Annotated in this window: 61 protein-coding genes and 3 pseudogenes; 34 read left to right on the forward strand and 30 right to left on the reverse strand. The window is 73.7% G+C overall.

Annotated features, from left to right (window positions below):
• The coding region (locus tag GFD30_RS27400; protein ID WP_194201794.1) for a helix-turn-helix domain-containing protein at positions 1-1411 on the forward strand (1411 nt) is incomplete at its 5' end.
• Positions 1411-1923 (forward strand): helix-turn-helix domain-containing protein, encoded by a 513-nt coding sequence (locus tag GFD30_RS00010; protein WP_153023189.1) that lies wholly within the window; start codon positions 1411-1413, stop codon positions 1921-1923. The genes GFD30_RS27400 and GFD30_RS00010, both read left to right, overlap by 1 nt.
• 375 nt (positions 1924-2298) lie before the next feature.
• Here GFD30_RS00010 and GFD30_RS00015 read toward each other — a convergent pair whose 3' ends face one another.
• Positions 2299-2976: a DUF6319 family protein gene (locus GFD30_RS00015; protein WP_153023190.1), complete on the reverse strand. Its 678-nt coding sequence runs from the start codon at positions 2974-2976 to the stop codon at positions 2299-2301.
• A gap of 161 nt (positions 2977-3137) precedes the next feature.
• Between GFD30_RS00015 and GFD30_RS00020 the strand changes: the two genes are divergently transcribed.
• Positions 3138-3896 carry an AraC family transcriptional regulator gene (locus GFD30_RS00020; protein WP_322632767.1) on the forward strand — a complete coding sequence of 253 codons (759 nt, stop codon included), beginning with the start codon at positions 3138-3140 and terminating at the stop codon, positions 3894-3896.
• A gap of 235 nt (positions 3897-4131) precedes the next feature.
• Here the strand turns inward: GFD30_RS00020 and GFD30_RS00025 are convergent, their stop codons facing one another.
• Positions 4132-5043 (reverse strand): hypothetical protein, encoded by a 912-nt coding sequence (locus GFD30_RS00025; protein ID WP_153023191.1) that lies wholly within the window; start codon positions 5041-5043, stop codon positions 4132-4134.
• Between the two features lie 160 nt (positions 5044-5203).
• Here GFD30_RS00025 and GFD30_RS00030 point away from each other — a divergent pair, with 160 nt between their 5' ends.
• Positions 5204-6346: a glycosyltransferase family 4 protein gene (locus GFD30_RS00030; protein ID WP_153023192.1), complete on the forward strand. Its 1143-nt coding sequence runs from the start codon at positions 5204-5206 to the stop codon at positions 6344-6346.
• Here the strand turns inward: GFD30_RS00030 and GFD30_RS00035 are convergent.
• Positions 6273-6791: a DUF2269 domain-containing protein gene (locus GFD30_RS00035; RefSeq protein WP_153023193.1), complete on the reverse strand. Its 519-nt coding sequence runs from the start codon at positions 6789-6791 to the stop codon at positions 6273-6275. The two genes, GFD30_RS00030 and GFD30_RS00035, sit on opposite strands and share 74 nt — an antisense overlap.
• A 177-nt stretch (positions 6792-6968) precedes the next feature.
• Here GFD30_RS00035 and trhA point away from each other — a divergent pair, with 177 nt between their 5' ends.
• The 3 genes from trhA to GFD30_RS00050 all read left to right on the forward strand — a co-directional run bounded on the left by trhA (position 6969) and on the right by GFD30_RS00050 (position 8593).
• Positions 6969-7625: a PAQR family membrane homeostasis protein TrhA gene (gene trhA / locus GFD30_RS00040; protein WP_153023194.1), complete on the forward strand. Its 657-nt coding sequence runs from the start codon at positions 6969-6971 to the stop codon at positions 7623-7625.
• A 40-nt stretch (positions 7626-7665) separates the two neighbouring features.
• Positions 7666-8052, forward strand: a complete 387-nt coding sequence (locus GFD30_RS00045) for a DnaJ family domain-containing protein (RefSeq protein ID WP_153023195.1) — start codon at positions 7666-7668, stop codon at positions 8050-8052.
• A 100-nt stretch (positions 8053-8152) separates the two neighbouring features.
• On the forward strand, positions 8153-8593 hold the full coding sequence (locus GFD30_RS00050; RefSeq protein ID WP_153023196.1) for a DoxX family protein: 441 nt from the start codon (positions 8153-8155) through the stop codon (positions 8591-8593).
• Between the two features lie 69 nt (positions 8594-8662).
• Here GFD30_RS00050 and GFD30_RS27405 read toward each other — a convergent pair whose 3' ends face one another.
• Together GFD30_RS27405 and GFD30_RS28160 are read right to left on the reverse strand one after the other, a co-directional pair.
• The gene (locus tag GFD30_RS27405) at positions 8663-9004 is read right to left on the reverse strand and encodes a hypothetical protein (protein WP_265575374.1); all 342 of its coding nucleotides are present in this window, start codon (positions 9002-9004) and stop codon (positions 8663-8665) included.
• A 5-nt stretch (positions 9005-9009) separates the two neighbouring features.
• Positions 9010-9447: pseudogene (locus GFD30_RS28160) on the reverse strand (SAM-dependent methyltransferase); the annotation flags it as partial.
• Between the two features lie 8 nt (positions 9448-9455).
• Here GFD30_RS28160 and GFD30_RS00060 point away from each other — a divergent pair.
• The gene (locus GFD30_RS00060; RefSeq protein ID WP_153023197.1) at positions 9456-9755 is read left to right on the forward strand and encodes a putative quinol monooxygenase; all 300 of its coding nucleotides are present in this window, start codon (positions 9456-9458) and stop codon (positions 9753-9755) included.
• A 29-nt stretch (positions 9756-9784) separates the two neighbouring features.
• The gene (locus GFD30_RS00065) at positions 9785-10372 is read left to right on the forward strand and encodes a DinB family protein (RefSeq protein ID WP_153023198.1); all 588 of its coding nucleotides are present in this window, start codon (positions 9785-9787) and stop codon (positions 10370-10372) included.
• 217 nt (positions 10373-10589) lie between these two features.
• Here the strand turns inward: GFD30_RS00065 and GFD30_RS00070 are convergent, their stop codons facing one another.
• A complete protein-coding gene (locus GFD30_RS00070; protein ID WP_153023199.1) occupies positions 10590-11684 on the reverse strand; it encodes a hypothetical protein in 1095 nt (364 codons plus the stop codon).
• 269 nt (positions 11685-11953) lie between these two features.
• Here GFD30_RS00070 and GFD30_RS00075 point away from each other — a divergent pair, with 269 nt between their 5' ends.
• The 3 genes from GFD30_RS00075 to GFD30_RS00085 all read left to right on the forward strand — a co-directional run bounded on the left by GFD30_RS00075 (position 11954) and on the right by GFD30_RS00085 (position 13656).
• The gene (locus GFD30_RS00075) at positions 11954-12139 is read left to right on the forward strand and encodes a hypothetical protein (RefSeq protein WP_153023200.1); all 186 of its coding nucleotides are present in this window, start codon (positions 11954-11956) and stop codon (positions 12137-12139) included.
• Between the two features lie 88 nt (positions 12140-12227).
• A complete protein-coding gene (locus GFD30_RS00080) occupies positions 12228-13160 on the forward strand; it encodes an NADP-dependent oxidoreductase (RefSeq protein ID WP_194201795.1) in 933 nt (310 codons plus the stop codon).
• An 85-nt stretch (positions 13161-13245) separates the two neighbouring features.
• Positions 13246-13656: a VOC family protein gene (locus tag GFD30_RS00085; RefSeq protein WP_153023202.1), complete on the forward strand. Its 411-nt coding sequence runs from the start codon at positions 13246-13248 to the stop codon at positions 13654-13656.
• 320 nt (positions 13657-13976) lie between these two features.
• Here GFD30_RS00085 and GFD30_RS00090 read toward each other — a convergent pair whose 3' ends face one another.
• Both GFD30_RS00090 and GFD30_RS00095 read right to left on the reverse strand, forming a co-directional pair.
• A complete protein-coding gene (locus GFD30_RS00090; RefSeq protein ID WP_227995683.1) occupies positions 13977-14201 on the reverse strand; it encodes a hypothetical protein in 225 nt (74 codons plus the stop codon).
• Positions 14198-14800, reverse strand: a complete 603-nt coding sequence (locus GFD30_RS00095; protein WP_194201796.1) for a rhomboid family intramembrane serine protease — start codon at positions 14798-14800, stop codon at positions 14198-14200. Before GFD30_RS00095 ends, GFD30_RS00090 begins: the two co-directional genes overlap by 4 nt.
• Positions 14801-14965: 165 nt before the next feature.
• On the opposite strand from GFD30_RS00095, the gene GFD30_RS00100 reads away from it, so the two are divergent.
• Positions 14966-15400, forward strand: coding sequence for an FKBP-type peptidyl-prolyl cis-trans isomerase (locus tag GFD30_RS00100; RefSeq protein ID WP_322632768.1), 435 nt, complete (start codon positions 14966-14968; stop codon positions 15398-15400).
• 49 nt (positions 15401-15449) lie between these two features.
• Here the strand turns inward: GFD30_RS00100 and GFD30_RS00105 are convergent, their stop codons facing one another.
• On the reverse strand, positions 15450-15728 hold the full coding sequence (locus GFD30_RS00105) for a MoaD/ThiS family protein (RefSeq protein ID WP_227995684.1): 279 nt from the start codon (positions 15726-15728) through the stop codon (positions 15450-15452).
• Entirely contained in the window at positions 15728-16879 is a 1152-nt protein-coding gene (locus GFD30_RS00110) for a beta propeller repeat protein (protein WP_153023204.1), read from the reverse strand. Before GFD30_RS00110 ends, GFD30_RS00105 begins: the two co-directional genes overlap by 1 nt.
• Before the next feature lie 277 nt (positions 16880-17156).
• Between GFD30_RS00110 and GFD30_RS00115 the strand changes: the two genes are divergently transcribed.
• Entirely contained in the window at positions 17157-17852 is a 696-nt protein-coding gene (locus GFD30_RS00115) for an HNH endonuclease family protein (protein ID WP_153023205.1), read from the forward strand.
• Positions 17853-17941: 89 nt separating this feature from the next.
• Here GFD30_RS00115 and GFD30_RS00120 read toward each other — a convergent pair whose 3' ends face one another.
• Complete coding sequence (locus tag GFD30_RS00120; RefSeq protein ID WP_153023206.1) at positions 17942-18613, reverse strand: maleylpyruvate isomerase N-terminal domain-containing protein; 672 nt, start codon at positions 18611-18613, stop codon at positions 17942-17944.
• Between GFD30_RS00120 and GFD30_RS00125 the strand changes: the two genes are divergently transcribed.
• The 3 genes and pseudogenes from GFD30_RS00125 to GFD30_RS00135 form a co-directional block, all read left to right on the forward strand.
• Positions 18612-19394, forward strand: coding sequence for a hypothetical protein (locus GFD30_RS00125; protein WP_227995685.1), 783 nt, complete (start codon positions 18612-18614; stop codon positions 19392-19394). The genes GFD30_RS00120 and GFD30_RS00125 overlap by 2 nt on opposite strands.
• Before the next feature lie 10 nt (positions 19395-19404).
• Positions 19405-19938 (forward strand): tetratricopeptide repeat protein, encoded by a 534-nt coding sequence (locus GFD30_RS00130; RefSeq protein WP_153023207.1) that lies wholly within the window; start codon positions 19405-19407, stop codon positions 19936-19938.
• 52 nt (positions 19939-19990) lie between these two features.
• Positions 19991-20446 (forward strand): annotated as a pseudogene (locus tag GFD30_RS00135) (RBBP9/YdeN family alpha/beta hydrolase); the annotation flags it as partial.
• 244 nt (positions 20447-20690) lie between these two features.
• Here the strand turns inward: GFD30_RS00135 and GFD30_RS00140 are convergent.
• The 3 genes from GFD30_RS00140 to GFD30_RS26520 are packed head-to-tail and all read right to left on the reverse strand — an operon-like array spanning position 20691 to position 22409.
• Positions 20691-21230: an AAA family ATPase gene (locus tag GFD30_RS00140; RefSeq protein ID WP_153023209.1), complete on the reverse strand. Its 540-nt coding sequence runs from the start codon at positions 21228-21230 to the stop codon at positions 20691-20693.
• A 19-nt stretch (positions 21231-21249) separates the two neighbouring features.
• Positions 21250-21987, reverse strand: a complete 738-nt coding sequence (locus GFD30_RS00145; protein ID WP_153023210.1) for a nucleotidyltransferase family protein — start codon at positions 21985-21987, stop codon at positions 21250-21252.
• Between the two features lie 47 nt (positions 21988-22034).
• A complete protein-coding gene (locus GFD30_RS26520; RefSeq protein WP_407648949.1) occupies positions 22035-22409 on the reverse strand; it encodes a MerR family transcriptional regulator in 375 nt (124 codons plus the stop codon).
• Positions 22410-22535: 126 nt separating this feature from the next.
• On the opposite strand from GFD30_RS26520, the gene GFD30_RS00155 reads away from it, so the two are divergent.
• Entirely contained in the window at positions 22536-23495 is a 960-nt protein-coding gene (locus GFD30_RS00155) for an aldo/keto reductase (RefSeq protein ID WP_322632770.1), read from the forward strand.
• A 9-nt stretch (positions 23496-23504) separates the two neighbouring features.
• On the opposite strand, the gene GFD30_RS00160 is transcribed toward GFD30_RS00155, so the two are convergent.
• Entirely contained in the window at positions 23505-23924 is a 420-nt protein-coding gene (locus GFD30_RS00160) for a secondary thiamine-phosphate synthase enzyme YjbQ (protein WP_153023211.1), read from the reverse strand.
• A 112-nt stretch (positions 23925-24036) separates the two neighbouring features.
• On the opposite strand from GFD30_RS00160, the gene GFD30_RS00165 reads away from it, so the two are divergent.
• Genes GFD30_RS00165 through GFD30_RS00175 form a run of 3 tightly spaced genes read left to right on the forward strand, consistent with a single transcriptional unit; the run spans position 24037 to position 27075 of the window.
• Positions 24037-25026 carry a tyrosine-type recombinase/integrase gene (locus tag GFD30_RS00165; RefSeq protein WP_153023212.1) on the forward strand — a complete coding sequence of 330 codons (990 nt, stop codon included), beginning with the start codon at positions 24037-24039 and terminating at the stop codon, positions 25024-25026.
• Positions 25027-25075: 49 nt separating this feature from the next.
• A complete protein-coding gene (locus GFD30_RS00170) occupies positions 25076-26557 on the forward strand; it encodes an AlkA N-terminal domain-containing protein (protein ID WP_153023213.1) in 1482 nt (493 codons plus the stop codon).
• Positions 26557-27075, forward strand: a complete 519-nt coding sequence (locus GFD30_RS00175) for a methylated-DNA--[protein]-cysteine S-methyltransferase (RefSeq protein WP_322632771.1) — start codon at positions 26557-26559, stop codon at positions 27073-27075. Before GFD30_RS00170 ends, GFD30_RS00175 begins: the two co-directional genes overlap by 1 nt.
• Positions 27076-27215: 140 nt before the next feature.
• Here GFD30_RS00175 and GFD30_RS00180 read toward each other — a convergent pair whose 3' ends face one another.
• The 5 genes from GFD30_RS00180 to GFD30_RS00200 form a co-directional block, all read right to left on the reverse strand.
• Positions 27216-27659 carry a hypothetical protein gene (locus GFD30_RS00180; RefSeq protein WP_153023214.1) on the reverse strand — a complete coding sequence of 148 codons (444 nt, stop codon included), beginning with the start codon at positions 27657-27659 and terminating at the stop codon, positions 27216-27218.
• Between the two features lie 50 nt (positions 27660-27709).
• A complete protein-coding gene (locus GFD30_RS00185; protein ID WP_153023215.1) occupies positions 27710-28348 on the reverse strand; it encodes a maleylpyruvate isomerase N-terminal domain-containing protein in 639 nt (212 codons plus the stop codon).
• 13 nt (positions 28349-28361) lie between these two features.
• A complete protein-coding gene (locus GFD30_RS00190; RefSeq protein ID WP_153023216.1) occupies positions 28362-29324 on the reverse strand; it encodes a coiled-coil domain-containing protein in 963 nt (320 codons plus the stop codon).
• 66 nt (positions 29325-29390) lie between these two features.
• Positions 29391-30170, reverse strand: a complete 780-nt coding sequence (locus GFD30_RS00195; protein ID WP_153023217.1) for an exodeoxyribonuclease III — start codon at positions 30168-30170, stop codon at positions 29391-29393.
• Between the two features lie 48 nt (positions 30171-30218).
• Positions 30219-32492 carry a DUF2339 domain-containing protein gene (locus GFD30_RS00200; protein ID WP_153023218.1) on the reverse strand — a complete coding sequence of 758 codons (2274 nt, stop codon included), beginning with the start codon at positions 32490-32492 and terminating at the stop codon, positions 30219-30221.
• Positions 32493-32604: 112 nt separating this feature from the next.
• Between GFD30_RS00200 and GFD30_RS00205 the strand changes: the two genes are divergently transcribed.
• A complete protein-coding gene (locus tag GFD30_RS00205) occupies positions 32605-33405 on the forward strand; it encodes an exodeoxyribonuclease III (RefSeq protein ID WP_153023219.1) in 801 nt (266 codons plus the stop codon).
• Between the two features lie 60 nt (positions 33406-33465).
• Complete coding sequence (locus GFD30_RS00210; RefSeq protein WP_322632772.1) at positions 33466-35958, forward strand: DEAD/DEAH box helicase; 2493 nt, start codon at positions 33466-33468, stop codon at positions 35956-35958.
• A 12-nt stretch (positions 35959-35970) separates the two neighbouring features.
• Here the strand turns inward: GFD30_RS00210 and GFD30_RS00215 are convergent, their stop codons facing one another.
• Entirely contained in the window at positions 35971-36894 is a 924-nt protein-coding gene (locus tag GFD30_RS00215) for a hypothetical protein (protein ID WP_153023221.1), read from the reverse strand.
• A gap of 294 nt (positions 36895-37188) precedes the next feature.
• Here GFD30_RS00215 and GFD30_RS00220 point away from each other — a divergent pair, with 294 nt between their 5' ends.
• The 3 genes from GFD30_RS00220 to arfB all read left to right on the forward strand — a co-directional run bounded on the left by GFD30_RS00220 (position 37189) and on the right by arfB (position 40115).
• Complete coding sequence (locus tag GFD30_RS00220; RefSeq protein ID WP_153023222.1) at positions 37189-38271, forward strand: hypothetical protein; 1083 nt, start codon at positions 37189-37191, stop codon at positions 38269-38271.
• Between the two features lie 371 nt (positions 38272-38642).
• Positions 38643-39686 carry an aminoglycoside phosphotransferase/kinase family protein gene (locus tag GFD30_RS00225; protein WP_153023223.1) on the forward strand — a complete coding sequence of 348 codons (1044 nt, stop codon included), beginning with the start codon at positions 38643-38645 and terminating at the stop codon, positions 39684-39686.
• A 9-nt stretch (positions 39687-39695) separates the two neighbouring features.
• Positions 39696-40115: an alternative ribosome rescue aminoacyl-tRNA hydrolase ArfB gene (gene arfB / locus GFD30_RS00230; protein WP_153023224.1), complete on the forward strand. Its 420-nt coding sequence runs from the start codon at positions 39696-39698 to the stop codon at positions 40113-40115.
• A gap of 139 nt (positions 40116-40254) precedes the next feature.
• On the opposite strand, the gene GFD30_RS00235 is transcribed toward arfB, so the two are convergent.
• Positions 40255-41025 carry an NAD(P)-binding domain-containing protein gene (locus GFD30_RS00235; protein ID WP_153023225.1) on the reverse strand — a complete coding sequence of 257 codons (771 nt, stop codon included), beginning with the start codon at positions 41023-41025 and terminating at the stop codon, positions 40255-40257.
• 233 nt (positions 41026-41258) lie between these two features.
• Here GFD30_RS00235 and GFD30_RS00240 point away from each other — a divergent pair, with 233 nt between their 5' ends.
• Positions 41259-41753, forward strand: coding sequence for a helix-hairpin-helix domain-containing protein (locus tag GFD30_RS00240; RefSeq protein ID WP_153023226.1), 495 nt, complete (start codon positions 41259-41261; stop codon positions 41751-41753).
• A gap of 12 nt (positions 41754-41765) precedes the next feature.
• On the opposite strand, the gene GFD30_RS00245 is transcribed toward GFD30_RS00240, so the two are convergent.
• From GFD30_RS00245 to GFD30_RS00265, 5 genes are all read right to left on the reverse strand, one after another.
• Positions 41766-42755: an NAD(P)-dependent alcohol dehydrogenase gene (locus GFD30_RS00245; protein ID WP_153023227.1), complete on the reverse strand. Its 990-nt coding sequence runs from the start codon at positions 42753-42755 to the stop codon at positions 41766-41768.
• An 84-nt stretch (positions 42756-42839) separates the two neighbouring features.
• Positions 42840-43808 (reverse strand): glycoside hydrolase family 43 protein, encoded by a 969-nt coding sequence (locus GFD30_RS00250; RefSeq protein ID WP_322632773.1) that lies wholly within the window; start codon positions 43806-43808, stop codon positions 42840-42842.
• Between the two features lie 10 nt (positions 43809-43818).
• Positions 43819-44415 carry an IMPACT family protein gene (locus GFD30_RS27415; protein WP_407648950.1) on the reverse strand — a complete coding sequence of 199 codons (597 nt, stop codon included), beginning with the start codon at positions 44413-44415 and terminating at the stop codon, positions 43819-43821.
• 17 nt (positions 44416-44432) lie between these two features.
• Positions 44433-45080 (reverse strand): response regulator transcription factor, encoded by a 648-nt coding sequence (locus tag GFD30_RS00260; RefSeq protein ID WP_322632774.1) that lies wholly within the window; start codon positions 45078-45080, stop codon positions 44433-44435.
• A gap of 20 nt (positions 45081-45100) precedes the next feature.
• Entirely contained in the window at positions 45101-45472 is a 372-nt protein-coding gene (locus GFD30_RS00265; protein WP_153023229.1) for a hypothetical protein, read from the reverse strand.
• On the opposite strand from GFD30_RS00265, the gene GFD30_RS00270 reads away from it, so the two are divergent.
• The 7 genes and pseudogenes from GFD30_RS00270 to GFD30_RS00300 all read left to right on the forward strand — a co-directional run bounded on the left by GFD30_RS00270 (position 45471) and on the right by GFD30_RS00300 (position 51729).
• A complete protein-coding gene (locus tag GFD30_RS00270) occupies positions 45471-45962 on the forward strand; it encodes a hypothetical protein (protein ID WP_153023230.1) in 492 nt (163 codons plus the stop codon). The two genes, GFD30_RS00265 and GFD30_RS00270, sit on opposite strands and share 2 nt — an antisense overlap.
• Before the next feature lie 11 nt (positions 45963-45973).
• A complete protein-coding gene (locus GFD30_RS00275; protein ID WP_322632775.1) occupies positions 45974-46900 on the forward strand; it encodes a LysR family transcriptional regulator in 927 nt (308 codons plus the stop codon).
• Between the two features lie 91 nt (positions 46901-46991).
• Positions 46992-48293: pseudogene (locus GFD30_RS00280) on the forward strand (UDP-N-acetylglucosamine 1-carboxyvinyltransferase); the annotation flags it as partial.
• A gap of 61 nt (positions 48294-48354) precedes the next feature.
• Positions 48355-48918 (forward strand): hypothetical protein, encoded by a 564-nt coding sequence (locus GFD30_RS00285; RefSeq protein WP_153023232.1) that lies wholly within the window; start codon positions 48355-48357, stop codon positions 48916-48918.
• Positions 48919-49111: 193 nt separating this feature from the next.
• The gene (locus GFD30_RS00290; protein WP_153023233.1) at positions 49112-49675 is read left to right on the forward strand and encodes a PadR family transcriptional regulator; all 564 of its coding nucleotides are present in this window, start codon (positions 49112-49114) and stop codon (positions 49673-49675) included.
• Positions 49676-49741: 66 nt separating this feature from the next.
• A complete protein-coding gene (locus GFD30_RS00295; protein ID WP_194201797.1) occupies positions 49742-50374 on the forward strand; it encodes a GntR family transcriptional regulator in 633 nt (210 codons plus the stop codon).
• A complete protein-coding gene (locus GFD30_RS00300) occupies positions 50371-51729 on the forward strand; it encodes an MFS transporter (RefSeq protein WP_322632776.1) in 1359 nt (452 codons plus the stop codon). The genes GFD30_RS00295 and GFD30_RS00300 overlap by 4 nt, the downstream gene beginning before the upstream one ends.
• On the opposite strand, the gene GFD30_RS00305 is transcribed toward GFD30_RS00300, so the two are convergent.
• From GFD30_RS00305 to GFD30_RS00315, 3 genes are all read right to left on the reverse strand, one after another.
• Positions 51726-52007: a hypothetical protein gene (locus tag GFD30_RS00305; protein WP_153023235.1), complete on the reverse strand. Its 282-nt coding sequence runs from the start codon at positions 52005-52007 to the stop codon at positions 51726-51728. The genes GFD30_RS00300 and GFD30_RS00305 overlap by 4 nt on opposite strands.
• 28 nt (positions 52008-52035) lie before the next feature.
• On the reverse strand, positions 52036-52596 hold the full coding sequence (locus GFD30_RS00310; RefSeq protein ID WP_153023236.1) for a TetR/AcrR family transcriptional regulator: 561 nt from the start codon (positions 52594-52596) through the stop codon (positions 52036-52038).
• 87 nt (positions 52597-52683) lie between these two features.
• Complete coding sequence (locus GFD30_RS00315) at positions 52684-53517, reverse strand: undecaprenyl-diphosphate phosphatase (RefSeq protein ID WP_153023471.1); 834 nt, start codon at positions 53515-53517, stop codon at positions 52684-52686.
• Between the last annotated feature and the right edge of the window lie 113 nt (positions 53518-53630).

Here is a 53630-nt window from a genome sequence, read left to right on the forward strand (position 1 = left end):
CGGCCCCCAGACCCGCGCCGAAGCGCTCCTGCTGGCCGCCGAACTCGACGGCGCCCACGCCGTCGCCGCCGCCCGCGCCGCACTCGAAGCCGGCCGCACCAACGCCGCGCTCGCCGTCCTCGACCGCGCCCCCGACCAGACCGGGGAGACCGCGGTCGTGCGCGCCTGGGCGCTCCTGGCGGTCGGGGAGGCCCCGCGCGCCCGCGCCGCCCTCGAAGCCGCACCCGAGGGCCCCGAGACCGACCAGCTCCGGCTGCTGTGCGCCCCCGCCGGCGACCGCGACGCCCTCGCCGACCGGATCCGCGCCGCCTACCCGGTCATCGACCACCCCGGGCTCGCCGCCGCCCTCGCCGGCGACGACCCCGACGCGCTCGCCCACGCCGAAGCCCTCGCCCGCGACGCCGGCGACGCGACCACCGCCGCCTGGTGCGCCTGGTCGCGCGTGATCGCCCTCGCCGACGCCGCCCGCCTGGTCGAGGCCGAAGCCGTCGCCCACGAGGCCGCCGACCGGGCCGGCGCCGACGGCGCCTACTCGTGGCAGACCCGGTTCCTCGCCGCCGCCGCCTGGTGCCTGGTCCTCTCCGGCACCGGACTCGACAACGTCATCGCCGCGGCCCAGTCCCTGGCCGACCACGCCCTCCCCGCCGTCGCCGACACCCTCATCGCCGCCTCCATCACCCTCGCCGAAGCCGACACCGGGGCCCTGGGCGCCGCCCGCGCCCGCCTGACCCGCCTCCACGACGCACCCGCCGCCCTCGACGGGCTCGTCGCCTGGCTCGACCACGAGACCGCCTGGCTCGACGGCCAACCCGGCCCCGAAGCCCCCGAGGCCCGCCCCGGCCTGGTCGGCGGGCTCGCCCACATCACCGGCCGGTGGATCGCCTACGACACCGGGACCGAACCGGTCCCCGCCGACGACGCCCCCTGGCCCGCGCCGGTCGCCTCGACCCTCGCCGCATGGGACAAGGCCGCACCCGGCCCGTTCGCGCAGGCCGCGACCGCCTGGGACGGCCTGGCCGCCCGCGAGCAGGTCCGATGCCTCCTCGCGCTGGCCGCCCACGCGGGCGAGCCGGCCGCCGCCGTCGCCGCCCTCGAAGCGGCCGAGCGGATCGCCGACGAGCACGGCCTGATCGTCCTCGCCGGCCGGGCCCGCCGGGGCCTGCGCAAGCACGACGTGCGCCGCGACCGCCGCTCCGCGCGGGGCGGCGGGGGCCTGACCGACCGCGAAGCCGAAGTGCTGCGCCACGTCGCCTCCGGGCACCCCTCGCGGCGGATCGCCGAGATCCTCGGGATCACCGCCGAGACCGTCGAGACCCACATCCGCTCCGGTATGCGCAAACTCGGCGCCAAGACCCGCACCGAAGCGGCGGTGCTGCTGACGGCCGCACCGGCCGAAGGCGGTGGGGCCTGATGGGCGAACAGGTGCCCCTGCACGTCGTCGCCGCCGCCGGCGAGGCCGAGGCGCTGGTGCGCCGGTGCGCGGCCGCGGGCTGGTCGGCGCACCGCGGGTTCGCGCTGCTGGAGCCGGCCTGGGACCTCGCCGAGCGGCGCCTGGTGTGCCACGGGACTGTCGGCGACGACCACACCGCGTCCCAGGCGGTCCTGGCCGCGGCCCGCGGGGCCGGGATCGTCGCCGTCGCCACCGGGCAGCTCGCCCTCAACCTCGCCGCGGACCTGCGCCGCGTCGGCCCCCTGGGCCTGACCCCCGGGAAGGCCGAAGCCGCCGACGGCCTCGACCTCGACGCCGAGCAGCGCGCCCTCCTGGCGCGCCTGGCCTCGGGCTCGACGATCGCCGCCGCGGCCGAAGCCGAGTTCGTCTCCCTCAGGACCGCCAACCGCCGCATCGCCGCCGCCCGCCAGTCCCTGGGCGTCAAGACCACCCGCGAAGCGGTCATGATCTACATCAAGCACGCCCGCGACTGACCCGCGCACCGGCGGGCCGGCGAGAACGCGGCCCGCCCGGCCTTCCCGCGGGCGCCAGGCCCCTCGTCTCGTACACGCCGGCTCCGGGCACCCCGTCGTCATCGGGCCCGGAGCGGACCGTCTCGACCGCTTCGGCGACGCCACCGCCTGACGGTGCGACCGCCGCAGCCGAGCACGAACCGAGACGCAGCGCCCGACCCCGGCCGCCACCGGATCGCCCGGCGCGCCGTCCCCCCCACCGCGGCGGCGCACCCCGGGCGGGATCCGAACGCCCACAACCCGATCGACTCGGGCCACCCGGGGAGCCCGCATACACAGCCGGGCCCGGCACGCCTGGTCGGCGTCCCGGGCCCGTCGGCTCCGCGCGAAGTGCGGCTACTTCAGCTCGGCCAGGCGCGCTTCGGCCTCTTCGAGCTGGCGGCGCAGCCGGGCGGCCTCCTCGGCGGCCTCCGAGCGGATCTTCTCGACCACCTCCGAGACGACCTCGGCGACCTCGTCGGACCCGGCCGCCTGGCACATCGCGAGCGCGTTCGCGTGGGCGACCTTGGCGCCCTTGACGACCGTGCGGGCGCCGCGGGTCGCGCCGATGGACCACTCGCCGTCCTCATAGGCCAGCGTGACGGTCAGCTCGGGGTGCTTCGCGGCCTGGGCGCGACGCGGGGCGGCCTTCTTCTTCGCCGGGGCCGGTTCGGGCACGGACGCTTCGGGTTCGGTCACGGGTTTCCTCTCGCTCGCTTCGGGTTTCGGTTTCGGTTCGGGACGGTCGTCCGGGAGCAGGCCGGGCCCGGACGGGGCGCCGGAGCGCTGGCGCGGGGCCGAGCGGCGCGCGCCCTCCCCGGGCGCGGGCAGGCGCAGCTCGGCCGCGGAGAACGGCAGCTCGTCGGATCCGAAAGCGACCGTGACGAAGTCGTCGACGCCCGCCGGGTCGAGGGCGACGACCTTGCCGGTGCGGCCGGCGACCTGCCCGGCCGCGTCGGTGAACACCACCTTGGGTTTCTTCCCTTGCGCCAGCACCGCTTCCAGATGGGCGATGTCGGCACTCGACAGTGACATCGGGGGCTCCTTCATATCGGTTCGGAGGCAGGGCCCTGCGAGGCGCGGCCTGGTGAACTGGATTGCATCCTCCAATACCTACCCGCAGGGTCCGACACTGCCCCGCCGCCCAGTCGCGCACGCCGCCCGCGGATGTCGGTGCCGCGCGGTACGGTCGGGGCGTGGACACCGCACACTCCCGGACCGGACCGGTCTATGAGGAGCGGCCCGCACCCGGGCCCGCGGCGGCGTGGTCGCCGTGCCTGTGGGTGCGCCGCGCCACCGGACCAGACGCGGTCACGGTCGTCCCGGACGGCTGCGTGGACCTGCTGTGGCGCCACGGCCGCCTCGAGGTCGCCGGACCCGACACCGGCCCCCGCGACGTGGCGCTCGCCCCCGGGGAGCTCATCGCCGGCGTACGGCTGCGCCCCGGCGCCGCACGCGCCCTGCTCGGGCCCGTCCCGGCCACCGCGGTCCGCGACGCCCAGCCCGCCCTCGACGACCTGTGGCGGCCCGGCCCGCTCGCCGACCGGGCCGAAGCCGAGACCGACCCGTGGCGCCTCGCCGCCCTCCTCGCCGCCGCGGTGGCCGCCCGCGGCTTCGGACCCGACCCGGTCGCCCTGGCCGCCGCCGCAGCACTGGACCGGCCCCGGCCCCCGTCCGTGGCCGCGCTGGCGCGGGATCTGGGGTTCTCCGAGCGGCAGCTGCGCCGGCGCGTGCGCGACTCGGCCGGGTACGGGCCCAAGACCCTCGAGCAGATCCTGCGGTTCAACCGGGCCCGCGCCGCCGCGGCGGGGGAGCGGCCCGATTGGGCCCGCGTCGCGGCCGAGCAGGGCTACGCCGACCAGGCCCACCTGTCCCGGCAGCTGCGCCGCTGGTCCGGCACGACCCCGACCGGCCGGCAAGCGAAACGCCGCACTTTCGTGCAGCCGCCTCGGTGACTCCGCCGGCCCGAACCGGCCGGCGGGTCGCGTGGGCCAGCGCGGGCCGCTCCGAGCCCGGCGCGCCGCCCGCCTGGCCCGTGGCAGCCAAGGACAGGTCCCTGAACCGAGCCCGCCGAGCAGTCCACCGCCCGGCGCGGCCCGCGACCGACGGCCACGCCGCAACAGCCGGTCCGCCACGCCGCCAGACGCGGCGCAGCAAGCCTGCGTCCTCCCCGCCCCGGCCCCACGGGACCTACGCCGTGCCCTCCCACGCCCGCAGCGTCCGGAGCGCGGCCAACGTGAACCCGGGCCGGGCCTGCTGCTCGATGCCGGGGTGCCAGCGCCGGTAGTGGATCGGCCAGCCGCCGTCCTCGCGCTGCTCGCGCGCGCGGAAGTCCAGCGCCGCGGTCATCTCCGCGGTCGAGAACCACGCCGCGCCCGCACTGCCCGGCTCGGGGGCGAAGTCGCAGGCGAGGTGGTGCTCGCCCGGCGCGTACCCCGGCGGCGACTCGTGCCCCTCGGGACGCTCGGGGTCCAGCAGGACCAGGCCCGCGGAGCGGACGAGGTCGCCGATGCGCTTCGCGGCCCGCTCGGCCCAGACCCGGTCGGGCTCGGAGCCCAGGAACGCGGCGATGCTGAACACCTCGTACGGGTGGCTGGTCTCGAGCGCGTCGATCCGGTCCCGGCAGAACGCGGCCGCACCCTCGACCCACTCGTGCTCGATCCCGTTGCGGCGCAGGATCCCCGCAGTGCGGGCCGTGGTCAGCAGGCCCCCGCGGTCCTGCGGCGGAGGCTGCACCCACGGCGGGTGCGGATACGCCGCGATCGACTCGAGCAGGTCCGGGACGCCCCCGTCAGGGGCCGTATGGCGCGCGAGCCACCCGCACACCGCCGCGCCCGTCCCCGCGTCGAGCCGGCCGGCCTCGTCGAGGACCTCGAGCGCGGCCATGGCGCTGATCGGCTGCGGCTCAGGGCCCTTGACGTCGGGTTCGAGCGCGAACGCGAAGCCGCCCCCCTCGGCGGCATGGGCGAGCACCGCGTCGCGGACGGCGTCCGCGCTCCCGGTGCCGAGGAAATACGCCATGCGGCGCTGGTCGACCAGACTGCCGGCGGTCCAGACGAACCGGGCGGCGGCAGCGGTCGCTGTGTCGTCGATGCGTGCCATACCGCCACGCTACGGCCGGGCCGGCCCCCGGTCTTGAAGAAAACGGACACCCCCGCGCCGCGCCTGGTCAGACCCGGAAAGCCGGGAATATCGGCTGCGGTTCAGACCCGCGACATGTCCAATTCCCCCCTGGGCCCAGCGGCACGTTTATGCTCCGGTCATGAGAGTCGCACTGGTCACCGAATCCTTCCCGCCTCAGATCAACGGTGTGGCCCGCTCCGTCGCGCGGGCCGCGGCGCATCTGGCCTCGCGCGGGATCGAGCCGGTCGTCATCGCCCCCGCCCCCGGGCCGGGCCCGCGCCCGGTCTTCGACTGGCCCGTCGTACACGTGCCCTCCGTCCGCCTCCCGGCCTACCGGCACTTCCGCGCCGGCCTGGCCACCAGGGCCCTCGACGAGGCCCTCGACGCCCACAAACCCGACGTCGTCCACCTCGCCAGCCCCTTCGGGTACACCGCCCGGGCCGCCGTGTGGGCCGAGCGCCGCGCCGTCCCCGCGGTCGCCGTCTGGCAGACCGACCTGCCGGCCTACACCCGCGCCTACCACCTCACCGCGTTCGAGCAGCTCGTGTGGAAACGCCTCAAGTCGATCCACTCCCGCGCCGCGGTCAACCTCGCCCTGTCCGACTGCACCGCCAAGTGCCTGGCCGACCAGGGCATCGGGAACGTCGCCGTCCTCCCGCACGGCGTCGACACCTCCCGCTTCCACCCCTCCTTCCGCGACCAGGGCCTGCACGACGCGCTCGTGCCCGACGGGGAGATCCTCGTCGGCTACGTCGGCCGCCTCGCCCGCGAGAAGCAGCTCCACTGGCTCGCCGACGTCGCCGCGCTCCCGGGCGTGCGCCTGGTCATCGTCGGCGACGGCCCCCGCCGCCGCGCCCTCGAACGGCTCATGCCGCAGGCGTCGTTCCTGGGCCCCCTCCACGGCGAAGACCTCTCGCGCCTCTACGCCTCCCTCGACCTGTTCGTCCACACCGGACCGTTCGAGACGTTCGGGCAGACCATCCAGGAAGCCCACTCCTCCGGCGTCGCCGTCGTCGCCGTCGACGCCGGCGGCGCGGCCGAACTGGTCGACCCCGGCGTCGACGGCACCCACTTCCCGCCCGGCGACCCGGCCGCGCTGGCCGCCATCGTCGCCTCGCTCGCCGAACGCCGCGACGTCCTGCTCCAATGGGGCAGGCGCGGCCGCCTGAAAGTCCGCGGCCGCACCTGGGAAGCCGAAGGCGACGCCCTCATCGAGCACTACGGGCGGGCACTCGTCCTCGGGCCGGTGCGGGCCTCGCGCCCAGCCGTCCCCATGGCTTGACGTACGACAGGACCGTCGCACCCAGGTAGATCGCCGAAGACACGATCGGACCCGCGATGATCTGGTCGTCGAGGACCTGCAGCCGGCCCGGGTCCAGGACCGCCGCCGTGGCGGCCAGGCCCGGGCGCAGCGCGAACACCGTCGCCGCGAACGCCGCCACCGTCGCGACCAGCTTCACGAGCACCCACTTGTGGGACGGCCCCCACCGGGTGCCGAACATGAGCACGACACCGGTGACGATCGCCGCGGCCCCCAACGGGACCGCCAGCGTCGACGCGAGACCGTCCATCGCGGTGCCGGCCGCGAACTGAACGGCCGGATCGGACGTGGAGACGGCACGCACCCCCAGGACGAGCAGGCTCAGACTCAACCCGAGCCAGGCGACCGACGAGGCCACGTGCGCGATGACGAAGAACCGGTATGCGGGACGATGCAGCTTTCTCATACCCACACGCTCGCGCCCGCACCCGCCCCCGCACATCCCCGCCTGAACGTATCCGCCCCTACGCCCCCGCGCTGACCCCAGCGACACACCGACAGCCGCCCCCGGGGCCTAACCCCACCCGCAATCGGGGGAACAACGACACTACCGACCGGTAACGACCGGACGTAACCTCGAAACATGGCACTGGCACCCGCGCTTCCCCACCCCAAACCGCGCCTGCGCGGCTGGCTCCACCTCGCCGCCTTCCCCCTCGCCCTCCTGGCCGGACTCACCCTCATCGCCACCGCCCCCACCCACCCCGGCCGCCTCACCACCGCCATCTACGTCGCCGCCTCCGCCGCCCTCTTCGGCATCTCCGCCCTCTACCACCGCACCAGCCTCTCCGACCGCGCCACCGCCGTCCTCAAACGCCTCGACCACGCCAACATCTACCTCATCATCGCCGGCACCTACACCCCGATCGCCGCCCTCGCCCTCGACGGCACCGCCCGCACCGGCCTCCTCACCGTCATCTGGACCGGCGCCGCCGCCGGCGTCCTCTTCCGCGTCCTGTGGCACGGCGCCCCGCGCTGGCTGTACACGGTCCTCTACATCGTCCTGGGCTGGGCCGCGGTGTTCGTCCTCCCGCAGCTCGCGGCCGGGGCCGGGATCCCCGCGACGGTGCTCATCTTCGCCGGCGGCGTCCTCTACACCGTCGGCGGCATCGTCTACGCGCTCAAGCGGCCGAACCCCTCGGTGCGGTGGTTCGGGTTCCACGAGGTCTTCCACGCCTTCACCGTCGCGGCCTACGTCGCCCAGTTCGCGGCCGTCGCGCTCGTCGTGCAGGCAGCCTGACCGATACCATTGCGGCACACCGAGCGAGGGGAGTGCCGCCATGAGCGACCGACAGGCCAGAGGCGTCGACAGGGCCATCCAGGAAGCCGAGGCGCGCGGCGAGTTCGCGAACCTCCCCGGCGCCGGCAAGCCGCTCCCGGGCATCGGACAGCCCCTGCGCGAAGACTGGTGGCTGCACCAGCAGGCCACCCGCGAGAACATCGGCCTCGACGCCCTCCCGCCCGCGCTGCGCCTGGGCAAGGAGCGCGAGGCGCTCCCGGACCGGCTGGACGCCCTCGACGACGAGGCCGCCGTCCGCGCCGTGATCGAGGAGCTCAACGCGCGCATCCGCAAGGCCCTCATCGGGCCCGTGGAGGGGCCGCCGCTGCGGTTCGGGCTCATCGACGCCGACGAGGCCGTCGCCGCCTGGCGCGAGCGGCGCCGGTAGCGCGCACCACACCGACTTGACAGTGTCAAGACGGTCCGTGCATCCTTATCTTGACAATGTCAAGACCGGGTTTCGCGCCCGCCCACCGAAAGCACCGCCCATGGCACCCATCATCACCCTCACCGCCGCCACACTCCTCGCCCGGCTCGCCGGACTCCTCGGCGCCGACGCCCTCGACGACTGGCAGACCAGCCTGCGCATCGGCCTCGCCGCCATGTTCACCCTCACCGGCGCCGTCCACTTCGCCCCCCGCTTCCGCGACGACATGATCCGCATGATCCCCGAACGCCTCCCCGCCCCCGCCGCCCTCGTCGCCCTCACCGGCGTCCTCGAACTCGCCGGCGCCGCCGGACTCCTCATCCCCGCCACCGCCACCGCAGCCGCCCTCTGCCTCGCCGCACTCCTCGTCGCGATGTTCCCCGCCAACTACTCCGCCGCCAGGCGCGGCATCACCCTCGCCGGGAAACCCCCCACCCCCCTCGGCATCCGCACCGCCGAACAGGCCCTCTTCATCGCCCTCTGCCTCCTCGCCGCCCCCTGACGAACCAGGGGAGGAGACGACGAAGGCCCGGACCCCCACCGGGTCCGGGCCGCGCCCACACCTACAACGCTACCTCGCCCGCCCCAACGTCAAGTACGCGAACCCCAGCAGACCCCGATGCCCCCGCAGCCACCAGTTCCGATTCCGGTCGGCCCGCGCCCGGACCTCATCGGCCCGCGGATGCCCGGGATTGGCCAGCAGCCACACCTCCAGATCGGCCGCCAGCTCCGACTCGAGGTCGTCCCACTCCGACTGCTCGACCGCCTCGATCCGCACCGGCCGGAAACCGACACCGATCGCCGCATCGACCAGATCCGGCAGCAGCAGCCACTCCGACACGCCCGTGTCCGGCCACATCGTCGCCAGCTCCGCCTCCGTCGGCACCCGGGTCCAGAACCCGTCCCCGAACACCAGCCGCCCGGCTTCACCAGCGGATACAACCGCTCGAGGGCCGTCTCGCTGGAACCGAACACATGCGGGGCACCGATACAGACCACCAGATCCGCCGGCTCGGTCCACGCCTCACCCCGGTACTCGACGAACTCCACCCGCCCGTCCAGCCCCTGCTCGACCGCGGCGGCGCGGCCCCGCTCGATCAGCTCGCGATCCGAATCGATCCCGACCGCCGTCGCACCGGGCACGGCCGCCGCCACCCGGCGCAGCAGCTCACCCAGACCGCAACCGATGTCGACGATCGTCGCCGGACCCGCCGCCGCGAGATCGGCCACCAGCCGGTCCACCCGCCACGCGGCGGCGGGGGAGTTGAACACACGATGGCCGAAACGCTTCGGCCCCTCAAGATCTGCCACCGCCGGACCGTAGCAGCAACCCCGCAGCCCCGCAAACGAATACACTCCACGCCATGATCACCGTCCACGCCCACCTCTGGGCCCGGCCCGAGCACGCCGACGCCTACCGCGACGGCCTGCGCGCCCTCCAGGAAGCCACCCTCGCCCGCGACCCCGGCTGCCTCGCCTACGCCTTCTGGGAGAGCATCACCGAACCCGGCGCCTTCATCTGCGTCGAACAATGGACCGACCGCACCGCCCTCCAAGCCCACCTCGACGCGCCCCACCACGCCGAAGCCGACACCGCACTCGACCCCTACCGCGCCCGCCCCGCCGACGTCCGCATCTTCGAATCCCACCCCATCGACCTCTGATGTCACACCCCGGTGCCACACTCGCACCCATGACCGACGACGCCAAGACCATCCTCAAGCACTACCTCCAGACCGCCCGCGAAGCCCTCCTGTGGAAACTCGACGGCCTGGGGGAGTACGACCTGCGCCGACCCCTCACCCCCACCGGCACCAACCTCCTCGGCCTCGTCAAGCACTGCGCCTCCACCGACGTCGAATACCTCGGCCTGTGCTTCGGCCGGCCCTTCCCCGACCCGCCCGCCTGGTTCGCCCTCATCGAAACGGTCCCCAACATCGAGATGTGGGCCGCCCCGGAGGAGACCACCGAATCCATCACCGGCCTCTACCGGCGCGTCTGGGACCACGCCAACGCCACCATCGACGCCCTCGACCTCGACGCCACCGGCACCGTCCCCTGGTGGCCTGAAGAACGCCGCACCGTCACCCTCCACCAGATCCTCGTCCACATGATCGCCGAGACCAACCGCCACGCCGGCCACGCCGACATCGTCCGCGAGACCATCGACGGCGCCGCCGGCCTCCGCCCCGGCAACACCAACCTCCCCGGCGACGACATCGACTGGCCCGCCTACCGCGACCAGGTCGAACAGGCCGCCCGCCAAGCCGCCGCCCGCTGACCACCCCAAACCGGTAGCGTGCCACCGAGCACGGTCGCCCGCTCGGTGGCACGCCGGGCGCCCAACACCGAATCACCCGAAGCCCCGCCCCACCTCGGCCCAACGGCCGCGCCGCCCAGCCCAACATGCCGGGAGCCCGGCAGCACCAGCCACCAAGCCCCCGCAACCTCGCCCCGAAACAGACAAAACACCCGCTCCGGCGGGCGGGGGAGTACCCCTACGACTGCAAGCGCGCCTCCGCCGCCAAGGCACGCTCACGCCACGACTCCACCTCGGCCCGCGCCGCCGCACCCGCCGCCTCGGCCGACTCCAGGCGCGAGCCCAGCACCCGCTGATCCGCGACCGCACCGGCCAGCGACTCGCGGACCGCCGCCAGCTCACCGTCACGCACCTCCAACAGACCCGAGCGCTCCGCGGCGGCGGCCGCCGCCTGCTCCGCGTCCCGCCGCGCCACCGCCAACTCCGCCACCAGCGACTCCACCCGCGACCGCTCCCGGTCCCGCTCGACCATCACCGCTGACACCCGCGACTCGGCCCGCTCCAGCGCCGCCTCACCGGCCCGCAGCGCCTCCGCCGCCTCCGCAGCCACCTGATCGGCCCGCGCCCGAGCCGCCTCCGCCTCACCACGAGCCGCAGCGGCCGCCTGCTCGGCCTCCGCGCGCCCCGCCACCGCGGCATCCCGCTCCAGCACCGCACCCGCGGCCGCCTCCCGCGCCCGCTCCGCCTCGGCCGCCGCCGCATCGCGTTCGGCCACCGCAGCCGACGCCTCGGCCAGCGCCCGCGACACCTCCTCGCGCGCCGCCTCCGCGTCCTTCACCGCCGCGACCCTTGCCGCCACCGCCTCCTTCGCCCGCGACGCACTCGCCTCCGCGACCGCCGACACCCGCTCGACCTCCGACCGGGCCGCCGCGAACTCATCGCGCAGCGCCGCCGCCCGGCCGGCCACCTCGTCCCGCTCGGCCCGCGCCGCCGCCACCGCACTGGCGGCCTCCGACCGCACCTCGGCGATCCGCGCCTCGACCTCCGCCGGATCCGTCTCCGCCCGCAGCGCCTCCGCGAGCGGCGCCAGCGCCGACGCCATCGACTGCTCGATCTGCTCGTACAGCTCCTCGGCCCGCGCGAGCGCCCCTTCGAGCCCGGGGGTCGCGCGGCGCAGCTCGCGCTGGCGCTTGGCCTGCGAGGCGCAGTCGCCGTCGGCGCAGTACAGGCGCGGGCGCCCGCGGCCCGGGGTCTGCGGGATCGGCGTGCCGCAGCGCTTGCACAGCGTCACGTGCTTCGCGGCGGCCTGGACGGTTGCATCGGTTTTCGTCATGCCCGCATCTTAACATTATTTATTTCCGGTATTGATATTTAAATAATGGAAAAACAACGCCATCCCGCCTGGATACATAACTCACGAGAAGTGCCGTTCCCGCAAGTAATGAGTGTTTCGGCCCGGACCGGACCAACCGCGCTCGGCGGCGCCGTTCGTCGGGTCGGCGGCCTTTCGGCGCGATCGGACCGCCGATGCAGTCCTCGGCCGAGTCGGCGGCGGCCGGGAAGGGCGCGAGACCTCCCGCGGCGGGTGACATCATGTGCCACGTGACAATCGTCGATGCCGTCACCTGGTTCAGCGAAGAAGAGTTCTCCGGTATCAAGTGGCTGTCGCTGGCACAAGTGCTCGACGAACCGATCGAGACCCTCGATCCGCACCTGCACCGTTTCACCGCCAAACTCGTCGACACACTCGAGCGGCGGATGCCGTCTGCACCGGGAACGGACAGCTGAGGCCGGTGCGGGCGCGCGGCCGTGATCTATGCTCGCGTGGATTCGAAACGAGATCCGGTGGAGACGAGGCGGCCCTGTGAATGCGACGATGCGAGCGGTGACCCAATCGGTGCTCGGCGGGACCGAGGTCCTGCGGCTCGAGGACGTGGCGCGCCCTGAGCCGTTCTACGGCGAAGTGCTCGTGCGGGTGCACGCCGCGAGCCTCAACCCGGTCGACCCGGCCGCACGCGAGATCGGCCTGTACATCGGCGAGCCGCCGTTCACGCTCGGCTGGGACGTCTCGGGCGTCGTCGAACAGGTCGGCATCGGCGTCACCAGGTTCCGCGTCGGCGACGAGGTGTTCGGCATGCCCCGGTTCCCGCACCGCGCCGGCGCGCACGCCGAGTACCTGACGGCCCCCGCGCGCGACCTCGCCCTGAAACCCGCGTCCCTGTCGCACGTGGAGGCCGCCGCGCTCCCGCTGACGGGCCTGACCGCGTGGCAGTCGCTCATCCCCCGCGCCCGGATCCGAAAAGGACAGACGGTGCTGATCCACGCCGCCGCCGGCGGGATCGGGCACCTCGCCGTCCAGATCGCCAAGTCGGCAGGCGCCCGCGTCATCGGCACCGCGAGCGCGGCCAACCGCGAGTTCGTGCTGGGCCTGGGCGCGGACGAAGTGGTGGACTACCGGAACGAGGACTTCACGAAGGCCGTCGAGGACGTGGACGTCGTGCTGAGCACGCTGGGCGGCGACGTGGCGGAGCGGTCGGTGTCGGTGATCCGGGACGGCGGGACGCTGCTGCAGATGCACTACTCGACGCGGGACCGGGCCTTCCCGGAGGCGGTGCGGCGCGGGATCGACACGCGGTTCCAGTTGGTGGAGCCGGACGGGTCGGGTCTGGAGGCGCTGGCGGACCTGGTGGAGCGGGATCTGCTGCGGGTGCATGTGGCGCGGGTGTTCGCTCTGGAGGAGTTCGCTGCGGCGCATGCGTTGATGGAGGCGGGCGGGTTCGCGGGGAAGCTGGTGTTCGGCCTGGTCTGATCCCCCGGGCTCGTGTTGCGGATTCTGCCGCCTGGGCGGGTGGGCGCTGCGACGATGGCGGTAGGTCGGACGGAAGGAGTCTGCGATGGGTTCGATCCTCAATCCGTACGTGTCGTTCAACGGGAACGCGCGGGAGGCGATGGAGTTCTACCAGTCGGTGCTCGGCGGTGACTTGAAGGTCATGACGTTCGGTGAGTCGGGGGTGCCGGACGCGCCGCCGGAGCAGGTGATGCACGCGCAGTTGACGTCGGCGGACGGGTTCACGGTGATGGCGTCGGACACGCCGCCGGGGATGCCGTACCAGCCGGGGCAGAACATCTCCATCAGCATCTCCGGGGAGCCGGGCGACGCGGCGACGCTGCGGCGGTACTTCGAGGGGCTCTCTGAGGGCGGGTCGGTGAACATCCCGCTGGAGAAGCAGATGTGGGGCGACGAGTTCGGGGCGCTGGTGGACCGGTTCGGGATCGGGTGGATGGTCGACATCGCGACCGAGTAGGCGCGGGGTGTGGCGAACGGTGGGCGGGGCTTGGGTCCCGCCCACCGTTGCTTGTGGGAATCGCGCTTGGGGCTGCGGCGGGCGTTGGGCGGCGAGGGCGGCGTCCTGGCGGGGGTCGGGCTTCTCCCCCGGTGTCGGGTGGTCGTCGCCGGCGCTGGTGGCGATGGTGCCGGCTTCGGGTTCGGGTGCGACGAGTCCTCGGCGTCCGCGTTCGCGGCAGGCATCGAGGGTGGTGTCGGGGTTGACCGCGGCTTCGGCCGGGGCTTGCGTGGACGGCTGGTCCCCCGCGGCCGGCATGCCGAGTCGGACCCGCGTGAGGATTATTTCCGCTGGTTGCGGGGGTGGTTGCGGGCGGTGCGCTCGTTGCCGAACTTGTAGGCGCCGGTCCAGCGGGCCATGACGAGCTGGGGGTCGCCGGCGGCGACTTCGGCGAGGAACTTCGCGGCGCGGGGGCCGCGCAGGGTCGCGGCCTCGCGGCCGCGGTGGGTGATCACCACGGTGCCGTCGCCGTTCTCGCGGAAGGAGAACCCGCCGGGCGCGTTCACGGCTGGGCCCGGGCGCGGCGGGCGCGTGCGACGGCGATCGCGGCGAGGATGCCGCCGGCGAACCCGAACAGGTGCGCCTGCCAGGACACGAACGGGCTGGTCGGCAGGACGCCCCAGATAAGGGATCCGTACACCAGGAACACCAGCAGTGCGATGAGGAAGTCGCCGAGGCGGCGCATGAAGAGCCCGCGCGCCAACAGGTACCCGAACAGTCCGAACACGACTCCGGAGGCACCGACGGTCACCGTGTTTGGCGGCGAGATCAGCCACACGCCGAGCCCGGAGACGACCAGGGCGACCGCCAGCGCGGTCCACATGCCGGGGCGGTCGCGGAGGGCGGCGATGACGCCCATGACGGCGAGGGGGACGGTGTTGGCGGCGAGGTGGGCGGGGTCGGCGTGGAGGAAGGGGGCGGCGAGGATGCCGGGGAGGAGGCCGTCGAGGGTGCGGGGGGTGATGCCGTGGGCGGTGAGGTGGGCGGGGAGGAAGAGGTCGGTGATGAGGACGGCCCAGAGGAGGGCGATGAGGGCGCCCCAGGTGGTGAGGGCGGTGCGGAGGGGGTGTCGGGTGCGGGGTGCGGGTGGGACGGGGAGGGTCACTGCGGCTCCTCGTGTGGGTTCGGGTGGTGGTGTGAAGGGTAGTCGGAGGGCGCATGTGGGGGTGGGGGCGGTGGTGCTTAGGCTGGTGGGGTTTGTGGTGCCGGCGCGGTGTGCCGGTTGGTTTCGTGGGTCGCCGGGGGCGGCTCGGATGTGAAGGATGTGAGTGTGTTGGTGCAGGTCGGTGACGGTGTCGAGGTGTCGGTGTCGGCGGAGCTGGGTGCGAAGCCGGTGGTGGGGGTGCCGGATGCGGCGGCTCCGGCGGGGCTGTTGACGTTCGATGTGGTGGAGGGTTCGGGTGCGGTGGCGCAGGCCGGGGATGCGGTCGCGGTGCAGTATGCGGGGTTCAACTGGTCGAACGGTCGGGAGTTCGATGCGTCGTGGAATCGGGGGGCGCAGCCGTTCACGGTGTCGCCGTTGGGTTCGGCGCCGGTGATTCAGGGGTGGAATGACGGGTTGGTGGGGGCGCGGGTCGGTGGCCGGCGTCTGATCGTGATTCCGCCGGAGCTGGGGTACGGTGCGTCGGGTGCGGGCGGTGTGATCGGTCCGAATGAGACGCTGGTGTTCGTGGTCGACGTGGTGTCGGTGAACGGCAAGTCGTAGGTGTTCGTGTGGGAGGGGCCGCCGGGTGGCGGCCCCTCTTCTTTTGTGTTCATCCTCCGGCGATGGAGGGGAGGATGTGGATGTCGTGGTGGCCGAGTGGTGTGTCGAGTCCTTGGAGGCGGCGGGATTCGTCGTCGCCGATGTAGATGTTGACGTAGCGGCGCAGTTTCCCTGATTCGTCGCGCAGGCGTCTGGCGAGGCGGGGGTGGGTGCGGGCGATGCCGTCGAGGAGGTCGGCGAGTGTGGCGTGCTCGTCGAGGTCGACGGTGAGGTGGCGGTTGCCGCCGCATTCGGAGGCGAGTGCGGCGGGGATCTTGACGTCGACCATCAGTGCTCCGCGGGTGTCTGCATGGCGCGGACGCAGAGGACGTCGGGGAGGTGGGCGGCGACTTGGTGCCATTGGCCGTCGCTGTCGGCGGCGGCCCAGACGTCGCCGCAGCGGGTGCCGAAGTACCAGCCGGGGTCGGGGGCTCCGTCGGTGCAGGCGCCGTCGCGCATGACGGTGCCGTAGTAGTTCTCGTCGGGGAGGCCTTGGGACCAGGAGGTCCAGGTGTCGCCGCCGTCGGTGGTGCGCCAGGCGGCGATGCGGGCGCCGGGTGGGGTGCGGTCCATGGATTCGCCGACGGGCCAGGCGAGGACGGTGCCGGGTCGGGTGGGGTGGGCGACGATGGCGAAGCCGAAGTTGGAGGGGAGGGTGGCGGAGATGTTCTGCCAGTCGCCTTGGGGGCTGGTGGAGCGGTAGGCGGGGCCGTGGCTTTGGACGAAGAGGGTGCCGGCGGCGTCGCGGGTGACTTTGTGGATGCACTGGCCGGATTCGGGGGCTTCGTCGGGGGCGTAGTCGACGGTGATGCCTTTGGTGATGCCGTTCCAGGTTTGGCCGTCGTCGTGGGTCTGGTAGATGCCGCCGGAGGAGATGGCGATGGTGAGTTTCTCGGGTTCGCCGGGGTGGGGGACGATGGTGTGGACGGCGGGTCCGCCGGCGCCGGAGGCCCAGGTGGTGTGCTGGGGGTGGTCCCAGAGGGCTTGGTTGAAGGCGAAGGTGTCGCCGCCGTCGTCGGAGGTCCAGAGGCTGGTGGGTTCGACGCCGGCCCAGACGCGGCCTTCGGGGCCGAAGGTGAGTTGCCAGATGCGTTTGACGGTGTTGGTCTCGGGGCTGTCGGGTTGGTCGATGCCGGCGGTGTCGGAGAAGTCGAGGGGCCGGTAGGGCAGGTCTTGTGGGAATGCCATGGGGGCGTTGACGGGTTCGTGCCAGGTGCGGCCGTGGTCGTCGGAGCGCCAGATGGAGGGTCCGAAGAAGGTGGAGGCGCCGACGAGGATGCGGCCGGTGTCGGGGTCGCAGGCGGCGGCGTAGATTTCGGCGACGGCGGTGAAGCCGTCGGCGTCGAGTTTGGCGGGGCCGTCGACACTCCAGTGGACGCGGTCGTCGCTGGTGGCGGTGAAGAGGCCTTTGCGGGTGCCGATGAGGACGAGGTAGGCCATGGCGGGCTCCTTTGCCGTGCGGTGTGGCTTGTTGTCCTCATGGTGCCGTCAGGGTGTGACGTTTTCCGGGTGTTCCGGGGTTTCGGTGGGGTGTTTCGTGCGAGGTGGGTGCGGATGCGGTCGGCGGCGGCGTCGGGGCCGTTGAGCCGGAGGATCATTCGGGGGAATCGAGCAGAGGTGCAGGTGTCGGGGTGCCGGTGATCGTGTTACGTTGCGAACGGATGGGGCACCCCGGCCGTGTCCGCTCCCCGTTGTCACTCCTGTAAGGACGAATGCGATGCGCGCCTCCCGTCTTGCCCTGGTCTTGTCCCCGGTGCTGCTGCTGGCCTCCGGCTGCTCGGAGTTGTCGGATGCGATCGACGAGCTGCCGTCGGGCGGTGAGTCGGCGGCGCCGGCGGAGTTCGCGGACACGGCGCCGTTCTCGGTGACCGTGGACCCGGCGGTGCTGACGTCCGACATCGAGGGCCTGACGGTCGCCGAGGAGGACGATGCGGGGTATGACCGTTCGCTGTTCCCCCACTGGAAGGACGAGGACGGGAACGGGTGCGACGCGCGCGACGAGGTCCTCATCGCGCAGGACCGGTCCGGGGCGCTGTCGGAGGCCGACTGCGATGCGGCGATGACCGGCGAGTGGGTGTCGATGTACGACGCGGTGACGGTCACCGATTCGGGCGAGATCGACATCGACCACTTCGTGCCGCTCAAGGAGGCGTGGGGGTCGGGGGCGTTGAACTGGTCGACCGAGGACCGGCAGTCGTACGCGAACTGGCTGGGGAACTCCTGGCATCTGATCGCGGTGACGGCCTCGTCGAACCGGTCCAAGTCGGACCAGGACCCGGCCGAGTGGATGCCCGAGGACGAGACCGTCTGGTGCGCTTATGTCTGGGCGTGGGTGGAGGTCAAGAAGGAGTGGTCGCTGACGGTCGACGAGGCCGAGCGGGCCGCGCTGCTGGAGTACGCCGCGGCCTGCTAGGGCCGTGCGGGCGAGGCGGTTCCGCGTCGGCTCGCGCCCTGGCGGACGGTGGGTGTCGCCGGGTCGTGGTGTGCGGGGCGTCTGGCGGTTCAGCTCAGAGTGAGGCGGGTGAGTCCGCGGGCTTGGGCGGCGGCGCGTTCGGCGGGTGTGAAGGGGTCGCGACCGGTGGCCTTGGCGATGAACGCGACCGGCTCGAGGCCGAGGTCGGCGAGCGCGGTGGCGGGTTCGGGGCCCAGGAGCAGGCAGGTGAGGACGTGTTGGGCTTCGGGGGTGGTCCAGCGAGGTTCGCCGAGCGCGTCGGCGAGGTCGATGCCGTGGACGGCGGCTTCGACGACGCGGGTGGTGAGGAAGTCGGTGAGGGTCATGGGGTCGCCGTGGCGGGTGGTGACGCGCCGGTCCGGGGACTGCTCGGCGCAGCGGGCGAGGACGCGGTGGCAGGTGCGGTCGAAGTCGGCGGCGAGCGCTGCTCCCCCGGTGGCGGCGGCTTCGGTGGCGGTGTCGAGGCGGGCCTGGTCGGTCCGGGGTGAGAACCGGTGGTCGGCCCGGTAGTACCCGGCGGCATCCACTGTGGCCTCGGAGGGTTCGGGGGCGTCGAGCATCGCGTCGAGGCGGCCGATGGCGAGGGTGAGGTGGGCCGTCAGCGCCGCGACGTCCCACGGGGCGCAGCGCGTGGGCGCGTGCCAGGCGGTGATGCCGTTGAGCGCCAGCGACAGCCGCGTCGTCTCGGCCGCCAGCGCCGGCAGCGGTGCGGGTGCGATCATGGACTCCGATCCTAGCCTTGGAGGAGTGCTCATGTCCTATGCGGCGTTGATCCGCCCGGTGATCGACCGGATCCATGTGGCGGTGCGCCACGCCGCCCGCCCGGAGGTCCGCGAGCTGTACGCCTCGCGGGGGCTGCGGCCGGGCGTGGAGATCGACGCCGCGTACGCGCTGCTGGACCACCCGGTGCCGGTGGAGGCGCTGGCCGCGCGGATGGTGTACCAGCCGTTCGACCCCGACGCCGAAGAGGCGCAGGGGCTGGTCGTGCGCCGGGACGGGTGCTGGCATCTGACGGCGGCCGGGCGGGACGTGGTGCTGGAGGCCGACCGGGCGCTCGCGCGGGCCGCGGAGCGGCTGTGGGCGTACCGGCCGAGCCCGGCGCTGGCGGGCCTGGCGGCGGTGGAGGCGGCGGTGCCGCTGCTGGGGCGTCTGCTGGAGGCCGGGCAGGCGTCGGGCGGTCCGGTGTTCCGGGCGCTGACGCCGGTGTGGGAGCCGCCGGGCGCGTCGGCGTCGCAGCTGCTGCTGTCGCGGCTGGAGGCGCTGCGCCATCACCGGGCCGACGCGCACCGGGCCGCGTGGGGCGCCGCGGGGCTGACCGTGGAGGGGATCCAGGCGCTGGCGTCGGGTCCGGAGCGGGAGGCGATCGAGGACGAGACGAACCGGCTCGACGCGCCGGTGTACGAGGCGCTCGATGCGGGCGAGCGGCTGGTGCTGCTGGCGTCGCTGGGGGCGCTGCCGGACGGGCTGCGGGCGCCCGAAGCGCCCGAGGCGGGGCGCGGGTAGGTTCGCGGCCATGGTGACCGAGGACTGGGAAGCGCGCTGCGCGGCCCTGTGGGAGCGGCTCGACGAGTTCGGGCGCGAGGAGTTCGTGCAGGCCATGCGGGACCTGGCGGCCGAGTGCGATCCCGGTGACCCGGTGGCGCTGTTCGAGGTCGGCGGGGCCTTGGACTCGACCGGGTTCACCGAGGACGCGGTCGGCTACTACCGGCGGGCGGTCGAGGCGGGTCTGTCGGGGGTGCGGCGCCGGCGCGTGTCGATCCAGATGGCCTCCTCGCTGCGCGAGACCGGCCGGCCCGAGGAGGCCCTGAAGGTGATCGAGCAGGAGCGGGCGCGCGGCTCGGCCGAGCACGGCAGTGCTGCTGGAGACGACAGCGCGCTCGGGTACGACAGTGCGCTGGCGATGTGCGAGGCGCTGACGCTCGCCAAGCTCGGGCGGGACCGGGAGGGCCTGTCGGTCGCGCTGATCGCCCTCGCGCCGCACCTGCTGCGATACCAGCGGTCGACGGTGAACTACGCGCGGGGCCTGGTCGGCCTCGACCCGGTCTGATGCGGTTCCTGGCAGTCCCGGGGCGCGGCGCGGCGTCCCGAAACCGGGGCACTGGCTGCGCCAGTGGGCCGCCCGGCCCGGCTGGGCGTGGGCGCCCGAGCCGCCGGGCCCGCCGCTGGTACTCGCCGACCGGGTCGCCGCACTGAACACGGCGATCGCATCGAGCGGTGAACCGGTGGTGCTGGTGGCGCATTCGGCCGGGTGCATCGCCACCGCGATATGGGCGGCCGCGCACGCCGGGCCGGTGCGCGCGGCACTGCTGGCCACGCCGCCCGATCTGGGCGGGCAGGCGGCAGTGCCGATGCGGCCCTTGCCGTTCCGGTCGATCGTGGTCGCCTCCTCGGACGACCCGTACTGCTCCCCCGCGGGGTTCGCCGCGTACGCGGCGGCATGGGGGTCGGCGCTGCATGACGCCGGCGCGGTCGGGCACCTCGATTCGGCGACCGGGTTCGGGCCGTGGCCCGACGGTGAAGCGCTGGTCGCCGAGCTCGCCGCGCAGGTCCGGTGAGTCGCGGCGCGCGGAAGCCGGCGCGGGCCGAGACCATGAGCATCGCCGCCGGAGAGCAGGTCCGCGACGCATCGGCGATCAGCCGCGCCATGCGCGAACCGGCGCGCAGCGCCAAGGCTCCGTCGCCACGGGTCATGGCGGCCTCCTGGCCGTGACGCAAGTGCGTTCGCAAGCCCCACTGCACCACCGGAGTCCCCACCGTTAGGCCGGTCCCCGGGCGGAGCGACGCCGATCGACATCGCGCCTAGGCCGCGAGCGCGGCCGCCAGGGCGGAGACGAGGGCGGTGCGCTCGGCCTCGCCGGCCGCGGGGATGCGTTCGACGCGGTAGCCGTGCTCGGCGTACGCGTCGAGGTGGACCAGTTCGAAGGCGCGGGCCTGGTCGAGGCCGATGCGGCGGGCCGGGGTCGGGGTGATGGCGCCGAGGAGGTCGAAGCACAGGACCGTCGCCTGGGAGACGCGGCCGGTGCGGATGCGGTCGAGTTCGGCGGCCAGGACCGGGCCCACCGGGTGGCCGAGGAACCGGGCGAGGGCGAGCGTGCAGACCGGGGACCGGTCGAAGTACAGGACCGGGCCGGGCAGGGCGTCGGCGCGGATCTGGCGGTCGCGCTGGAGGGCGGCGACGTCCTCGGTGAACGCCGGGTCGGTCCACGGCTCGTCGACGCCGGCGGCCTGGGCGGCGGTGATGAGGTCGGTCGCGGCCGCCTCGACGACGGTGCCGCCGAGGCGGCGGGCGACGGTGGTCTTGCCGGCGCCGGGGGCGCCGGTGAGGATGAAGCGGCGCAAGCGGTGCCCTTCGGGTCGGTCAGAGGTTGCAGGCGGTGTCGACGACGGCGCGGTCCTCGCCGGCCAGGTGCGGGCCCAGGCGCGCGGCGGCCAGCCGGTACAGGTCCAGCGCGGCCGCGCACCCGGCCTCGTGGCCGGCGAGGGCGACGCCGGCGGCGGCGTCCCACGCCCGCGCCCAGGCGGGGCCTTCGGCGGCGGCGACGGCGTCCCACAGGTCGTTCTCGGAGTCGTAGAGGATCCGGTGCGCGGCCGCCAGCGGCCCGGGCAGGCTCAGGGCGATCAGGAGCCGGTTGGCCGCGGCGGCCCGGGCGCGGCCGAGGGCGAGCATGCCGTGGACCTTGTGGACCTCCTCGGCGAGGCCGACGAACTCGCCCGCGGCCCACCGGTCGGCGTCGGGTCCGATCGCCTCCCACGTCCACGCCTCGGCCCGCGCCTGGAGGGCGCGCATGAGGCCCTCGGGGTCGTGGAGGATCCGGGCGCCGCGCCAGGCGGCGACCGCCGCGCCGGCCTCCCAGGGGCGGTCGAACGCGGCCGCGAGCTCGTCGGGGGCCTTGCGGGAGACGGTGACCATGCGGCCCTCGCGGTGCAGGACCCGGATGCCCGGGCCGGTGTCCGCGGCGACGACGAGGTCGATGTCCGAGTGCGGGTGGTCGGTGCCCTTGGCGACCGACCCGAACAGGGCGACCCCCAGCGCGCCGGGGGCTTCGGCGGCGGCGCAGGACGCGGCGATCGCCTTGGCGTGGTCGGAGTGGTGCACGAGCGGAGTATGCCGCGCCCGGTGCGGGCCGGTCGAGCCGTTTTCCGCTAGGACACCGACCGGTAGTAGTCGATCTTGCCGAGGAGGTAGTCGCGTTTGGCGGCGAGGTCGTCCATGCGGGCGTCGACGGCGGTCTTGTGCGCTTCGAGCAGGGCGATGCGCTCGGGGATGGTGTGGTCGCCTTCGCGGGCGAGGGTCGCGAAGCGGTGCATCTGCTCGACGGGCATGCCGGTGTCGCGCAGGCATTTGAGGACCCCGAGCCATTCGAGGTGCTCGTCGCTGAAGCGGCGCTGCCCGGTGGGGGTGCGGGCGATGTCGCCGATGAGGCCGATGCGCTCGTAGTAGCGGAGCGTGTCCATGGTGAAGCCCGATCGGCGCGCGCATTCGCCGATCGTGTAGGTGCCCGCGGCGGTGGTGTCCACGTCGACCGAGGATAGCCGCCGGGCGGCGGTGTTGCTGGAGGGGCCGGTGGCCTGCGGGTTTGCGTTGGAGTCCACTCCAGGTCCTACGGTTCGGTCCTGTAGGAGTCCACGAGAGAGGAGACCGCTGTGGAGCGGATCGCATTGGGGCCGGACGGGATCGGCGTGTCGCGCCTGTGCCTGGGGGCGATGGCCCTGGGCGGGGTGCAGGACGAGGCGGAGAGCTTCGCGATCCTGGACCGGTTCATCGAATTGGGCGGGAACTTCATCGACACCGCCAACTGCTACATGTTCTGGATCGACGGCGGCACCGGCGACGAGTCGGAGCTGCTGCTGGGCCGCTGGTTCGCCGCCCGGGGCACCCGCGACCAGGTGGTGCTGGCGACCAAGGCCGGGCGGCGCCCGGCGTTCCCGGGCGGGGGCCTGGAGCACTCCGAGCCGCTGACCCGGGCGCGGATCACCGCGGCCCTGGACGAGTCGCTCGAGCGGCTCGGGACCGACCGGGTGGACCTGTTCTGGTCCCACCGCGACGACCGGGACACGCCGCTGGAGGAGACCGTGGCCGGGTTCGACGACGCCGTCCGGGCCGGGAAGGCCCGCATGGTCGGGGCGTCCAACCACACCGCGTGGCGCGTCGAGCGGGCCCGGAACGTCGCGGCCGCCGCGGGTGCGGCCGCGTACACGGCGATGCAGAACCGGTACTCGTACCTCAAGCCGCGCCCGGACGCGGTCCTGCCCGAGGGCGGGCACGTGCACGCCGCGCCGACCGACCTCGACTTCGTGTCGTCGGTGCCGGGGATGGCGCTGCTGGCGTACTCCTCGCTGCTGTCGGGCGCGTACGTGAAGAAGCCGCTGGGCGAGCACTACGCGCACCCGGGGACCGAGGCGCGCCTGCGGGTGCTCGACGAGGTCGCCGCCGAGACGGGGGCGACGCGCAACCAGGTGGTGCTGGCGTGGCTGGCCGGCCACCGGGCGCCGGTGATCCCGCTGGTCGGGGTGTCGTCGGTGGCGCAGCTCGAGGAGGCCGCGGCGGGGGTCGCGCTCAAGCTCGACGCCGAGCAGCGCCGGCGCTTGAACGACGCGGCCTAGCGGGCCGGTTCAGCCCAGGAAGGTGAGCCGGACGGTCCGGTCGGGGTTGTCGCGGTTGGTGTCCACCAGGAGCACCGACTGCCACGTGCCCAGGGCGAGCCGTCCGGCCACCACCGGGAGCGTCGCGTGCGGGGCGACCAGGCCGGGCAGGACGTGGTCGCGGCCGTGGCCGATCGACCCGTGCTGGTGGCGCCACCGGTCGGTGCGCGGCAGGAGCTCCCCGAGCGCGTCCAGGAGGTCCTCATCGGACCCGGCGCCGGTCTCGATCACCGCGATCCCGGCGGTCGCGTGGGGCACGAACACGTTCAGCAGCCCGTCGCGGGCGCCGATCGAGGCCAGGAACGCCTCGCATTCGCCCGTGAGGTTGCGGACGGCCTCGCGCCGTCCGGTGTGGACCTCGAAGGTCGTGGTGTGGAACGCCGCGCTCATGGCCCCGATCCTCCCATGCCGGGCCCGGCCGCCGAGCCCGGACCGCCCGGTCCGGGGCCGCCGCCGGCCCGGGCCGGTGCGCGCGGCGCCGGAGTCGATTAGGCTGGAGCCCATGGCAGGCAGCGGAACCGGCGGCGCACTGACGGGCATCGACTGGAGCGAGCGCACGGTCGTCGTCTCCCCCGGCGCCGACCCGTACCGGGCCTACCTGGACTCGCTGGGGTCGGCCGAGTCGCGGCGGACCATGCGCGGGTGCCTCGACCGGATCGCGCAGATGCTCTCGGGCGACCCCGACACCAGCGGCGAAGGCCAGCCCTGGCACCTGCTGCGCTACGAGCACACCTCCCGGCTGCGGGCCGCGATGATCGACGCCGGCTGGTCGGGCGCCTACGTCAACAAGCACCTCGCCGCCCTGCGCCGGGTCCTCAAAGAAGCGTGGCGGCTCGACCTCATGGCCGCCGAGGACTACCAGCGCGCCTGCGACCTGCAGCCGGTCAAGGCCCAGCGGCTCCCGGTCGGCCAGCAGGTCGACGCCGAAGCGCTCGGCGCGGCCCTGTACGCGTGCGACGCCGACCCCGGTCCCGCCGGCGCCCGCGACGCCGCCGTCCTGGCCACCCTGTACTCGACCGGGTGCCGCAGGAGCGAGATCGCGTCCATGCGCGTGTCCGACTACGACGCCGCCGAGCGGTCGATCCGCATCGTCGGCAAGGGCAACAAGGAGCGCGCCGTCTACGTCACCGAGGCCGCCCAGGCCCGCATCGAGCGGTGGATGGCCGTCCGCGGCGACGCCCCCGGGGCCCTGTTCTGCCCGATCAACAAGGCCGGGAAGCTGCGCCGCACCGGCAACCGGCTCTCGGGCATGACCGGGCAGGCCATCGCCGACCTGTTGACCAAGCGCCTGGTCGAGGCCGGGCAGCGCCGCCACACCCCGCACGACTTCCGCCGCACGTTCATCGGCGAGCTCCTCGACGCCGGCGTCGACCTGGCCATCACCCAGTCCCTCGTCGGCCACGCCTCCCCGGCCACGACCGCCCGGTACGACCGCCGGCCCGCCCGCCGCTCCCGCGAGGCCGTCGACCGGCTCCAGCTCCCCGAAGCGTGATGTCGTTTCCTGGCTAGCCGCTGTCGCACCCGGCGGGCAGTCTTAAGGCATGGACATGAACGTGGAGCAGCTCCAGGCCGCCGTCGCCGGACGCGACGCCCGCTTCGACGGCTGGGTGTTCCTGGCGGTCACCACCACCGGCATCTACTGCCGGCCCTCGTGCCCGGCGGTCAAACCCAAGCGCGAGCACCAGCGGTTCTACCCCTCCGCGGCCGCGGCCCAGGACGCCGGGTACCGGGCGTGCAAGCGCTGCCGCCCCGACGCCTCCCCCGGGTCCCCGGCCTGGGACTGGCGCTCGGACGTGTGCGCGCGGGCCATGCGCCTCATCGGCGAGGGCGTCGTCGACCGCGACGGCGCCGCCGGCCTGGCCCGGCGCCTGGGCTACTCGCTGCGCCAGCTCGAGCGGCTGCTGATCGCCGAGGTCGGGGCCGGGCCCGCCGCGCTCGCCCGCGCCCAGCGCGCCCAGGTCGCGCGGACGCTCATCGAATCGACCGACCTGCCGATGGGCCAGGTCGCCTTCGCGGCCGGGTTCGCCTCGATCCGGGCGTTCAACCGCGTCGTCGCCGAGGTCTTCGCCTGCTCCCCCACCGAGCTGCGCGCCAAGACCCGGACGAGGCCGGCCGGCGGCGGCGCCATCGCGCTGCGCCTGGCCTACCGGGAGCCGTTCGAGCCCTCGAACCTGTTCGGGCACCTCGCCGCCGCCGCGGCCCCCGGCGTCGAGGAGTGGCGCGAGGGCGCCTACCGGCGGACCCTGCGCCTGCCCGGCGGTCCCGGCACCGTCGCCCTGCGCCCCGGGCCGGGCTACATCGACGCCCGGCTGCGCGTCGCCGACCTGCGGGACGTCACCGCCGCGGTCGCCCGCTGCCGGCGCATGCTCGACCTCGACGCCGACCCCCACGCCCCCATGGAGGCCCTGGCCGCCGACGCCGCGCTCGCGCCCCTGGTCGCCAAGACCCCGGGCCGGCGCGTCCCCCGCAAAGCCGACGCCGAGGAGTACGCGATCCGCGCCGTCATCGGCCAGCAGATCGCCACCGCTTCGGCCGCGACGATCGCCGCGCGACTGGCCGACCGGTACGGCACCCCCGTCGAGGACCCCGAGGGCGGCCTGACCCGCCTGTTCCCCGAACCGGCCGCGCTCGCCGAGGCCGACCCCGCGCACCTGCCGATGCCCGCCGCCCGCAAGCGGACCGTGCTCGCGCTCGCCGCGGCCCTGGCCGACGGCCGCGTCGAGCTCGGGCCCGGCGCGGACTGGGCCGCCTCCCGGGCGGCGCTGGCCGCCGTCCCGGGGGTGGGTCCGTGGACGGTCGAGATGGTCGCCATGCGCGCCATGGGCGACCCGGACGCGTTCCCGGTCAAGGACCTGGGCGTGATCAAGGGCGCCGAGTCGCTCGGCCTCGGCGCCGGCCGGGCCCTGGAGGCCCGGTCCCAGGCGTGGCGGCCCTGGCGGGCCTACGCGGTCCAGTACCTGTGGGCCACCGGCGAGCACCCGACGAACCGGATTCCCGAACCACGAGAGAAGGCGAGCGCGTGATGCGCACAGAACCGATGGCCGCCCCGGCGCGGACGGACGCGAGGCATGTGAAGTTCGACTCCCCGCTGGGGCTGATGGCGGTCTCGGCGGTCGAGGAGGGCCTGACGTACGTCCACATGGGCGTCGAGGAGATGAAGGGCGCCTGGGGCCCGGAGGCGTCCACGCCGGTCCTGGAATCGGCCCGCGAGCAGCTCCTGGCGTACTTCGCCGGGGAGCTCACGGAGTTCGACCTGCCGCTGGCCGCCGCCGGCACCGGGTTCCAGCACCGGGTGTGGGCCGAGCTGGTGAAGATCCCCTACGGCGAGACGTGGTCCTATCTGGACGTGGCGCGGCGGCTGGGGGACGCCAAGGCCGTGCGCGCGGTCGGGCTCGCGAACGGGCGCAACCCGATCGCGATCGTCGTCCCGTGCCACCGGGTGATCGGCTCGAACGGGAAGCTCACCGGGTACGCCGGCGGGCTGTGGCGCAAGGAGTGGCTGCTGGGCCTGGAGCGCGGCGAGCCGGCCCTGTTCGCCTAAGGCGCCAGGCCGGCCCTCGGCCGCGGCGGTTCCCTGCGGACGCCGGACCGGTGCGGCGCCTGGGCGGTCTCCCGGGCGGCGCCGGTCGGCTGCGGGGCCCGCGCGGCGGGCGAACCGCCGGCCGCCCGGGCCCGGGGTGGTCAGAGGAGCGTGACGGTGAGGTTCACTTCGACGGCCTCGTCGGTGACCACGATCGTCGCCGAGTAGCAGACCTCGTCGGTGCACCCGGCCGGGATGACCCCCGAGGCCGTCCCGGCCGGCGTGACCCCGGCCAGGAGCGGCGCGTCCATGCCGTTCGCGTCGAGGAACTCCCCGAACGCGTCCGCCGGGACGCTGACCTTGGCTTCGGCGCGGTCCCCCGGAGTGGGCGACTGCGTCTGGGACAGGTCGGCGTCGAGGACGTCGGTGCCCTCGGGCAGGTCCAGGTGCACGGCCTGCTCGACCGCGTCGGCCGAGGGCTGCGGCCCGCCTTCGAGCGCCCACGCGACCGCCCACACCGCGGACAGGAGCCCGGCGAGGACCACCGCCAGCCACACGGAGGCGAACAGGGCGCGGCGGACCGTCGGGGTCGGCGGGGAGACCATGGCCGCGACCCTACCCGGTGCCGGGGCGTGCCCGGTTCATGGACGGCCGGTCACAGGCCGCTGATGGCCTTCGGGGCCCGCTCGGCCCGGGCCAGGGCCCGGATCAGCGCCGGCTGCCCGTGCCGGGCCGCGGCCAGGTGCGCCAGGATCCCCGTCGCCGTCGCGAACGCGCCCTGGTCGAACCCGGGCGTGTCCACCCCGGTCGAGTAGGCGAGGTCGTCGGCGTGCACCACCAGCTCCAGGACCCGCGTGGCCAGGAAGTCGTCCAGGCGCATCGCGTACGGCCAGCGCGGGTTCCCGGTGACGTGGGCCGGGTCGAGGCCGGGCAGTTCCGTCTCCAGGCGGGCCAGGGCGGTGCGGGCGTCGGCGGCGACGCCGGCGTGGCCGGTGGCGGCGGCGCGTTCGCCGCCGTCGCGGATGGCGGTGTTGTAGTCGTTGTCGATGTCGGCGCCGACCCAGGCGGCGCGGCCGTAGTGGTCGTGGAGGCCGATGACGTCCTTGCCGGCGTGGTCGGTGTCGAGGGCGGCGGTGACGGAGGTGATCTGCTGGGCGAGGTGGGCGGCGAGGCCCCCGACGGTGAACCCCTCCAGGGCCGAGGGCTCGGCCCAGTGGTCGGCGACGGCGCCGTCCTGGAGGAGGCCGAGGCCGGTGCGGGCGGCGGCGAGGTACCGGTGTCGCAGGTCGGTCATGGCGCTTTCCTGCCTATTGCATGGAGACGTGGACGTGGTTGGTGTGGTCGGAGGCGGGGTCGCCGCCGGCGCCGGAGTAGGAGCGCCAGCCCGAGCCCGGGGACCAGAACTCGCGGTACCAGATGACGTACTCGACGCCGAGCGCGTCGGCGTTGTTGACGTACCAGGCGGCGAGCTGGTCGCCGTACTCCTTGTCGGAGCCTTCGGCGTCGACGTTCTGAAAGCCCGATTCGTCGGCGGCCCAGTCGCAGGCGCGGCCCAGCGGGTGCTCGCCCGAGCCGCCGGAGCGGTAGCAGGACACGTAGTGGTCGAACCCGGCCTCGATGGTCTCGTTGTACATGTGGAGGGTGCGCGGGGTCAGGCACCCGGAGGTGGTGGGGTCGTCCTCGGTGCAGCCGCCGCCGTCGCCGCCGTAGCCTTCGGCGGCGGGGGCGCCGCCGTCGGAGCCGGGCCCGGCGGCCTCTTCGGCGCGGAGCTCTTCGAGCTGGTCTTCGAGGTCGACCTGGGCGTCCTCGGCGGCTTCGAGGGCGTCGGCGGCGTCTTCGAGTTCGGCCGCGTGGGCGGCCTGCTCGGCGCGGAGCTGCTCGAGGATGCCGGCGGCCTCGTTCATGAGCGCGGCGCGCTCGTTGCCGAGGAACCCGGTGTAGGTCATCGCGTCGATGAGGTCCTGGGTGTCCTCGGAGGAGAGGATCGCGTCGGTCTGCCGGAGGTCGCCTTCGGTGTGGAGGTAGACGGCGTACTCGTTGAGGTCGACCCGCAGTTCGTCGAAGCGGGCCTGGGTGTCGTCGATCTGGGTCTGGAGCTCGGCGGCGCGGGCGTTGGCCTCGTCGACGGCGGCTTGGGCGTCGTTGACGGCGGCGATGGCCTCGGCGAGGTCGGCCTCGAGGGTCTCCTCGTCGGGTTCGGCGCCGGCCTGCGCCGGGACGAGCGCGAGGAGCACGACGAGCAGGAGCGCGGAGAGGATCTTGGGTCGCACGGGTGGAGGTCAGCCCTTCCGGCGGATCGGGCGCGGCGCGTAGCGGATCGGGTTGCCGCGCGGGGTTTACAGGTCGAGGTCGATCACGAGCGGTGCGTGGTCGGAGGCGCCTTTGCCTTTGCGTTCGTTGCGGTCGACGTAGGCGTCGGTGACGGCGTCGGCGAACGCCGGGTTGGCCAGCGCGAGGTCGATGCGCAGGCCGCGGTTCTTGGGGAAGTCGAGGTTGCGGTAGTCCCAGAACGTGAACGGCTGGTCGTATTTGAGGGCGCGCGGGTGGACGTCGACCAGGCCGGCGGCCTGGACGGCGGCGAGCGCGTCGCGTTCGTCGGTGGTGATGTGGGTGGTGCCGGGCCATTCGTCGACGTCCCAGACGTCGTCGTCGGTCGGGCAGATGTTGTAGTCGCCCATGGCCGCGAACGGGACGGGCCCGGCGGCGTCGGCGGCCGCATCGGCGGCCAGGGCCTGCAGGAACGCGAGCTTGTACGGGAAGTGCGGGTCGGCGGTGTCGCGGCCGTTGGGGACGTACAGGGACTGGACGCGGACGGGCCCGCAGGTGGCGGTCAGGGCCCGGGCCTCGATCGCGCCGGCGAAGTCCGGTTGGGAGGCGATGCCCTGGCGGACGTCGGCGATGCCGACGCGGGAGGCGATGGCGACGCCGTTCCAGCGGCCGCTGCCCCAGGCGGCGATCTCGTACCCGGCGTCGCGGAAGGCGTCGGCGGGGACGTCGGCGGTGGCGCATTTGAGCTCTTGGAGGCACACCACGTCGGGGCGGGCCGTCTCGAGCCAGGCCAGGACCCGGTCGAGGCGGGCTTTCAGCGAGTTGATGTTCCAGGTCGCCACGCGCATGGGCCTCACCCTACCCGGCTGCGGTGCGTGACCGGGTGGACAGTGTCGTCAGTGCGCGGCCGGCTGGGCCTGCGCGGGCTCGGTCGCGGCGGTGGCGGGCGCGGTCGGGCGGGGACCGACGGCGACGGCCAGGAGCCCGAATCCGAGGGCGGCGGTGAACCCGGGGACGGCCATGCCGGAGTCGTTGACCAGGCCGCCGATGGCGGCGACGGCGGTGAGGCCGACGACGGCGGCGGCGACGGCGCTGGTGCGGATGGGGGCCCGGCGGCGCCAGATGAGGACCGCGGCGATGAGCGCGGCCAGGGAGATCCAGGTCATGGATTCGCCGACGGTGCCCCAGGCGGCGCTGGCCTTGCGGATGAGGATCTGGGAGGCGGTGCCGTCGAGGACGGAGCCGACGAACCGGCCCAGGTGGGTCTGGTCCTCTTCGGGCCGCAGGTAGTCCAGGAGGCCGCCGATCGCGAAGACGGCGAAGGCGACGCCGCCGGCGAGGGCGAGCGCGCCCAGGGACAGGCGCCGGCCCCACAGTTTCAGGCAGCACAGGATGCCGGCGGCGACGAGGGTGAGGGTGCCGCCCATGTCGCGCCCGAGCATGGGGGCGCCGACGATGACGACCGCGCACACGCCGAGGGCGATGGGCCCCCAGATGCGGGCGCGGCCGCGCCAGGGCACGAAGCAGACCAGGAGGATCACGGCGGCGGCGAAGACGCTGAACGCGTAGTTGCCCAGTCCGGTGAAGCGGGCCCCGGCCTGGGCGGTGTAGCCCATGGGGGTGTGCAGGGGCCAGGTGGCGCCGGAGACCTGGTCGACGGCGATGAGGGCGGCGCAGGCGCCGGCGACGACCAGGACGGGCCGGATGCCGCGCCGCGTCCACGGCAGGGACGCCGCGACGGTCAAGGCGGCGACGCCGGCGAGGATGAGGCCCCAGAACGCGAGCTTGGGGTGGTCGGCGCGCCACCACGGGGGGATGCCGGCGGCGACGCCGGCGACGGGGACGGCCGAGAACGCGATGCACACGGTGCGGGCGGTGCGCCGCCACCGGTCGGCGCCGGCGACGAGGTGCGCGGCGGCGAACACGGCCCCGACCCCGACGAACGAGAGCGTCCAGTAGAAGTTCGGGGAGACGTCGGCGACCGCAGCGGCCGCGGCGGTCTCGTCGGTGCCGTCGGCGACGGCTTCGCCCGCGCTGTGGCCCGATTCGGGGCGGACGGTGACGGGCGCGCCGGCGACGGTGGCGGGGATGTCGGCGCCCACGACCGCGAGCGCGGTCGCGGTCAGGTCGGTGAGCTGCACGTACCCGTCGCGGCCGGTGGTGGCGGAGGTGAGGTCGCCGGGTTCGACGCCGGGGCCGGCGTAGAGGACCGGGTGGAGGGAGGAGGGCGCGGCGGCGTCGCTGATGCCGGCGACGATGAGCCGCCACGTGTCGGGGAGGGCCTCGCGGACCTGGGCGACGGCGGCGTCGGCGCTGCGCGCGGCGGCGGTGCGGACGGGGTCGGCCTCGGGTTCGATCTCGCCGGCGTCGTCGGCGGCGCTGGTCTCCTCGGTGCCGACCTCGGTGTCGTCCTGGCCGAGCTGGTCGTAGTCGGTGGTGGTGTCGGGGGCGTTGTCGGCGGTGTCGCCGACGACGACGCCGGGGTCGACGATGACGACGTCGCAGGCGGCCATCGCCTCGGGCAGGGCGTCCAGGCCCGGCGCCCAGAACGTGATGCGGCCTTCGGTGTCGGCGGCGGCGAGGGCGGCGCCGTCGCCGATGGCGGCCACGCACGAGCCGGGGTTGGGTTCGGGGGCCGGTTCGCCTTCGGCTTCGGCTTCGGCCGCGGCGGCGTCCTGCTGGAGGGCGGCCTCGGCGAGCGCGTCGGCGAGGGACCCGAGCCGGGCCCCGTAGTTGAAGGCGCTGTTGGCTTCGACGAACGCGTCCCAGCCTTCGACGGTCCAGCCCTCGCCGGTGTCGGCGGGCGCGGCGAGGTTGGACTGGGCGGTGCACTGGGCGTCGCGGGCGGCCACGCCGCCGGCCCGCTCGCCGGCGCCGAGGCTGACCCAGCCGGCTTCGGGGCACGTCCACGACCCGAGGGTGCGCACGCTCATCGCCGCCGAGGCGCCCGCATCGGCCAGGTCCCACAGCGCGGGGGTGGTCTGTTCGTCGATGTCGGACCAGGTCAGGCCGGGGACGCCGACGATGACGACGCCGTCGGCCTCGGGTTCGGTGACGGCCTGGGCGGGCGCGGGGAGCGCCAGGGCCGCGGCCGCCGCGGCCAGGCCGGCCACGGCCCAGCGCACCCGTGTCCTGCCGCTCACCCGATCCGCCGCCGCCACCTGTGTCATGCCCGTAAGTCTATGGGGTCCTCGCGTCCGGCCCGGTCCCTCCCGGGCCTCCGGTGGCGCCGGGCCCGCGCCGGTCCCGGGGCCCGTCGGCGGGGCGCGTTAGGGTGGGCCCATGCGCACGATCGCCACCGTCAACGTCAACGGAGTCCGGGCCGCGGCCAAGAAGGGCCTGGTCGAATGGCTCGCCAACGTCGAAGCGGACGTGGTGCTGCTCCAGGAGGTCCGCGCCGACGACACGCAGATCCCCGTCGACGCGGCCCAGGCCGGCGGCTGGCACTGGCTGCTGGCGCCCTCGCTGACGGCCAAGGGCCGCGCCGGCGTGGCCGTCCTCACCCGCGACGCGCCGGAGGCGACCCGGATCGGGTTCGGCTCCGAGGAGTTCGACGGGTCCGGCCGGTACGCCGAGGCCGACCTGCCGGGCCTGACCGTCGCCTCCCTGTACCTGCCCTCGGGCGAGACCGACACGCCCCGCCAGGAGGAGAAGGAGCGGTTCATGGCCGCCTTCGCCGACTACCTGGTCGAGGCCGCGGCCAAGGCCCGCGCGCAGGGCCGGGAGTACCTGGTGTGCGGGGACTGGAACATCGCGCACGCCGAAGCGGACCTGAAGAACTGGAAGGCCAACAAGAAGACCGCCGGGTTCCTGCCCCAGGAGCGGGCCTGGCTGACCGACGTGTACGACGCGCGCGGGTTCGTCGACGTCGTCCGGGCCCTGCACCCGGGCGTCGAGGGCCCCTACTCGTGGTGGTCGTTCCGGGGCCGGGCCTTCGACAACGACGCCGGCTGGCGCATCGACCTGCACGTGGCCACCCCCGGCCTGGCCGCCAAGGCCACCAAGGCGTGGGTCGACCGCGCCCCCGCGCACGACCAGCGCTGGTCCGACCACGCGCCGGTCCTGGTCACCTACGACCACTAGCGGCCCCCGGGCCGGGCCCGGTTGGCCGGCCGGCCAGGCAAGCGGGCACCATTGGTACACGTGAGCCTCATCGACTACCTGCCCGGGACCGACAAGCCGGAACCCGACGACGTCTACACCGCCTTCGCCCAGTGGGCCGAGGATTCGGGGATCGTCCTCTACGAGCACCAGGAAGAGGCCCTCCTGGCGATCTGCACCGGCCAGAACGTCATCGTCGCCACCCCCACCGGGTCGGGCAAGTCGCTCATCGCCGCCGCCGCGCACTTCAACGCGCTGGCCAACCAGCGCACCTCGTTCTACACCGCCCCGATCAAGGCCCTGGTGTCGGAGAAGTTCTTCGAGCTGTGCGACCAGTTCGGGCACGAGAACGTCGGCATGCTCACCGGCGACGCCGCCGTCAACCCCGACGCGCCCCTGATCTGCTGCACCGCCGAGATCCTCGCCAACCTCGCCCTCCGCGAGGGCGCGGCCCTGGACTGCGACTCGGTCGTGGCCGACGAGTTCCACTTCTACGCCGAACCCGACCGCGGCTGGGCCTGGCAGGTCCCGCTGCTGGAGCTCCACCGCGCCCAGTTCACGCTCATGTCCGCCACGCTCGGCGACACGAGCTTCTTCGAAGCGGACCTGACCCGGCGCACCGGCCGCGAGACGGCCCTGGTCGCCTCCGCGACCCGGCCGGTCCCGCTGCACTACGAGTACCGCAAGACCCCGCTGCACGAGACCGTCGAGATCCTCGTCAAGTCCGAGAAGGCCCCCGCCTACATCGTGCACTTCACGCAGGCGCAGGCCCTGGAGACCGCCCAGGCGCTGGCCTCGCTCAGCGTGGTCGACAAGGACGCGAAGGCCGCCATCGCCGCCGCCCTGGGCGGGTTCCGGTTCACCACCAAGTTCGGGCAGACCCTCGCCCGCCTGGTCCGGTCCGGGATCGGCGTCCACCACGCCGGGATGCTCCCCAAGTACCGGCGGCTGGTCGAGCGGCTCGCCCAGCAGGGCCTGCTCAAGATCATCTGCGGCACCGACACCCTCGGCGTCGGCATCAACGTGCCGATCCGCACCGTGGTGTTCACCGGCCTGGCGAAGTACGACGGCCGCCGCACCCGCCGGCTGCGCGCCCGCGAGTTCCACCAGATCGCCGGCCGCGCCGGCCGGGCCGGGTTCGACACCGAGGGGTTCGTCGTCTGCCAGGCCCCCGAGCACGTCATCGAGAACGAGAAGGCCCAGGCCAAGTTCGGCCTCGACCCCAAGAAGCGCAAGAAGATGGCCAAGAAGAAGCCCCCCGAGGGCTTCGTCGGCTGGTCCGAGGAGACGTTCGCCGGCCTCGCGGAGGCCCCGCCCGAGCCGCTGGTGTCGCGGATGCGCATGACGCACGCGATGCTCATCAACCTCCTCGGCCGCGGCGGCGACACGTTCACGCACGTGCGGACCCTCATCGAGGACTCCCACGCCGACCGGCCCACCCAGTTGAAGATGGCCCGCACCGCGCTCACGATCGCCCGCACCCTCCGCGACGCCGGGATCATCGTCATCGACGGCGGGGCCGTGAAGCTCACCGTCGACCTGCCCGACCACTTCGCGCTCAACCAGCCGCTGGCCCCGTTCGCGCTGGCGGCGCTGGAGCTGCTCGACCCCGACGGCGAGGACTACCCGATGGACGTCGTCTCCATCGTGGAGGCGACCCTGGAAGGCCCCGGGCAGATCCTCGCCGCCCAGCGCAGCAAGGCCAAGGGCGAGGCGATCAACGCCATGAAGGCCGACGGCCTGGACTACTACGACCGCATGAACCAGCTCGAGGACGCCGAGGTCGACTACCCCAAGCCGCTCGCCGACCTCCTCGACGAGGCGTTCGACGCCTACAAGACCAGCCACCCGTGGGCCGCGGACTACCAGCTCGAACCCAAGTCGATCCTCCGCGAGATCTGGGAGGGCCGCATGAGCTTCGGCGAGTACATCGGCCTCTACGGGCTCCCGCGCGCCGAGGGCCTGCTCCTGCGGTACCTCTCCAGTGCCTACAAGGCCCTGGTGCAGACCCTCCCGGAGGACACCGGCGGGCCCGAGCTCGACGACCTCACCGCGTGGCTGGGCGAGACGATCCGCCAGACCGACTCCTCGCTGATCAACGAGTGGGAGCAGCTGACCAACCCCGCCGACGACGACCAGGACCTCGACACGGGCCGGCCGGCGCGGGCGTTCACCGACAACGAGCGGGCGTTCACGATCGCGGTGCGCAACGCCGCGTTCCGCCACGTCGAGTTCGCCGCCGCCGACCGCCCCGAGGCGCTCGCGGCCCTGGAGACGGGCTGGCCGGCCTCGCGGTGGGACGCGGCCCTGGAGGCGTACTTCGCCGTCCACGACGACATCGGCACCGCCGGAGCCGCCCGCGGCGGCGAGTTCCTCGACATCGCCAAGAACGGCCGCACCTGGACGGTCCGCCAGACCCTCGACGACCCGGCCGGCGACCGCGACTGGGCGATGGTCTTCACCGTCGACCTCGACGCGTCCGACGAGTCGGGCACGGTCGCCATGGCCGTCCAGGACTTCTCCGACCGGGCCTGACGCGGCGGCGGCTCAGAGGTCGCCCGGGAACGGCAGGGCGTGCCGCTGCGCGGCGGCGCGCCCGAGGTCGGCGGCCAGGTCCTTGAGGACCGTGCCGGCCAGGACGGCGACGGGCACGGCCAGCGCCAGCTCGGGCCCGGACCCGATCACCTGGCCTTCGACGGCGCGCAGCGCCGACCCGAGGAACACGACCGCCCCGGCCAGGACCCACACCGCGACCCGCGCGATCGCCCGCGACCGCAGCAGCCGCGCCGCCGCGGCCCGGAACGCCTCGGTCGCCGGCGGGACCAGGTCGAGCGACAGCTCCCGGTAAGCGGCCCACACCCCGCGGTTCGCCGTCCACGCCAGGGCGAGCGATCCCGCCCCGAGCGCCAGCGCCGACACCGCCGGGTCGGCGCCGGTCACGCTCGCATAGCCCCAGCCCGCCAGCGCGACCACCGGTATGAAGGACACCAGGGCGGCGCGGCGCAGGGTCCGCGCCCACGGCGGGGAGGCCTCCAGGATCGCCTCGACGGCGTCCCAGTCGCGGAAGTGCAGCTCGACCGCGATCGCCGAGGACGCGGCCGCGGCGGTGAGGGCGAACAGGGCGGCCCCGGCGATCCACCGCCACGGCTCGGGGTAGACCTCCGCCCAGGACGCCTCGTGCCCGGTGCCGTGCGCCAGTGTCAGGGCGGCGGTGTTGCCGACGGCGGGCGCCGCCGCGAGGGCGGCGAAGAAGTACACGAACGGCGGCACCGACACCCACCCGGTCGCGCCCCGCGCGATCCGGGGCCGGTCCAGCAGCGGCCCGAACACCATGTCCCCGAGCGGGTTCACCGCCACGAACACGCGCGCCGCGACCAGGAGCGTCCGCCTGGCCTGCCACGCCGCCGCCATCGACTGGAGCAGCCCGATCACCGCCACCGCCACGGCCGAGGCGGCCAGCCACCATCCCATGCGCGTCCCTTTCGCCCGGTTCCCGACCATGGTACGGACGGACCGCAAACGCGGTGCACCCCAGCGGGGCCACGCCGGTCCCGGCCTTGCGGCACCGGGCCGCTCGCAGCGCCCGCCCCCGGGCCTGCGGGCCGGGGCGGGCGGCGGGACCCGACGCGACCGTGCCGGGGCTTCGCACGGAACGGTGAAGGGATCGGTCCGCCCGGCCGCCACCCGCACCGCGCGGCCGCGCCGGCGGCCCGGCCGCAATTGGGTTGCACCCCAACGCGACCACGCCACCGGTAGCATCACCGCGTGCCCCCACTCCTCACCGCCGACCGGTCGTCCCTGCGAGCGAAATGGACGGCCGTCCTGGCCGTGGCAGCGGTCGCGCTGGCCGCAGTCTTCTGGGACGGGTTGCGGGACACCGCCCGCGGTCTCGTGCCGACCGCGAGCGAACGCTTCGACTGGGACGCGGCCGACCTCGTCCGCGCGGATCCCGCGGCCGATCCCGCCGCGCTCGGGGACGGCGTCGACGACCCCGCTGCCGCCGGTTCGGCGCGGCTCGCCGCCGGCGGCCTGGTCCTCGACCTCGTCTGGGAAGCGGAACTGTCCCCGGCCGCGGTCCGCGTCGAAACGTACGAGGACGCCTTCGGCGCCGGGGTGCGCATGGCCGTCGCCGCCGACTCGACCACCGAAGGCGGCCCGCACTGCCTCAACGCCCGCCTCACGACCGACGCGGACCCGATCCTCCTGCAGGCGTGCTCGCGCGCCGACCGGCACGAGCCGCCCCGCACGACCGCCGAGGACGGCTGGCGACCCGACCACCTCTTGCTCACCCAGACCGCGAACCTCGACCCGGGCCAGGCCGCGACCGCCCCGCTGGTCGACTACTACGGCCTCGGATTGGACCTCGGCAACAGCTACGACACCGGCCTGTGGGGCCCGAACAGCTGGTGGCCGCAGCACTCCCCGCTGCCCGAATGCGCGACCGCACCCCGTCTGATGCTCCGCCTGGACGACCTCCACCTCACCGACCGCTACGCCGACCCCGACGCGCACACCGGCGCCCCCGAAACGACCGCCGCACCCGAGCCGGCCTTCCCGGTCGAGGGCCGGCTGCTGCTGCCGGCCTGCATCCAGGTCGGCACGGACCTGCGCATCGACCTCGTCGCCACCGAGCCGTTCACCGGCACGGCACCGGTGCCCCTGGCCCGCTGGGTCGAGTTCAACGCCGCCAGCGCCGAACCGCAGCGGCTGCGGACCGCCGTCGCCGTCGACATCCGCACCTGCGAGGCCGCGACCGCGGACCGGTGCTCCAGCGCCGACCTCGGCCCCGGCCCGGACGCCAACAACGGCGTCGCGAGCGACTGGATGACCGAACTCCTCGACCCGTGAAGCAACCGCCGCACCGCTGCGGCTCCGCGGCCGCAAGCCCCCCCACGCGCCTGGCCGTTTCCGAGGCGCGGATGCCCTGCAGCGACACCCCCGCGTCCGGCAGCCGCGCCTCACCTTCAGGACGACGCCGGTATGCGCTCGGCGAGACTCCAAGGGCCGCCCGGACGGAACCGCTGTCGGTCGCCTGTCGGTGATCTCCGCGGCCAGTCGGGAAGGCGCAGGCGGTGCCGCTCGCCCGCCGCCGATACCGCTTCGGGACCGGTCGAGCCGACCTCACCGCGTAGCCGCGGCAGCCGCACGGCCGCTCGCACCGCCTCGAAGGCGCTCCGGTCCGCACGGGCGGCCCGAGCCGGGGCGGCAGAATCCTCGGCGTGCTCGAGGACCCCCGCCACTCCCCCATCGGTACGCCGCTCAGTGCCGCGAAGGCACTGGCGCACAACACCGGGAACCAGGCCACCGGCGGGATCTGGGCGGTCTCGGGGCCCGGCGGGGACGCGGTGCTCAAGCACCTCACACCGGCCGGGACCGGGCACGACCACTGGCCGGCCTCCGCCGACCCGCGGCACTGGAACTACTGGCGGCGCGAGTACCTCGCCTACACCAGCGGGTTCGCCGCCGGCTACGGCGCCGACGCCGGGATCGGCGCGCCGGCGCTCCTCGCGGCCGGCGAGCGGGCGGACGGGAGCCTGGAGCTGTGGCTCGAACGCGTCCAAGGCGTCCCGGGACGGGACTGGACCGTCGAAGACCTCGCCGAGTTCGCGAACCGGCTCGGGACCGTGCAGGGCCGGCCCCGCGCCGAGCTCGAATGGCACTCGCGCGGCTTCCTGCGCCAGTACGCGGGCCGGCTCGACGTCGGGCCCCTGGACTGGGACCACCCCCGCGCCGCCGCCCACTGGCCGGCCGACCTGCGCGCGGGACTGCGCATGATCTGGGAGCGGCGCACCGACCTGTTCGACCGCACCGAGACGCTCCCCCAGACCGCCTGCCACCTCGACGTGTGGCCGATGAACCTCTACCGGCGCACCGGCGGCGAGTTCGCCCTGTTCGACTGGTCCTTCACCGGCCGCGGCGCCGTCGGCGAAGACCTCGCCAACCTCATCGCCGACACGTTCTTCGACGGCCTCCAGAGCGTCGACCGCCTCGCCGACACCGAGACCGCCCTCACCGGCGCCTACCTCCGCGGACTCGCCCGCGCCGGGCACCGCGGCGAGGCCCAGGCCCGAATCGCCGTCGCGGCCGCCGGCGCCGCCAAGTACTGTTGGCTGGCCCCGGCCATGCTCACCCGCCTCGCCGCAGGGCGACCGGTCGGCAGCGCCGACTACGACAGCAGCGGCGACGACACCGACATCCTGGAGCGGCGCCGCCCGATCTTCGCGATGCTCGTCCGCTGGGCCCGCACCGCACTCGACGCCTGAAAGCACGCCATGCCCGTCACCGTCACCCGTCAGTACGAGATCCCCGACGCCGAGCTGCGCTGGCGGTTCTCCCGCTCCTCGGGCCCCGGCGGGCAGGGCGTCAACACCACCGACTCGCGCGTCGAACTCGTCTTCGACCTCGCCGCCACCAAAGCGCTCCCGCCGGCGCTCGTGGAGCGGGCCCTGGCCCGCCTGGAAGGGCGCCTGACCGACGGCGTGCTCGTGATCGCCGCCTCGGAGTTCCGGTCCCAGCTGCGCAACCGCGAAGCCGCCGCCGAACGCCTCGGCGAGGTCCTGCGCCGCGCGATCGCGGCCCCGCCGCCGCCCCGCAAGGCCACCAAGCCCTCCAAGGGCGCCAAACGCCGCCGCCTCGAAGACAAGAAGCGCCGCTCGCAGACCAAGCGCCTGCGCCGCGACACCGGCGACTAGCGCCTGTCTCGTCCTGAAGCCGGGTCGAAGCGCGCCGGCCGGCGCGCCCTGCCGTCGGCGCTCGGCCTGGCCGATCCGCGGGGGCCGGCCGCTCCCGACGCGGGCGGGGGCACCGGTTCGACGGCTCGCCGCCGCGGCCTCAGCGCAGGCGGTCCAGGCGCTCGTCCAGGACCCGGTGGAGGGCGAGGCGGTTCTCCTCGTCAAGCCAGGCGGTGCGGACCTGCTCGTTGTTGCCGCCGGGCGTCTCGTGGTCGGCGGCGAGGCGGTCGAGCGACCGCGACTCGTCGCCGAGCGCGAGGCCGACGTTGCGGAACATGCTCCGCACGTACCGGGCCGCGTCCTCGGCCGGGACGCCTTGGGCCACTGCCCACTCGGTGAGCGAGCCGAGGTACCCCAGGTGGGTCGAGACGGTGGCCGTCAGGGCCGAGTAGACGGCGAACGACGCCTCGTCGGGGATCGCGAGCGTGCCGCCGAGCGGGTCGAACAGCGCCGCCGCGGCCGGGTGCGCGGGATGGACGACCGTGACGCTCGCACGGGCGCGGACCGCCGGGAGCGGGATCGCGCGCACCAGCGTGGCGTCGGTGCGCAGGAGCCGGCGCAGTTCGGCGATACCGACGCCGGCCAGCGCGCTCACGACCGTCTTCTCCGGGCGCACGTCGAGTCCGGCGAGCACCGCCTCGCGGTGCTCGTAGCGGACCGAGAGGAGCACCGTGTCCGCGCGGTCGACGACTTCCTGGTTGCTCCCGCAGACCCGCACGGACGGGAACCGGCGGGCCAGCGCGGCCGCGTTCGCGGCGCCCCGGGGCGAGAGGAAGAACGCCGGCGGGTTCGCTCCCGCGCACCGGCCCTCCACGATCGCGGAGGCGATCTCGCCCACGCCGACGACCCCGACCGAACCGTTGGTGTCCATCGATCCCCTTCCGTCCCTGCCGATCCTAGTGTCCAGTGCGTCGGTGGATCCGGAGCCGTTCGGTCGGAGACGGTGCGGCTCGCGAAGGCTGCCGGAGCGGCGCCGGGCGGCCCGGCCTCCCGGCGGGGCCGAACCCGGGCCGCCCGGCAGCGCGAGGCGGGCACCGGGGCCGAAGGATGCCCGCTGACTGACAGGACCGGCCCGCGTCGGACCCCCGTGCGACAGTGGTGGCCATGACGACCGCCGCCCAACTGCGCAAGACCGCGCTCGCCAACCCCGGCGCCGCCGCCGAGGGCACCGCCTATACCGTCGCCGGCACCGTGTTCGCCGCACTCGACGCCGACAAGCGCGTGCACCTGCGCCTGCCCGCGAGCGAGGCCGAGGACCTGGCCGCCCAGATCCCCGCCGCCGAACGCACACCCCAGGGCGTGCGCGTCCCGGTCGCCGGCATCGGCGGGCAGGCCCTGAACCACTGGGTGCGCCGCGCCTGGACCGCCGCCGCCCCGCCCGACCTCGCCGCACAGGCCGCCCGCGCCGAGCAGGCCCGGCCCGGCGACGTCGGCGACCTGCCCGGGGCCATCGGGCGGCCCGCGACGCAGGCGCTGGCGAACGCGGGGATCACCCGCCTCGACCAGGTCGCCGCGCTCGGCGACGCGGAACTGGCGGCGCTGCACGGGGTCGGCCCGAAGGCGATCCGGATCCTGCGGGAGGCGGTCGCCCGGCGGTAGCGGCCCGGTCCGTTACTCGCCCATGGTGATCACGATGTTGCCGCGGGCGCGGTGGGAGTACATGCGCGCGACCGCCGCCGGCGTCTCCTCCAGCGGGTAGGTGCGGTCGATGACCGGCCGCACGGCGCCGGAGGCGACGAGGTCGGCGACCGCGGTCAGGCGCTCGGGCGTGAAGCCCCCGTCGACGGACCTGACGTCGGCGCGCCCGGCCGCCCCCAGGAGGGTCGCGCCGGCCATCTTGGCGAGCCCGGCGAGCAGGCCGCCGGAGTTGCCGATGCTGTTGGGCAGGTACACGCCGCCGGAGGCGAGCGCGCGGAGGACGCGCCGCGGCGGGTGGTTGAGGACGTTGTCGAGGATCGCGTCGTACCGGTCGGGTCCGGCGGTGAAGTCGGTCGCGGTGTAGTCGATGGCGCGGGCCGCGCCCAGGCCGCGGACGAGGTCGAGGTTGGCCGGCCCGCACACGGCGGTCACCTCGGCGCCGCGGTGGCGGGCGATCTGGACCGCGAAGGTGCCCACGCCGCCGGAGGCGCCGTTGACGAGGATCCGCTGCCCCGGGCCGGCGGCGAACACCTCGGCGACGGCCGCGTGCGCGGTCATCCCGGACATGACCGAGGCCGCCGCGTCCGCGAACCCGATCCCCTCGGGCTTGGGGATCAGCCGGTCGGCGCGGGTGACGGTGTACTCGGCGAACGTCCCGGCCGTGGGGAACCCCGAGCCCCACTTCGTGCCGATCACGGCGTCGCCGACCGCGAAGCCGGACACGCCCGCACCGAGCGCTTCGACCGTCCCGGCGACGTCGGTGCCGCGTACCGCGCCCTTCGCGCGCGCCGACAGCCGCAGCACGTACGGGACGCCGGCCACGGCGATCCAGTCGGGGGTGTTCACGCTCGTGGCCCGCAACCGGACCAGGACCTCGCCGGGGCCCGGTTCGGGCCGGTCGACGTCGGTGACGCGGAGGACCTGCTCGGGCGGGCCGAAACGGTCCTGGACGACGGCTTTCATAGCGCTCCTCGAGGAGTCGGGGTGGGTCCTTGAACCGTATGCCCCGCACCGCCGCCCGCGCCTCGGCCGAGTGGCCGAACCCGGTCAGGCCTCCGGCAGCGGCTCGCCGAAGTCGGGCGTGCCGTCCGCGCGCCACCCGAACGGCTGCACCCGGCAGTGCCGGTCCGGGTTGTCCAGCGGGTCGCCGACGATCTCCTCGTAGGAGCGGGCGTGGAAGACCAGGAGGTCGCGGCCGTCCTCGTCGACGGTGAACGCGTTGTGGCCAGGCCCGAAGATCCCGGCGGCCGCACTCGTGGCGAACACCGGCTCGGGGTGCTTCGACCACGACGCCGGGTCGAGGAGGTCCGCGTCCGCGTCCGCCGACAGCAGGCCCACGCAGTACTCGGCGCCCGTGCCCGACGCCGAATAGGTGATGAACACCTTCCCGTTGCGCACCAGCGCGTACGGGCCCTCGTTGACCGCGAACCGGACGGTCTCCCAGTCCAGTTCGGGGCGGGAGAGCTCCACCGGGTCGCCCTCGATCGTCCACGGGTTCGCCAGCGCCGCCAGGAACAGGCTCGTGTTCGACCCCGGCAGGCCCGGGTCGTGCTGCGCCCAGCACAGGTACTGGCGGCCGCCGTGCGCGAACGTGGTCGCGTCGAGGGAGAACGAGTCGATCGGGGTGCGGATCTGCCCTTTCTCGGTCCACTCGCCCGACAGCGGGTCGTCGGCACGGTTCTCCAGGACGTACATGCGGATCTTCCACACGTCCCCGGTGGCCGTGTCGGCCTCGCCGGCCGCGAAGTAGACGTACCAGGCGCCGTCCACCCGGTGCAGCTCCGGCGCCCAGATGTGCGAGCCCATCGCGCCCTCGGGGTGCTTGACCCAGATCGTCGACTCCGGCGCCTCGCGCAGCCCCGCGAGGGTGTCGGCGGTCCGCAGCACGATCCGGTCGTAGGCCGGGACCGTGGCCGTGAAGAAGTAGCGGCCCTCGTGCCGCAGGATCTGCGGGTCGGCGCGCTCGAGGATGAACGGGTTCGGCAGCGTGCTGCCAACAGTGTTGTTATCGGTCACAACACGGATCCTACAACTCCACCCGCACCGACCCCGCCGGCTCCACCTCCGCAGCACCCGCCGACTGCCCCGCCACCCACGACGCCAACAGCTCCGCATCCGCACACGCCAGATCGAACGTCACCACCTCACCGAACCCCACCTCCGCCAACCGCACATCCTCACGCAGCCGCAGCAGCCCCTCAAGACTCCCCGCCACCCCGTAATCCACCCGCACCAGCAACCGCGGCCACACCGCCAACTCCACCACCCCGGCCGCCTCCACCGCCGCCGACACCGCACCCCCGTACGCCCGCACCAACCCGCCCGACCCCAGCTTCACCCCGCCGAAATACCGCGTCACGATCGCCAGCACATCCGTCAACTCACGACCCCGCAACACCTCCAGCATCGGCAACCCCGCCGTCCCCGCCGGCTCACCGTCATCACTCGACCGCGCCACCCGACCCTCGTCCAGCACATACGCCGTGCAGTGATGCGACGCCTCCCAGAACTCACGCCGATGCACCGCGATCCGCTCCCGCACCGCCGCCTCCGAACCCACTCGGAACAACGAGCACACGAACCGCGACCGAGTCACCACCGACTCCGCCACCACCGCATCCACCGCCAACGCACGCATCATCAACCCACGACGCCGTGCTCCCACGCCCACGCCGCGATCTCCACCCGATTCCGCGCCTGCAACTTCGAGAACAACGCCTCCATATGCGTCTTCACCGTCGACACCGACACGAACAACGCCTCCGCGATCTCCGCATTCGTCTTCCCCCGCGCCACCAACTCCACCACGTCCAACTCACGCTCGGTCAAAATCCCGACCGCCTTCGGACCGTCCTTCACCGGCTCGCTCAACCGCTCCAACAACCGCACCGTCACCGACGGCGACACCAGCGACTCACCGCTCGCCGCCGCCCGCACCGCCTCCACCAGCAGCGTCGGACCCGAATCCTTCAACAAGAACCCCGTCGCACCCGACCGCAACGCCCCGTACACATACTCATCCGTATCGAACGTCGTCACCACCACCACCCGCGGACCCGACCCGTTCCCACCCGCCAGCAGCGTCCGCGTCGCCTCCAGACCGTCCAACCGCGGCATCCGGATATCGAACAAGCACACATCCGGCTTATGCCGCCGCGCCTCCGCCACCGCCACCACACCGTCAGGAGCGTCCGCCACCACCTCCATATCCGGCTGAGCATCGATGATGGCCCGGAACCCGGCCCGAACCATCTCCTGATCGTCTGCGATGAGCACTCGGATAACCACGCCCAGAGCCTAACCGGCCCTCACACCGCCGCACCCGCCAGTTCCGGCTCCCGCACCCCCGCCGACTCCCGAACCGGCGCCTCCACCGACGACCGCGCCGGCACCGCCGACACCACCGCCTCCCGCTCCAGCACCGCCTGACGCCGCGCCGCGCGCTGCCGGATCACGAACGTCGTGGTCACCATCACCAGCCAGGTCCCCTCCAGCAGGATCAGGCCCCAGTCGCGGCCGATCACCGCCGCCGTCAGCAGGATCGAGCACGCCGAGATCACCAGCCCCAGCGACGCCGGCTTCGTCGCGTGGATCCGGTGGGTCTGCAGCAGCAGGAAGTTGGTGATGTACAGGAGCGCGCCGAGGATCTGGAGCATGATCCGGACGTCGAAGTCGTGCATGAAGAACACCCTTAAGCAAACGAAGGCAGGCAGGAAGGAACCCGCGCCCGAGGCGCGGGCAGAACGAGAGAAGGAACCGCCGAGCGGCTACAGCGACGCGGCCGGATGGTCGGCCGGACGGCTCCGCGCGCAGACCACGAACGCACCGCCGCGCCGCACCCGCGTCTGGAGCGACCCGCAGACGCACCGCGTCCACACCGTCGCGCCCGAAGCGCTCCGGTGCCGGGACACGGTCGTCACCGGATCATCATCGGGCCAACCGCAATACGGGCAGCAGAGCATAACCGTGTCCTCCTCACAAGGCATCGGAACGCAGAACGGAACGAGCGCACACCCGCCGGCACCAGACACCGGCATCACGCTCACGATCGAGGTTAAGGTCCCATTCGTCCGGGCTACAACACCTGGGCGACGATGGTTTGCGAAACTCATCGTGAAGCCACGACTTAACTGCGCACAGGCCGGCCCGCACGCGCCGCCGACCGGATAGGGGCCACACGAGTGATCGACCTCCGACGCCTGCACGTCCTCCGGGCCATCGCCCACCACGGGACCGTCTCCGGCGCGGCCAAAGCACTCCACATGTCGACCTCCGCCGCCTCCCAGCAGATCCGCCTGCTCTCCAAAGACCTCGGCGTCCCCCTCCTCGAACCCGTCGGACGCGGCGTCCGCCTCTCCTCCGCCGCCCAGATCCTCATCGCCCACATCGACGCCATCGAAGCCATGTGGCGCCTCGCCGAAGCCGAACTCCAAGCCACCGAAGGCGAACCCTCCGGACTCCTGCGCCTGTGCGGCTTCCCCACCGCCATCGCCACCCTCCTCGCCCCCCTCGTCGACACCGCCCGCGACCGGCACCCCAAACTCGAACTGCGCCTGCGCGAAGCCGAGGCCTCCGAGAGCTTCGACCTCCTCTTCGCCGGCGAGGCCGACCTCGCGCTGGTCGAGGCCACGCCCGACAACCCGCCGCCCGAGGACATCCGCTTCGACGCGCAGACGGTGTTCAACGACCCGTTCGACCTGGTCGTGCCCGCCGACCACTGGGTGGCCGCGACCGACAAGGCCGACCTGCGCGACCTCGAGCGCGAACCGTGGATCCTCGGCGTGCCAGGGTCGATCCACCGCCGGCATGTGCTCACCGCCTGCTCCAACGCCGGGTTCCGGCCCACGGTGACCGGCGAGGCCCGCGAGTGGCCGGTCATCGCCGTCATGGTCCACCACCGGATGGGAGTGGCGCTGATCCCGCGGCTGGTCGACCTGCCGCACCACCTCGACCTCGTGCGGGTCCCGATCGGCGGCCCGTACACCCCGTACCGGCACTTCCGGGCCGTGACGCTGCGCGGCGGGGCCCGCCGGCCGTCCGTGGCCGCGGTCATGGCGCTGCTCGACGAGCGCATCCGCGCGGCAGAGGGGATCGACCCCGCCGCCTGAACGCCCCTATTCGGACACTCGACTCCGTTACGCTGATCGCATGTTCGACAACGGCGGCGCTGCTCCCAAGGAGCGCGCGGAGGGCGAGGCTCCCAGGCACCTCCGCGTCACGGGCGGCGCCCAGCTCTCGGGGGCGATCGACGTCAAGACCTCGAAGAACGCCTGCGTGGCACTGCTGTGCGCGAGCCTGCTCAACCGCGGGACCACGACGCTGCGGCGCGTCGCCCGCATCGAGGAGGTCAACCGGATCCTCCGCGTCCTCGCCTCGATGGGCGTGCGCTACGAGTGGATCGAGCAGGACCTGCGCCTCACCCCGCCCGAACGGCTCGACCTGACCCGCATCGACGCCGACGCGGCCCGCCGCACCCGCTCGATCATCATGTTCCTCGGCCCGCTCCTGCACGAGTACCCGGAATTCGAACTGCCGTTCGCGGGCGGCTGCGAGCTCGGCGACCGCACCGTCGAACCCCACATGGTGGCCCTGCGCCGCTTCGGCCTCGCCGTCGAGACCTCCGGCGGCGCCTACTGCGCCACCGTCAAGGACCGCGTCGACCCGCCCGGGACGATCGTGCTGACCGAGCGCGGCGACACCGTCACCGAGAACGCGATCATGGCCGCCGCCCGCTTCCCGGCCGTCACCGTCATCCGCAACGCCTCCTGCAACTACATGGTCCAGGACCTGTGCTTCTTCCTGGAGCACCTCGGCGTCCGCATCGACGGCGCCGGCACCACCACGATCACCGTCCACGGCCGCGAAGACCTCGACGCCGACGTCGACTACGCGCCCTCGGAGGACCCGATCGAGGCCTGGAGCCTCATCTCCGCCGCGATCGTCACCGAATCGGAGATCACCGTCCGCCGCGTCCCCATGGAGTTCACCGAGATCGAACTCGCCCTCGCCGAGGAGATGGGCCTGGTGTACACCCGCAGCCCCGAATACCTCGCCGAGAACGGCCGCACCCGCCTCGCCGACCTCACCGTCCGGCCGTCGCGCCTGCGCGCGCCCATGGACAAGATCCACCCGATGCCCTTCCCGGGCCTGAACATCGACAACCTGCCGTTCTTCGCGCTCCTCGCCTCGTGCGCGGAGGGCTCGACGATGATCCACGACTGGGTGTACGAGAACCGCGCGATCTACCTGACCGAGCTCAACCGCCTCGGCGCCCGCGTCCGCCTGCTCGACCCGCACCGGCTCCATGTGGAGGGACCGGTCGAATGGGCCGGCGCCGAGGTCACCTGCCCGCCCGCGCTGCGGCCGGCCGTGGTGCTGCTGCTGGGGATGCTCCGCGCCCGCGGCACCTCCGAGCTGCGGCACATCAACGTCATCCACCGCGGCTACGAGCACCTCGCCGAGCGCCTCCAGCTCCTCGGCGCCGAGATCGAGCACATCTGAGCCGGCCGCGCCCGGACATCGACAGGTGCGCCCGCAGCGGCGGTGTGTGACACTTCAACGCATGAACATGCCGTCCGATGTGCCGCCGCAGACGTACGCCCTCCTCAGCCTCGTCCAGGCGCACCTGCGGCACCTCGACAAGACCGACGGCGAGTACCTGCCGGTCCCCCAGTGGGAGGCCGCGGTCGAGTCGGCCCGGACCGTCGCCGCCGTCAAGGCCCCCGGCGTCGCGGTCACCGCCGAGGACGTCCCCATGATCGTCGGCACCGGCTCCCCCGACCGCAAGCGGCGCCTGTACACCAGCATGCCCGTCGGCGCCGACATCGCGGCCCTCGCCGACGAGTCCGAAGTGGCCCTGTTCTCCTACAACCGGCGCGGCCGCCTCCAGCCGGCCAACCGCACCGCCCACGAGGCCCAGCCCCGCGCCTGGTACCCGCCGGCGAAGGCCATCGCCCCCATGCGGATCCTCGACGAGGCCGTCTGGGAACCGGTCACCGCCGCCGGCGGCGACCCCGGCCGCCCCGGCGTCTTCGAAGCCGCCGCCGGCTGGCTCGTCCTCCTGATGCTCGTCGCCTTCCTCGGCGGCACCGCCTACCTGGCCCTGTGGTACTTCCACATCGTCTGAGACGCCGCTCGACAGAGCCCCGGCCGCGGTCGCTTCCCATGTCAGAACAGGGAAGCGACCGCGGCCCTCCTTTTTGGCGAGTGCGCGGGCGGAGCCCGCGCTCGTGCTTGGAGACGGGCACTTTCGTTGACTGACAAGGAGGTTTTTAAACCTCGGAGTCGATATATCTTGCTTGAACTGGCATAATGGACGCATGCTGAAGATGGCGATCCTCGGATTCCTGCGGGACTTCCCGCTCCACGGATACGACTTGAAGAACCGCGTCGCGAGCCTGGCCGGGCATGTGCGGCCGATCGCGGACGGTACGCTCTACCCGACCATCAAGAAACTCGAAGACGCGCAATGCCTCACCCGGCGCACGGCGCCGGGCTCCGTTGCTGCGCCCAGACACATGCTGGAGATCACGCAGACCGGCACCGACCAGCTCCGGCGGTGGCTGCGCGACCCCGAGCCGGGGTTCATCACCGACGACAACAAGTGGTACGTGATGCTCGCGTTCCTCCACCACCTCGAGAACCCCCGCGAGCAGGCGCTCATGCTCGCGCGCCGCCGCGAATTCCTCGACCAGCCGGCGCAGCTCTTCTTCGACGCCGACGGCGCCCCGATCCCGCCCGAGCGGCTCGAATCGCCGTTCCGCAAGGGCCTCATGCAGATCCACCGATCCACGAACCTGACCGAGATCGACTGGCTCGACCGGCAGATCGCCGAGCTCAACCAGCGCGCCGGATACGCGGTGCGCCAGCGCGAAGGAAGCTAGCGGGCCGGTCCCAGCCGGTGGAACCGTTGCATGCATCGTTGCATGCAAGTGGTAGCGTCCTGGACCATGACAGGACAGGCGGCGGCCGAGCGCGCGTACGCGTACACCAAGCGGCAGATCATCACCGGTGCGCTCGCCGGCGGCACGCGGCTCAGCGAGGGGCGGATCTGCGAGGAGCTCGACCTCAGCCGGACGCCGGTGCACGAGGCGTTCCTGCGGCTCGCGGCCGAGCGGCTCATCACGCTCTCGTCCAGGCAGGGCGCGACCGTGAACCCGGTGTCGGTGAGCGAGGCCGCGGACGTGGTGGAGATGAGAGGGGCCATCGAGCGGACCGCCGCGGCGCGGGTCGCGGCGCAGCGCCCTGACGCGGCCGAGGTCGACGCGGCGCTCACCGGGCCGCTCAAGCGCCAGGAGGCGGCTCTGGCGGCCGGGGACCTCGAGGCGTACGTCGAGGCCGACGCCGACTTCCACGCCGCGGTGATCGCCCTGTCGGGCAACCCGATCGCGGTGCACTTCTTCGACCTGCTGCGGGACCGGCAGCTGCGCCTGGCGTACCTGGTGCTCTCCAGGAGCGGCGTGGTCCTGGACCTGTCGTTCCGCGAGCACCGCGAGATGGCCGCGTGCCTGGGCCGGCACGACGCCGCCGGGTACCACGCGGTCCTGGACCTGCACCTCTCGCGCCACCAGGGCCTGGCGTGAGCGCCGTGGCGCCGCCCGCCGTCGCGGCGCCGGCGCGGACCCGGCCGTGGCGGATCCTGTTCGCGGTCATGCTGTTCACGAGCTGGTCGGGGAACCAGTTCAGCCCGCTCCTGCTGCTCTACCAGGAGCGGCAGCACTACTCGACGGCGGCGGTCAACGGGTTCCTGGGCGTGTACGTGCTGGGCCTGGTACCGGCGTTCCTGCTCAGCGGGGCGCTGAGCGACCGGTACGGGCGGCGGCCGGTGATGTTCGCGGGCGTGGTCGCGGCGATCGCGGCCAGCACGGTGCTCGCGTTCGGCGAGTCGGGGGCGCTCATGATCTGCATCGGGCGGCTGCTGGCCGGGATCACGGTGGGGACGGCGACGTGCGTGGGCACGGCGTGGATGAAGGAGCTCTCGCAGTGGCCGCACGACCCCGAGGCCGACACCGGCTCCGGGGCGCGGCGGGCGACGCTGTCGTTCTCGCTCGGTTCGGCGGTCGGCGCGGGCGTGGCCGGACTGTTCGCCCAATGGGGACCGTGGCCCGAGCAGTTGCCGTTCCTCATCCACGTGGCGCTGACGCTGCCGTTCGCGTGGCTGGTCCTGCGGGCGCCGGAGACGGCGACGACCGGCGGCGTGCCGGGGCCGCTGCGCGAGCGGCTCCGGGTCCCCGCGGCCGGGCACCGGCGGTTCACGCGGGTCGTGCTGGTCGCCGGTCCGTGGGTGTTCGCGGTCTCCGCGATCGGGTACGGGTACCTGCCGGTGCTGCTGGCCGGCGCCACGCGGGGCTGGGGCATCGCGTACGCGACGCTGCTGACCGTGATCGCGCTCGTCGTCTCGTCGCTGGTGCAGCCGCTCGCGAAGCGCATCGACGCGCACGACAGCGCCCGCGGGGTGCTCACCGGACTGGCGCTGATCACCGCCGCGATCGGGCTCGTCGCGGCCGCGGACGTGCTGCAGTCGTGGCCGGTGGGCGTCGCCGCGGCGGCGGTCGCGGGGTCGGGCATGGGCATCGGGATGACCTCGGCGCTCCTGGAGGTCCAGCGCATCGCGGCCCCGACCGACCTCGCGGGCCTGACCGGGGTGTTCTACGCGGTGTCGTATCTGGGGTTCCTCTCCCCCGCGCTGCTCGCGGCGACCGCGGCGGTGACCGGTGTCCCGGCGGCGGCGCTGCTGCTGGGCGTCGTCGGCCTCGGCGTCGGATGCGCGCTGCTCCTGGTGCGCTCCTACCGCAGGCACCTGCCGGGCCGGCCTGCGGGCGGAGCAGGAGCGGTGGCGGGTCTCAGGGGTCCGTTGGCTCGCGTGGCGGGAGGCGCGTCGGACGCCGGTGTCGCATCGGCCGGCACCGACGCGGACGGCAGGGATGCGCGCGTCTAGTCGCGGCCGAATACGCCGCCGGCGGCGTGGAAGAGTCCCATCAGGAGTGCGCCGAGGGCGACGGCGGCGCCGCCGGCCCAGGGCTGGGCGGTGATGTCGGCCGCGGCGAAGGCGAGCGCGCCCAGGCACAGCGCGGTCCATCCGCCGAGGAGGTTGACCACGGGACCCGACCCGAAGAAGGTCGGGTGGCGCTCGTGGACGATGCCTTTGATGAAGTGCGGCAGGCCGTTGCCGATGAGGAGGCCGGCGAGGAGGCCCAGTGAGACGGCTTGGAGCACGGTGTGCCCTCCGTTCTGGTGGTCGGGTTCAGGAGCGGCGCAGGCCGCGTACGAGCAGGTCGACGAGGCGGCGCAGGCGTTCGCGCATGACGTCGGGCGGTTCGGTCGAACGCGCGATGCCGAGCATGGCGTCGGTGAGGATCGCGGCGGTCTCGGAAGCCGGGTAGCGGTCGAGGTCCGGATCCTCGGCGAGGACCGCCGCGACGAGTCGGGCGTAGCGGGCCTCCGCGGCGGCGACGGTGTCGGGGACGATGCGGGCGGCTTCCTCGACGAGTTCGCCCCGGTGGTCGGCGGCGACCTCGCCGGCGGCGAAGTCGAGTTTGACGGCGAGGACGTTGTAGAGCCGCTCCGCGGTGGTCGCGCCGCGGTTCGCGGCGGCTTCGGCGTCGGCGTGGAGGCGGCCGCCCACGAATTCGGCGACGGCCTCGAAGACGGCGGTCTTGTTCGGGAAGTACTGGTAGAGGGCCGGGCGTGAGACGCCGGCGGCCTGGGCGATGAGGTCCATGCCCGTGCGCCGGAACCCGTAGCGGGCGAAGACCGGTACGGCGGCTGCGGTTATCGATGCTGTGACGGCGGCGCGATCGGACATGCTGACATTCTGGATTGATTTTGTCAGAATGTCAAGCCGGTGGCGTGCGAAAGGGCCGGTCCGATCGGACCGGCCCTTCGGCGAGGATCAGGTGGCCTGGAGGTAACCCGTCTCGAGCATGATGATGACGATCACGCCGAGGATGCACCGGTACCAGACGAAGATGAAGACCGAGTGCTTGGCGACCCACTTGAGCATCCAGTGGACGGCGCCGAAGCCGACGATGAACGCGATGATGGTGGCCACGAGCATCTGCGCGCCGCTGGGCACCGAGCCTTCGGTGGCCGGTTCGAACACGTCGCCGAGGCTGAGGATGCCCGCGCCGTAGACCGCGGGGATCGCCAGCAGGAACGAGTATCTGGCGGCGACGGCGCGGTCGAGGCCGATGAACAGGCCGGCGGTGATGGTGCCGCCCGAGCGCGAGACGCCGGGGATGAGCGCGCCGGCCTGCGCGAAACCGAGGATGAGGCCGTCCTTCATGCGGAAGTCGTCCCAGGTGCGGGTCTTGCGGCCGACCAGTTCGGCGAGGGCGAGGAGGAGCCCGAAGAAGATGAGGCTGAACGAGACCAGCCAGAGGTTGCGGGCGCCTTCGCGGATGGCGTCGCGGAAGATCAGGCCGAAGAACACGATCGGGAGCGTGCCGATGATGACGTACCAGCCGAGCCGGTAGTCGGTCTCGTTGCGGAGGGTCTTGTCCCACAGGCCCTTCCACCAGGCCACGAGGATGCGGACGATGTCCTTCCAGAAGTAGATGAGGACCGCCGTCTCGGTGCCCAGCTGGGTGACCGCCGTGAACGACGCCCCCGCGTCCTCTTCGAAGAACAGCGCCGAGGTGAGCCGCAGGTGGGCCGAGGAGGAGATCGGCAGCATCTCGGTCAGGCCCTGGACGATCCCGAGGACGATCGCTTCGATCCAGGTCATGTCGACCATGCGGGCGCCTCCGTCCGGGCATGGCTGGGGGGAGTGTGCATTCGCGCTTCTTTCGTCACTTCGACGGCCAGGCGTCGCTTCCGCCGCATCGCGGCTGCCGGGGC

The sequence above is a fragment of the Glycomyces albidus genome (assembly GCF_009451885.1).
In the GTDB taxonomy this organism is placed as follows: Bacteria; Actinomycetota; Actinomycetes; order Mycobacteriales; family Micromonosporaceae; genus Glycomyces; species Glycomyces albidus.

Bases quoted from the DNA above. Each gene is read 5' to 3' on its own strand.
- GFD30_RS00010 (WP_153023189.1), top strand. From the start codon at position 1,411: ATGGGCGAACAGGTGCCCCTGCACGTCGTCGCCGCCGCCGGCGAGGCC.
- GFD30_RS00015 (WP_153023190.1), bottom strand. From the start codon at position 2,976: ATGTCACTGTCGAGTGCCGACATCGCCCATCTGGAAGCGGTGCTGGCG.
- GFD30_RS00025 (WP_153023191.1), bottom strand. From the start codon at position 5,043: ATGGCACGCATCGACGACACAGCGACCGCTGCCGCCGCCCGGTTCGTC.
- GFD30_RS00030 (WP_153023192.1), top strand. From the start codon at position 5,204: ATGAGAGTCGCACTGGTCACCGAATCCTTCCCGCCTCAGATCAACGGT.
- GFD30_RS00035 (WP_153023193.1), bottom strand. From the start codon at position 6,791: ATGAGAAAGCTGCATCGTCCCGCATACCGGTTCTTCGTCATCGCGCAC.
- trhA (WP_153023194.1), top strand. From the start codon at position 6,969: ATGGCACTGGCACCCGCGCTTCCCCACCCCAAACCGCGCCTGCGCGGC.
- GFD30_RS00045 (WP_153023195.1), top strand. From the start codon at position 7,666: ATGAGCGACCGACAGGCCAGAGGCGTCGACAGGGCCATCCAGGAAGCC.
- GFD30_RS00050 (WP_153023196.1), top strand. From the start codon at position 8,153: ATGGCACCCATCATCACCCTCACCGCCGCCACACTCCTCGCCCGGCTC.
- GFD30_RS00060 (WP_153023197.1), top strand. From the start codon at position 9,456: ATGATCACCGTCCACGCCCACCTCTGGGCCCGGCCCGAGCACGCCGAC.
- GFD30_RS00065 (WP_153023198.1), top strand. From the start codon at position 9,785: ATGACCGACGACGCCAAGACCATCCTCAAGCACTACCTCCAGACCGCC.
- GFD30_RS00070 (WP_153023199.1), bottom strand. From the start codon at position 11,684: ATGACGAAAACCGATGCAACCGTCCAGGCCGCCGCGAAGCACGTGACG.
- GFD30_RS00080 (WP_194201795.1), top strand. From the start codon at position 12,228: ATGCGAGCGGTGACCCAATCGGTGCTCGGCGGGACCGAGGTCCTGCGG.
- GFD30_RS00085 (WP_153023202.1), top strand. From the start codon at position 13,246: ATGGGTTCGATCCTCAATCCGTACGTGTCGTTCAACGGGAACGCGCGG.
- GFD30_RS00105 (WP_227995684.1), bottom strand. From the start codon at position 15,728: ATGGTCGACGTCAAGATCCCCGCCGCACTCGCCTCCGAATGCGGCGGC.
- GFD30_RS00110 (WP_153023204.1), bottom strand. From the start codon at position 16,879: ATGGCCTACCTCGTCCTCATCGGCACCCGCAAAGGCCTCTTCACCGCC.
- GFD30_RS00115 (WP_153023205.1), top strand. From the start codon at position 17,157: ATGCGCGCCTCCCGTCTTGCCCTGGTCTTGTCCCCGGTGCTGCTGCTG.
- GFD30_RS00125 (WP_227995685.1), top strand. From the start codon at position 18,612: ATGGACTCCGATCCTAGCCTTGGAGGAGTGCTCATGTCCTATGCGGCG.
- GFD30_RS00120 (WP_153023206.1), bottom strand. From the start codon at position 18,613: ATGATCGCACCCGCACCGCTGCCGGCGCTGGCGGCCGAGACGACGCGG.
- GFD30_RS00130 (WP_153023207.1), top strand. From the start codon at position 19,405: ATGGTGACCGAGGACTGGGAAGCGCGCTGCGCGGCCCTGTGGGAGCGG.
- GFD30_RS00160 (WP_153023211.1), bottom strand. From the start codon at position 23,924: ATGAGCGCGGCGTTCCACACCACGACCTTCGAGGTCCACACCGGACGG.
- GFD30_RS00165 (WP_153023212.1), top strand. From the start codon at position 24,037: ATGGCAGGCAGCGGAACCGGCGGCGCACTGACGGGCATCGACTGGAGC.
- GFD30_RS00170 (WP_153023213.1), top strand. From the start codon at position 25,076: ATGGACATGAACGTGGAGCAGCTCCAGGCCGCCGTCGCCGGACGCGAC.
- GFD30_RS00175 (WP_322632771.1), top strand. From the start codon at position 26,557: ATGCGCACAGAACCGATGGCCGCCCCGGCGCGGACGGACGCGAGGCAT.
- GFD30_RS00180 (WP_153023214.1), bottom strand. From the start codon at position 27,659: ATGGTCTCCCCGCCGACCCCGACGGTCCGCCGCGCCCTGTTCGCCTCC.
- GFD30_RS00185 (WP_153023215.1), bottom strand. From the start codon at position 28,348: ATGACCGACCTGCGACACCGGTACCTCGCCGCCGCCCGCACCGGCCTC.
- GFD30_RS00195 (WP_153023217.1), bottom strand. From the start codon at position 30,170: ATGCGCGTGGCGACCTGGAACATCAACTCGCTGAAAGCCCGCCTCGAC.
- GFD30_RS00200 (WP_153023218.1), bottom strand. From the start codon at position 32,492: ATGACACAGGTGGCGGCGGCGGATCGGGTGAGCGGCAGGACACGGGTG.
- GFD30_RS00205 (WP_153023219.1), top strand. From the start codon at position 32,605: ATGCGCACGATCGCCACCGTCAACGTCAACGGAGTCCGGGCCGCGGCC.
- GFD30_RS00215 (WP_153023221.1), bottom strand. From the start codon at position 36,894: ATGGGATGGTGGCTGGCCGCCTCGGCCGTGGCGGTGGCGGTGATCGGG.
- arfB (WP_153023224.1), top strand. From the start codon at position 39,696: ATGCCCGTCACCGTCACCCGTCAGTACGAGATCCCCGACGCCGAGCTG.
- GFD30_RS00235 (WP_153023225.1), bottom strand. From the start codon at position 41,025: ATGGACACCAACGGTTCGGTCGGGGTCGTCGGCGTGGGCGAGATCGCC.
- GFD30_RS00240 (WP_153023226.1), top strand. From the start codon at position 41,259: ATGACGACCGCCGCCCAACTGCGCAAGACCGCGCTCGCCAACCCCGGC.
- GFD30_RS00245 (WP_153023227.1), bottom strand. From the start codon at position 42,755: ATGAAAGCCGTCGTCCAGGACCGTTTCGGCCCGCCCGAGCAGGTCCTC.
- GFD30_RS00270 (WP_153023230.1), top strand. From the start codon at position 45,471: ATGAAGAACACCCTTAAGCAAACGAAGGCAGGCAGGAAGGAACCCGCG.
- GFD30_RS00265 (WP_153023229.1), bottom strand. From the start codon at position 45,472: ATGCACGACTTCGACGTCCGGATCATGCTCCAGATCCTCGGCGCGCTC.
- GFD30_RS00285 (WP_153023232.1), top strand. From the start codon at position 48,355: ATGAACATGCCGTCCGATGTGCCGCCGCAGACGTACGCCCTCCTCAGC.
- GFD30_RS00290 (WP_153023233.1), top strand. From the start codon at position 49,112: ATGCTGAAGATGGCGATCCTCGGATTCCTGCGGGACTTCCCGCTCCAC.
- GFD30_RS00295 (WP_194201797.1), top strand. From the start codon at position 49,742: ATGACAGGACAGGCGGCGGCCGAGCGCGCGTACGCGTACACCAAGCGG.
- GFD30_RS00310 (WP_153023236.1), bottom strand. From the start codon at position 52,596: ATGTCCGATCGCGCCGCCGTCACAGCATCGATAACCGCAGCCGCCGTA.
- GFD30_RS00315 (WP_153023471.1), bottom strand. From the start codon at position 53,517: ATGACCTGGATCGAAGCGATCGTCCTCGGGATCGTCCAGGGCCTGACC.